The sequence below is a fragment of the Sporolactobacillus mangiferae genome (genome assembly GCF_023336505.1).
Lineage (GTDB): Bacteria > Bacillota > Bacilli > Bacillales > Sporolactobacillaceae > Sporolactobacillus > Sporolactobacillus mangiferae.
The window spans coordinates 1-57,671 of the sequence record NZ_JAMAST010000011.1 but is presented as its reverse complement, the minus strand read 5'-3'; the positions used below and the strand labels follow the sequence as shown (position 1 = coordinate 57,671).

53 protein-coding genes, 4 tRNA genes and 1 other annotated feature are annotated in these 57,671 nt (G+C 44.7%); of the genes, 35 read left to right on the top strand and 22 right to left on the bottom strand.

The features are described 5' to 3' along the window. Positions 1 to 110: 110 nt before the first annotated feature. The 3 genes from M3N64_RS09780 to cspD form a co-directional block, all read right to left on the bottom strand. Positions 111 to 716: a hypothetical protein gene (locus M3N64_RS09780; protein ID WP_249101734.1), complete on the bottom strand. Its 606-nt coding sequence runs from the start codon at positions 714 to 716 to the stop codon at positions 111 to 113. A gap of 151 nt (positions 717 to 867) precedes the next feature. Further along, positions 868 to 940 (bottom strand) — tRNA-Arg (locus M3N64_RS09775). Positions 941 to 1,083: 143 nt separating this feature from the next. Continuing rightward, complete coding sequence (gene cspD, locus M3N64_RS09770) at positions 1,084 to 1,287, bottom strand: cold-shock protein CspD (protein WP_249101732.1); 204 nt, start codon at positions 1,285 to 1,287, stop codon at positions 1,084 to 1,086. Positions 1,288 to 1,742: 455 nt separating this feature from the next. Between cspD and M3N64_RS09765 the strand changes: the two genes are divergently transcribed. Then, entirely contained in the window at positions 1,743 to 2,402 is a 660-nt protein-coding gene (locus M3N64_RS09765) for a deoxynucleoside kinase (protein WP_249101731.1), read from the top strand. Between the two features lie 80 nt (positions 2,403 to 2,482). Here the strand turns inward: M3N64_RS09765 and M3N64_RS09760 are convergent, their stop codons facing one another. The 13 genes from M3N64_RS09760 to dnaA all read right to left on the bottom strand — a co-directional run bounded on the left by M3N64_RS09760 (position 2,483) and on the right by dnaA (position 19,475). Continuing rightward, entirely contained in the window at positions 2,483 to 2,632 is a 150-nt protein-coding gene (locus tag M3N64_RS09760) for a hypothetical protein (RefSeq protein ID WP_249101729.1), read from the bottom strand. Between the two features lie 35 nt (positions 2,633 to 2,667). Further along, positions 2,668 to 3,954 (bottom strand): serine--tRNA ligase, encoded by a 1,287-nt coding sequence (serS, locus tag M3N64_RS09755; protein WP_249101727.1) that lies wholly within the window; start codon positions 3,952 to 3,954, stop codon positions 2,668 to 2,670. A gap of 118 nt (positions 3,955 to 4,072) precedes the next feature. Next, positions 4,073 to 4,288: a binding site (T-box leader), on the bottom strand. A 105-nt stretch (positions 4,289 to 4,393) separates the two neighbouring features. Further along, complete coding sequence (gene pdxT / locus M3N64_RS09750; RefSeq protein WP_249101725.1) at positions 4,394 to 4,969, bottom strand: pyridoxal 5'-phosphate synthase glutaminase subunit PdxT; 576 nt, start codon at positions 4,967 to 4,969, stop codon at positions 4,394 to 4,396. 12 nt (positions 4,970 to 4,981) lie between these two features. Continuing rightward, on the bottom strand, positions 4,982 to 5,866 hold the full coding sequence (pdxS, locus tag M3N64_RS09745) for a pyridoxal 5'-phosphate synthase lyase subunit PdxS (protein WP_249101723.1): 885 nt from the start codon (positions 5,864 to 5,866) through the stop codon (positions 4,982 to 4,984). A 494-nt stretch (positions 5,867 to 6,360) separates the two neighbouring features. Continuing rightward, positions 6,361 to 7,707 (bottom strand): D-alanyl-D-alanine carboxypeptidase family protein, encoded by a 1,347-nt coding sequence (locus tag M3N64_RS09740; protein ID WP_249101720.1) that lies wholly within the window; start codon positions 7,705 to 7,707, stop codon positions 6,361 to 6,363. Between the two features lie 227 nt (positions 7,708 to 7,934). Beyond that, on the bottom strand, positions 7,935 to 9,401 hold the full coding sequence (gene guaB / locus M3N64_RS09735) for an IMP dehydrogenase (RefSeq protein ID WP_249101767.1): 1,467 nt from the start codon (positions 9,399 to 9,401) through the stop codon (positions 7,935 to 7,937). A gap of 222 nt (positions 9,402 to 9,623) precedes the next feature. Continuing rightward, on the bottom strand, positions 9,624 to 10,709 hold the full coding sequence (locus tag M3N64_RS09730) for an HD-GYP domain-containing protein (RefSeq protein WP_249101718.1): 1,086 nt from the start codon (positions 10,707 to 10,709) through the stop codon (positions 9,624 to 9,626). A 35-nt stretch (positions 10,710 to 10,744) separates the two neighbouring features. Beyond that, positions 10,745 to 13,207 (bottom strand): DNA gyrase subunit A, encoded by a 2,463-nt coding sequence (gene gyrA, locus M3N64_RS09725; RefSeq protein WP_249101716.1) that lies wholly within the window; start codon positions 13,205 to 13,207, stop codon positions 10,745 to 10,747. Between the two features lie 32 nt (positions 13,208 to 13,239). Then, positions 13,240 to 15,159, bottom strand: coding sequence for a DNA topoisomerase (ATP-hydrolyzing) subunit B (gene gyrB, locus M3N64_RS09720; protein WP_249101714.1), 1,920 nt, complete (start codon positions 15,157 to 15,159; stop codon positions 13,240 to 13,242). Positions 15,160 to 15,255: 96 nt separating this feature from the next. Beyond that, positions 15,256 to 16,383, bottom strand: coding sequence for a DNA replication/repair protein RecF (gene recF, locus M3N64_RS09715; protein WP_249101713.1), 1,128 nt, complete (start codon positions 16,381 to 16,383; stop codon positions 15,256 to 15,258). Positions 16,384 to 16,403: 20 nt separating this feature from the next. Continuing rightward, a complete protein-coding gene (locus M3N64_RS09710; protein ID WP_249101710.1) occupies positions 16,404 to 16,625 on the bottom strand; it encodes an RNA-binding S4 domain-containing protein in 222 nt (73 codons plus the stop codon). A gap of 55 nt (positions 16,626 to 16,680) precedes the next feature. After that, on the bottom strand, positions 16,681 to 17,820 hold the full coding sequence (dnaN, locus tag M3N64_RS09705) for a DNA polymerase III subunit beta (RefSeq protein ID WP_249101765.1): 1,140 nt from the start codon (positions 17,818 to 17,820) through the stop codon (positions 16,681 to 16,683). A 239-nt stretch (positions 17,821 to 18,059) separates the two neighbouring features. Next, entirely contained in the window at positions 18,060 to 19,475 is a 1,416-nt protein-coding gene (gene dnaA / locus M3N64_RS09700) for a chromosomal replication initiator protein DnaA (protein ID WP_249101708.1), read from the bottom strand. Between the two features lie 834 nt (positions 19,476 to 20,309). Between dnaA and rpmH the strand changes: the two genes are divergently transcribed. The 11 genes from rpmH to M3N64_RS09645 all read left to right on the top strand — a co-directional run bounded on the left by rpmH (position 20,310) and on the right by M3N64_RS09645 (position 31,034). Continuing rightward, positions 20,310 to 20,444, top strand: a complete 135-nt coding sequence (rpmH, locus tag M3N64_RS09695; protein ID WP_010025605.1) for a 50S ribosomal protein L34 — start codon at positions 20,310 to 20,312, stop codon at positions 20,442 to 20,444. Between the two features lie 898 nt (positions 20,445 to 21,342). Then, positions 21,343 to 21,702 (top strand): ribonuclease P protein component, encoded by a 360-nt coding sequence (gene rnpA / locus M3N64_RS09690; protein ID WP_249101707.1) that lies wholly within the window; start codon positions 21,343 to 21,345, stop codon positions 21,700 to 21,702. Then, on the top strand, positions 21,702 to 21,971 hold the full coding sequence (yidD, locus tag M3N64_RS09685; protein WP_249101705.1) for a membrane protein insertion efficiency factor YidD: 270 nt from the start codon (positions 21,702 to 21,704) through the stop codon (positions 21,969 to 21,971). Before rnpA ends, yidD begins: the two co-directional genes overlap by 1 nt. Before the next feature lie 4 nt (positions 21,972 to 21,975). Further along, positions 21,976 to 22,755 carry a YidC family membrane integrase SpoIIIJ gene (gene spoIIIJ, locus M3N64_RS09680; protein ID WP_249101702.1) on the top strand — a complete coding sequence of 260 codons (780 nt, stop codon included), beginning with the start codon at positions 21,976 to 21,978 and terminating at the stop codon, positions 22,753 to 22,755. Continuing rightward, positions 22,752 to 23,372 (top strand): RNA-binding cell elongation regulator Jag/EloR, encoded by a 621-nt coding sequence (gene jag, locus M3N64_RS09675; protein ID WP_249101701.1) that lies wholly within the window; start codon positions 22,752 to 22,754, stop codon positions 23,370 to 23,372. The genes spoIIIJ and jag overlap by 4 nt, the downstream gene beginning before the upstream one ends. 271 nt (positions 23,373 to 23,643) lie before the next feature. After that, a complete protein-coding gene (gene mnmE, locus M3N64_RS09670; protein ID WP_249101699.1) occupies positions 23,644 to 25,023 on the top strand; it encodes a tRNA uridine-5-carboxymethylaminomethyl(34) synthesis GTPase MnmE in 1,380 nt (459 codons plus the stop codon). Between the two features lie 64 nt (positions 25,024 to 25,087). Then, entirely contained in the window at positions 25,088 to 26,977 is a 1,890-nt protein-coding gene (gene mnmG / locus M3N64_RS09665; RefSeq protein ID WP_249101696.1) for a tRNA uridine-5-carboxymethylaminomethyl(34) synthesis enzyme MnmG, read from the top strand. A gap of 20 nt (positions 26,978 to 26,997) precedes the next feature. Next, the gene (gene rsmG / locus M3N64_RS09660) at positions 26,998 to 27,705 is read left to right on the top strand and encodes a 16S rRNA (guanine(527)-N(7))-methyltransferase RsmG (protein ID WP_249101693.1); all 708 of its coding nucleotides are present in this window, start codon (positions 26,998 to 27,000) and stop codon (positions 27,703 to 27,705) included. An 83-nt stretch (positions 27,706 to 27,788) separates the two neighbouring features. Continuing rightward, positions 27,789 to 28,658 carry a nucleoid occlusion protein gene (gene noc / locus M3N64_RS09655; protein WP_249101689.1) on the top strand — a complete coding sequence of 290 codons (870 nt, stop codon included), beginning with the start codon at positions 27,789 to 27,791 and terminating at the stop codon, positions 28,656 to 28,658. Positions 28,659 to 29,419: 761 nt separating this feature from the next. Next, positions 29,420 to 30,181 carry a ParA family protein gene (locus M3N64_RS09650; protein WP_249101686.1) on the top strand — a complete coding sequence of 254 codons (762 nt, stop codon included), beginning with the start codon at positions 29,420 to 29,422 and terminating at the stop codon, positions 30,179 to 30,181. After that, positions 30,174 to 31,034, top strand: coding sequence for a ParB/RepB/Spo0J family partition protein (locus tag M3N64_RS09645; RefSeq protein ID WP_249101683.1), 861 nt, complete (start codon positions 30,174 to 30,176; stop codon positions 31,032 to 31,034). Before M3N64_RS09650 ends, M3N64_RS09645 begins: the two co-directional genes overlap by 8 nt. Positions 31,035 to 31,185: 151 nt before the next feature. Here M3N64_RS09645 and yyaC read toward each other — a convergent pair whose 3' ends face one another. Beyond that, positions 31,186 to 31,791 carry a spore protease YyaC gene (yyaC, locus tag M3N64_RS09640; RefSeq protein ID WP_249101679.1) on the bottom strand — a complete coding sequence of 202 codons (606 nt, stop codon included), beginning with the start codon at positions 31,789 to 31,791 and terminating at the stop codon, positions 31,186 to 31,188. Positions 31,792 to 31,935: 144 nt separating this feature from the next. Between yyaC and M3N64_RS09635 the strand changes: the two genes are divergently transcribed. The 7 genes from M3N64_RS09635 to rpsR all read left to right on the top strand — a co-directional run bounded on the left by M3N64_RS09635 (position 31,936) and on the right by rpsR (position 36,495). Further along, positions 31,936 to 32,076: a hypothetical protein gene (locus M3N64_RS09635; RefSeq protein WP_249101676.1), complete on the top strand. Its 141-nt coding sequence runs from the start codon at positions 31,936 to 31,938 to the stop codon at positions 32,074 to 32,076. A 299-nt stretch (positions 32,077 to 32,375) separates the two neighbouring features. Then, entirely contained in the window at positions 32,376 to 33,755 is a 1,380-nt protein-coding gene (locus M3N64_RS09630) for a glycine--tRNA ligase (protein ID WP_249101671.1), read from the top strand. Between the two features lie 140 nt (positions 33,756 to 33,895). After that, positions 33,896 to 34,111 (top strand): DUF951 domain-containing protein, encoded by a 216-nt coding sequence (locus M3N64_RS09625; RefSeq protein ID WP_249101665.1) that lies wholly within the window; start codon positions 33,896 to 33,898, stop codon positions 34,109 to 34,111. A 59-nt stretch (positions 34,112 to 34,170) separates the two neighbouring features. Next, entirely contained in the window at positions 34,171 to 35,271 is a 1,101-nt protein-coding gene (gene ychF / locus M3N64_RS09620) for a redox-regulated ATPase YchF (protein WP_249101662.1), read from the top strand. 109 nt (positions 35,272 to 35,380) lie between these two features. Next, the gene (rpsF, locus tag M3N64_RS09615; RefSeq protein ID WP_249101658.1) at positions 35,381 to 35,686 is read left to right on the top strand and encodes a 30S ribosomal protein S6; all 306 of its coding nucleotides are present in this window, start codon (positions 35,381 to 35,383) and stop codon (positions 35,684 to 35,686) included. A 24-nt stretch (positions 35,687 to 35,710) separates the two neighbouring features. Beyond that, positions 35,711 to 36,229, top strand: a complete 519-nt coding sequence (gene ssb, locus M3N64_RS09610; protein ID WP_249101654.1) for a single-stranded DNA-binding protein — start codon at positions 35,711 to 35,713, stop codon at positions 36,227 to 36,229. A 35-nt stretch (positions 36,230 to 36,264) separates the two neighbouring features. Continuing rightward, complete coding sequence (gene rpsR, locus M3N64_RS09605) at positions 36,265 to 36,495, top strand: 30S ribosomal protein S18 (RefSeq protein ID WP_028978122.1); 231 nt, start codon at positions 36,265 to 36,267, stop codon at positions 36,493 to 36,495. A gap of 140 nt (positions 36,496 to 36,635) precedes the next feature. Here rpsR and M3N64_RS09600 read toward each other — a convergent pair whose 3' ends face one another. The 4 genes from M3N64_RS09600 to M3N64_RS09585 form a co-directional block, all read right to left on the bottom strand. Further along, a complete protein-coding gene (locus M3N64_RS09600) occupies positions 36,636 to 37,187 on the bottom strand; it encodes a DUF420 domain-containing protein (protein WP_438271015.1) in 552 nt (183 codons plus the stop codon). 207 nt (positions 37,188 to 37,394) lie between these two features. After that, positions 37,395 to 38,054 (bottom strand): HD domain-containing protein, encoded by a 660-nt coding sequence (locus tag M3N64_RS09595; protein ID WP_249101647.1) that lies wholly within the window; start codon positions 38,052 to 38,054, stop codon positions 37,395 to 37,397. Positions 38,055 to 38,110: 56 nt separating this feature from the next. After that, positions 38,111 to 38,596 carry a chemotaxis protein CheW gene (locus M3N64_RS09590; RefSeq protein ID WP_249101644.1) on the bottom strand — a complete coding sequence of 162 codons (486 nt, stop codon included), beginning with the start codon at positions 38,594 to 38,596 and terminating at the stop codon, positions 38,111 to 38,113. A gap of 187 nt (positions 38,597 to 38,783) precedes the next feature. After that, entirely contained in the window at positions 38,784 to 39,719 is a 936-nt protein-coding gene (locus M3N64_RS09585; RefSeq protein ID WP_249101641.1) for a cation diffusion facilitator family transporter, read from the bottom strand. A 575-nt stretch (positions 39,720 to 40,294) separates the two neighbouring features. Between M3N64_RS09585 and M3N64_RS09580 the strand changes: the two genes are divergently transcribed. The 15 genes from M3N64_RS09580 to rlmH all read left to right on the top strand — a co-directional run bounded on the left by M3N64_RS09580 (position 40,295) and on the right by rlmH (position 56,133). Next, positions 40,295 to 41,239 (top strand): YybS family protein, encoded by a 945-nt coding sequence (locus tag M3N64_RS09580; RefSeq protein ID WP_249101638.1) that lies wholly within the window; start codon positions 40,295 to 40,297, stop codon positions 41,237 to 41,239. 226 nt (positions 41,240 to 41,465) lie between these two features. Further along, positions 41,466 to 43,445: a DHH family phosphoesterase gene (locus M3N64_RS09575; RefSeq protein ID WP_249101635.1), complete on the top strand. Its 1,980-nt coding sequence runs from the start codon at positions 41,466 to 41,468 to the stop codon at positions 43,443 to 43,445. Then, a complete protein-coding gene (rplI, locus tag M3N64_RS09570; RefSeq protein WP_249101633.1) occupies positions 43,445 to 43,888 on the top strand; it encodes a 50S ribosomal protein L9 in 444 nt (147 codons plus the stop codon). Before M3N64_RS09575 ends, rplI begins: the two co-directional genes overlap by 1 nt. A gap of 73 nt (positions 43,889 to 43,961) precedes the next feature. Continuing rightward, positions 43,962 to 45,332, top strand: coding sequence for a replicative DNA helicase (dnaB, locus tag M3N64_RS09565; RefSeq protein WP_249101630.1), 1,371 nt, complete (start codon positions 43,962 to 43,964; stop codon positions 45,330 to 45,332). A 142-nt stretch (positions 45,333 to 45,474) separates the two neighbouring features. Next, entirely contained in the window at positions 45,475 to 46,761 is a 1,287-nt protein-coding gene (locus M3N64_RS09560) for an adenylosuccinate synthase (RefSeq protein WP_249101628.1), read from the top strand. 532 nt (positions 46,762 to 47,293) lie between these two features. Further along, a tRNA-Met gene (locus M3N64_RS09555) sits at positions 47,294 to 47,370 on the top strand. A gap of 2 nt (positions 47,371 to 47,372) precedes the next feature. Then, positions 47,373 to 47,445: transfer RNA gene (locus M3N64_RS09550), tRNA-Asp, on the top strand. A gap of 8 nt (positions 47,446 to 47,453) precedes the next feature. After that, a tRNA-Phe gene (locus M3N64_RS09545) sits at positions 47,454 to 47,526 on the top strand. Positions 47,527 to 48,062: 536 nt separating this feature from the next. Further along, positions 48,063 to 48,782 carry a response regulator YycF gene (gene yycF / locus M3N64_RS09540; protein ID WP_249101624.1) on the top strand — a complete coding sequence of 240 codons (720 nt, stop codon included), beginning with the start codon at positions 48,063 to 48,065 and terminating at the stop codon, positions 48,780 to 48,782. Next, positions 48,775 to 50,589 carry a cell wall metabolism sensor histidine kinase WalK gene (gene walK, locus M3N64_RS09535; protein ID WP_249101621.1) on the top strand — a complete coding sequence of 605 codons (1,815 nt, stop codon included), beginning with the start codon at positions 48,775 to 48,777 and terminating at the stop codon, positions 50,587 to 50,589. Before yycF ends, walK begins: the two co-directional genes overlap by 8 nt. A 1-nt stretch (position 50,590) precedes the next feature. After that, positions 50,591 to 51,907: a YycH family regulatory protein gene (locus M3N64_RS09530; RefSeq protein ID WP_249101617.1), complete on the top strand. Its 1,317-nt coding sequence runs from the start codon at positions 50,591 to 50,593 to the stop codon at positions 51,905 to 51,907. Then, positions 51,904 to 52,722 carry a two-component system regulatory protein YycI gene (locus M3N64_RS09525; protein ID WP_249101614.1) on the top strand — a complete coding sequence of 273 codons (819 nt, stop codon included), beginning with the start codon at positions 51,904 to 51,906 and terminating at the stop codon, positions 52,720 to 52,722. The genes M3N64_RS09530 and M3N64_RS09525 overlap by 4 nt, the downstream gene beginning before the upstream one ends. Positions 52,723 to 52,757: 35 nt before the next feature. Next, on the top strand, positions 52,758 to 53,552 hold the full coding sequence (locus M3N64_RS09520) for an MBL fold metallo-hydrolase (protein WP_249101610.1): 795 nt from the start codon (positions 52,758 to 52,760) through the stop codon (positions 53,550 to 53,552). Between the two features lie 259 nt (positions 53,553 to 53,811). Further along, positions 53,812 to 55,053: a S1C family serine protease gene (locus tag M3N64_RS09515; RefSeq protein ID WP_249101607.1), complete on the top strand. Its 1,242-nt coding sequence runs from the start codon at positions 53,812 to 53,814 to the stop codon at positions 55,051 to 55,053. 600 nt (positions 55,054 to 55,653) lie between these two features. Further along, on the top strand, positions 55,654 to 56,133 hold the full coding sequence (gene rlmH / locus M3N64_RS09510) for a 23S rRNA (pseudouridine(1915)-N(3))-methyltransferase RlmH (protein WP_249101604.1): 480 nt from the start codon (positions 55,654 to 55,656) through the stop codon (positions 56,131 to 56,133). Between the two features lie 146 nt (positions 56,134 to 56,279). Here rlmH and M3N64_RS09505 read toward each other — a convergent pair whose 3' ends face one another. Next, the gene (locus tag M3N64_RS09505) at positions 56,280 to 56,720 is read right to left on the bottom strand and encodes a hypothetical protein (protein WP_249101601.1); all 441 of its coding nucleotides are present in this window, start codon (positions 56,718 to 56,720) and stop codon (positions 56,280 to 56,282) included. 612 nt (positions 56,721 to 57,332) lie between these two features. Between M3N64_RS09505 and M3N64_RS09500 the strand changes: the two genes are divergently transcribed. Further along, on the top strand, positions 57,333 to 57,671 hold a 339-nt coding region (locus M3N64_RS09500), incomplete at its 3' end, for an IS110 family transposase (RefSeq protein WP_249101598.1).

The following is a 57,671-nucleotide window of genomic DNA, read 5'->3' as shown; positions in this document are numbered from 1 at the left end:
TTGATGCCCGGATGAACCATTGATTGAATACGGCGAAAAATCGTATACTCTTTTGCAAAAAAAGAGCACGTGATTTCCTGGCGCTCTTTTTCATCAAGCAAATAAAATGATTAGTCTTGCATGGGTGAAGTATCTTCAGAAAAGTTCATCGGATACCCATAGGTGGCTCCGTTTCTGGGTGGAGTCGGCATTGGAAATGTCCCCGGAACACCCGGAATCGAAAAAGTTCCTGGAGATTGAGGCGTTCCCGAAGAACTCTCTCCTGCCCCTGAAGCTCCACCCAATGCGCCCAGCAGACTTTCAGCCTGACCGAGTATTTGAGCGGCATCGGGTGTCGATCCGCTTCCTCCTGATGGAGCGGCACTTCCCACACTGACGTCTGATCCTCCGACCTGCGAAGAAGCCTGAGCTGTCGCTGGACTTTGCGGAAAAATCGATCCCAGAAAGACCAGGCCAAACAGATTGGACAGAGGAATCTGCGCAGCCATCCATTGGCCTGTTTGCGAGATGAATTCATTCATGGATACATTTCCAGTTGAAGGATCATAAGAAAGCAGTTGAAATAAAATGATTCCGTTATTTCCCAATTTAGTCAAATAAAATTGACCTGCTCTTCCAAAGTTCAACTCATTTTGAATATCAGCAGCAGTCACCGGCATTTGAAATTGCGACATATCATTATGCTCACTTCTTAACGGTTGATAATAGTCACACATGCAGACATCTCCCCAGATTTCAGTCTGCTTTAGACTATGCTGAAAGCTGCTTTAACGGAACGAAATAAAAATTCCATGTAACAACGATACTGGGGAAAAGCACTCAGAAATATCAAAATTAAAAACCCTTGTGTATCAAGGGTTTTTGTAATGGCCCTGGTAGGAATCGAACCTACGACGCACGGTTTAGGAAACCGACGCTCTATCCACTGAGCTACAGAGCCGATATACGCTGAATAACGCGACATAGAACATTATATGAAGAAAACAGGGCGATGGCAAGCCCTTTATAACGATATAGGCACAAATAAAAGCAGTCCTTTGTTTTAGAGAGGACTGCTTTCGCATCATCGGTTATGGCCGAGGATCACAGTTTTGTAACGTTTGCAGCTTGAGGTCCGCGGTTACCTTCAACAATGTCGAAGCTAACTTCCTGACCTTCTTCAAGCGTCTTGAAACCGTCACCTTCGATTGCAGAATAGTGTACGAATACATCATTTCCGCCATCAACTTCAATGAAACCGTAGCCTTTTTCTGCATTGAACCATTTTACCTTACCGTTTTGCGCCATCTTATAACTGCCTCCCTAAAACATTGCGCTGCCCGCGCGTAAACTAAAACCATTTACCATTTAACAACTAAAACATGCATATAAAAAACAGACCATTCCAGAAGTAAAAACTACTACACTTCAAGGAAGGGTCTTCATTCTTACATCCAGATCTTATATTAAGTAGTAAAATGGTTTATTACAATATAGCACAATCGCTATACAGTGTCAATAAAATCGCCGTTTTGTAAACGGATACTTCCTTGGCCTATCAGCATTTTTCTTTCATGAGCACCGAACAAAACCTCAATTATCAAACGATGGCTATTTTCGACAAAAAGTGCATTTTTTATACATCAGTAATTGACATTTTTCTCATTTTATTTCACTTTTTTTTACGTGGATAAGATGATACACTTAGTAAATCGTATATATGTTCTGATTGTGAAAAGATTGTTAACGAAGGGACGTTCTTTATGTTTGAAGCTGCAGCTTCTTCAAATAAGTTGATCTCAATCGCCGGGATGGTTGGCATCGGCAAGACCACATTTGCCACAGCACTTGCCAGCCGGCTCCATTATCGCACCTCACTCGAAAAGGTAGATGGAAATCCATATCTTGATCTGTTTTATAAAGATTTTGAACGATGGGCATTCCATCTCCAAATTTACTTTCTTGCCGAACGGTTTAAAGAAACGAAAAAAATTGCGGATCACGCAGAGAATTACATACAGGATCGCTCAATCTATGAAGATACCGGGATTTTCGCCAGAATGCATTACGAAAAAGGCACGATGTCTGAGGCTGATTATCAGACCTATACCAGTCTTTTTCAGGCAATGGTCATGACCCCCTACTTCCGTCATCCTGATTTATTAATTTATCTTCATGGTTCGCTTGATGCAACGATTAACCGCATCTGCCAGCGAGGACGGGGATTTGAAAAAGAAACACCGCGCAGTTACTGGCAGGAAATGTTTGCGCGCTATGAAGCTTGGATCAGTAAATTCACAATCTGTCCTGTAATGAAAGTTGATATTGATGACTACGATGTCGTGAACGATCCCCATTCTGTAGAAAAACTGGCCGTACGTATTCAGAAACAGTTAAATAATCATGCTGAGTGCAACGCCTGAATAAAATGAAGGACAGGTCATCTTGAGGACACGTAATGAAAAGACGCAAGTACTTTTTTCGTACTTGCGCCTTTCTTTTATTATTTATTTTCCTGGCCATCTTCTTTTTTCGTGCTCTGATCTTTCTTCTTTTTATTCTCTTTTGTCTTGCCCGGGTTTAGCGAAATCCCGAGATCATCGATCATTTTCGTCAATCTTGCTTCATTGTTCACTTTTTGATGAAAGGGCATGCGAGATACCTCCTATGTGTTTGAACATGTAAGCTTTAGTTTTCTGGTGTAATTTTAGCCACATTTCTCATGTAAGGGCGCAGTACTTCCGGAATCACCACACTGCCGTCTTCCTGCTGATAGTTCTCAAGGATGGCAGCTACCGTTCGGCCAACGGCAAGTCCCGATCCATTTAATGTATGCACAAATTCGGGTTTCACTTTCGGCGCGCGCCTGAAACGGATATTTGCCCGGCGTGCCTGGAAATCTTCAAAATTACTGCAGGAAGAAATTTCCCGGTACGTATTCTGGCTTGGTATCCAGACTTCAAGGTCATATTTTTTTGCTGCTGTAAAGCCAAGATCGCCGGTACATATGGCCACAACGCGATATGGCAGATTGAGAAGGCGCAGAACTTCTTCCGCATGACCAGTCAATGCTTCAAGCTCGCGATAAGAATCCTCGGGCTTTACAAAACGGACAAGTTCAACCTTATTAAATTGGTGCTGACGGATAATGCCGCGTGTATCACGTCCCGCTGAACCTGCTTCAGAACGGAAGCAGGCGCTATAAGCAGCGAAAGCTTTTGGCAGCTGATCCTCACTTAAGATTTCGTCACGATAATAGTTCGTCACGGGTACTTCGGCTGTCGGAATTAAGAAATAATCCCGATCGTCCGCGATTTTAAATGCGTCTTCTTCAAACTTTGGCAGTTGTCCGGTGCCGGTCATGCTTGTACGGTTCACCATATATGGAGGCATGATCACTTCATAGCCATGCTGATCCTCATGCAGATCAAGCATAAAACTAATCAGCGCACGCTCCAACCGAACACCCAGCCCCTTATAAAAAACGAATCGGCTTCCAGTCACCTTCGCCGCGCGTTCAAAATCGAGAATATCCAAATGGGTAGCAAGATCCCAATGCGGTTTCGGTTCATAGGAAAATGACGGCGTCTCACCCCAGAAGCGAATCGGCTTATTGTCGTTTTCATCATCGCCAACAGGGACCGTTTCATGTGGAACATTCGGAATCGACAGCATCACTTGTTTCAATTCCTCTTCGATCTTGTTCAATTCACCATCAAGTTCCTTGATCTTTGCGCTGACATCCCGCATTGAAGCAATCAGCTCCTGGGCATCCTCCTTTGCACGTTTTTTGGCAGCGACCTGGGCGGACACTTCATTGCGTTGCGCCTTCAGAATTTCCGTCTTACTGATCAATTCTCGGCGTTTATTGTCCAATTCAGGAAAGCGCTGAAAATCAGTGAGATCTTCCCCTCGCTTATTTAATTTTTCCTTAATTTCATCATAATGATCACGCAGTCGTTTCATGTCGAGCATCTTTTTTTCCTCCTAATCAAATACTGCTTTATCCATGCTTTCTGCCCTTATTCCTGGCTGTGCACAAAGATCAACAATGTCTTTGGCAAGGCAAAAAACAAAAATCTCGTCCCTGTCAAAAAGGGACGAGATGAACCCGCGTTGCCACCCAAATTGCCGGCATGAAAGTCTGCCAGCCGCTTAAGCCATTGATAACGGTTATGATCCGCGCAATTGGTATACTGCCAATTCGTCTCTCAAGGATGGAATCGCCTTAATCCCTTCACCGCATTCCACCAATGTACGGCTCTCTATGCAAGGAAAAAAGGTTACTTATTCCTGTCATCAAGCATTAAAAGATTGACTTATACTATTCGAAAACCCGCCTCAGCCAAGTCCGCTGAATTTTAGCTTTCTTATAGTATAAAAAATACACTACTGTTTTTAAAAAAGCAAGCGGTTATTGATACGCGTTCACCAGGTCAACAAAATAACGATGCAGTGCCGGATTATCCGTTAATTCCGGATGAAAGGCGCAGGCAAGATAACGTCCTTGCCTGCAGGCAACAATGTGCCCTTCAAAAGTCGCCAGCACCTCTACATTTTTACCTGCACTTTTGACGTAAGGAGCACGAATGAATACACCTGTATATGCTTCACTGACTCCTTTAATGGAAAGCTCAGCTTCAAAGCTGTCGACCTGACGTCCAAAGGCATTTCGCTTCACATCAATGTCCAGAAGTGCCAGGTGCGGTCCTTTTCTTCCTTCGATCTGTTTTGCCATTAAGATTAATCCTGCGCATGTGCCAAATACAGGCTTTTGCTCCGCAAATTGCTGCACCGCCTCAAAAAGGCCATAACGATCCATAAGCTTGCGCATCATTGTGCTTTCGCCGCCTGGCAGTACCAGACCACTTAGTCCGGCTAAATCACGCGCGTCTTTCACGAGAGAAACCTGTGCTCCTGAATTTTCAAGTGCACGGACATGTTCACTGACTGCACCCTGAAGCGCAAGCACACCGATTCGGACAGACATATCAGTTCCTCCTTAAATTCCGCGATCCTGCATACGTTCCGCAGGCCCAAGATGGCTCATATCAATACCCTTCATGGGCGTTCCGATGCCTTTGGAGAGTTCTGCGATACGCTCATAGTCCTGGTAGTAGGTCGTTGCTTCAACAATTGAGCGTGCAAACTTTGCGGGATTCTCTGATTTAAAAATACCTGAACCGACAAATACGCCGTCAGCACCAAGCTCCATCATTAATGCCGCATCTGCCGGAGTTGCAACACCACCGGCTGCAAAATTGACCACCGGAAGACGACCGGCCTCTTTAATTTGTAAAAGGATTTCATAAGGCGCTCCGAGCTCTTTTGCATACACCATCAGTTCATCAGGGGACATGGCAACGACTTTGCGCACCTGGCTGTTCACAAGACGCATATGGCGCACAGCCTCAACAATATTCCCCGTTCCTGGTTCACCCTTCGTCCGCAGCATCGCCGCACCTTCACCGATTCTACGCGCTGCTTCGCCAAGATCACGGCAACCACAAACAAAAGGAACCGTAAAAGCTTTCTTATCTATATGAAAGACGTCATCTGCCGGAGTCAGTACTTCACTCTCATCAATATAATCCACTTTCATTGCCTCAAGCACACGTGCTTCGACAATATGACCGATTCTCGCTTTCGCCATCACTGGAATCGAAACTGCATTTTGAACCTGCTCAACGATTGTCGGATCCGCCATGCGGGCAACACCACCGGCTTTCCGAATATCAGAAGGAACTCGTTCCAGAGCCATAACGGCTGTAGCACCGGCCTCCTCAGCAATTTTCGCCTGCTCGGCATTAACCACATCCATGATCACGCCGCCCTTTTGCATTTCCGCCATACCGCGTTTGACACGTTCCGTACCTTTCTGTACCACCATAATCCCTCCAAAATCTTTCAATTCTATTTTTTAGTATCTATAGTGTACAATAAAACCAAGTAAATAAATACGTATAAATGGGTTCTTTTTTCTTTTCATATGGCTGGCAATGGGGACTATGCAGCCGTTCGCAGTATGTGATCGAACCGCTTCTCAAATCTGGCACAGAAACAGACCCGTCCCCATGTACGAAAAGTACAGACTTTTTACGTCGTGCAGCCTGCTGAATAATTGATCAATACAGATAAAGTATCCATTTCCACTATGGCAAAGGTTCATGTTTTAAAACTTGGCTAGGCCTGATCCTTTGCCGTAGATCTTGTATCTGACGGACACGCCGGAATCTGCGGGATCCCGCTGGTATCTCACGCTTTCGTATCTGGCTTACACTTTTATGCTTAGCTAAAATCTTATACTTTCTTTACCTGCTGAAAAGCCGGGAAATCTCTCCCGGCTTTTCTGTCTGATCTGATTCAATTTAATACACTGGCTTAAAAAAGCCCTGCAATCCACGAGAAAATTGACCCAAAAAGGCTGCCGATTCCTTTAAATAGACGAACAAACCAGTTGCTGCGATCGACCTGTTCGGCTGCGACAACCGGTATCTTGTTGTTGTCATTGTATAAATAGCCATATTGTGACTTGCCTTTTGGTGAGATTGTTACATAGCCAATCTTTTCACCTTTCTTTACAGGTGCCTCAAGTGAGCTGTCTTTATTAAGCTTTGAGCGATTAAGCACAACTTTATAATCAGAGGATACTTGTTCACCACTAGCAATCGATGTCTTGTATGCAGCACCAAATGCGACTGCTACCTGATCTTTCTTGCCATTATGAACAGACACTGCCTTCTGGCCCTTAATCACCTGGTTTTTCTTTGCAATGGTCTTCTCGGTAAACTGCTGATACCCGTAATCAAAGAGCGCACGTGTTTGCTCAAAGCGCTGCGCGTCTGAGCTTGTCCCCATAACAACGCTGATCAGACGGTGCCCGTCGCGGTTAACCGTTCCTGTAAAGCAGTATCCAGCCAGATCCGTGTGCCCTGTCTTTAATCCATCCACGCCGTCATACGTGAACTTTGCCATATTTTCACCAAAACCAGGTAACATGTAATTCCAGTTAACCATTTGTATCGGTGCATCAACACCAGCAGTAAAATTTTTGAGCGGGATTTTTGAAATCTGCAGTGCTTCCGGATAATCATGGATAATATGATAAGCCAGCTTTGCAATATCACGCGCTGACAGTTTGTTGCTTCCATTCGCATCACCATATGGTGCAAATTTGCCTAAGTCTACATTTTCAAGTCCCGAACTGTTAATGTATTGCGCATGAGTCATATCGAACTTCTTGGCGGTCTTATTCATTAAGTCTACGAAGTTCTTTTCTGTACCGCCTACTTTTTCTGCCAATGCAATAGTCGCGCCGTTAGCAGAATAAATCGCCATCGCTTCGTATAGCTCTCGAACTGTATACTGATAATCTTTCTTTAACGGTACATTCGAAAATGAACGATTTTGAGAAACCTGATAAGCATAATCGCTGATTGACACTTTGGTATCCCAGGTAATTTTTTTGGCGTGGAGTGCCTGCATCACTAAATACTCGGTCATCATTTTGGTCATACTGGCCGGCGGATAAACTTTATCCGCATTTTTCTCATATAAAATCTGCCCGCTGTTAAAATCAATGAGAATCGCTGACTTGGCTTTTACTCCCAGCGGATCCGCAGCTGCCTCTGCTTTGGAAGCAAACGGCACTTGAAGTACCAGCGCCAAAGCAAGGATAAATGCCATTCCCAAAGTCGCAAAGCACCTGCGTTTAATGATAAAATTCAACCCCTACACCCCCGAAAAATTCTCATACCGCCTCAACCAGGTAAATTTCTGGATGCAAACCAGCTTTCTCTGATCTTTATCCATTTGTGCGAGAAAAACATTGGTTTGCCCATATCCCTTTAATTCTGCTGAAATTTTATACTTTCTGACAAACATAGAAAACCGAGGCGATACAATGCCGTCTCGACTTCTGCTTGATTTATTTTGATGGAATTCAAGATTATTTTTTATTTAATAGAATAGTTCGGTGCTTCTTTCGTAATCTGAACGTCATGAGGATGACTTTCAAGCAAACCTGCATTGGTAATTCTTGTAAAACGCGCGTTTTCCCGCAGGCTTTGAATCGTTGGAGCACCGCAATAGCCCATACCTGAACGCAAGCCACCGATTAATTGATAGATGGTATCCGCTAACTTGCCTTTATAGGGAACGCGCCCCTCAATTCCTTCCGGAACCAGTTTCTTCGCATTTTCCTGAAAATAACGGTCCTTACTTCCGTGTTCCATCGCACTGACCGATCCCATGCCTCGGTAAACTTTGAACTGTCTTCCTTGATAGATTTCCGTCTCACCGGGCGTCTCATCAACACCGGCAAGCAATCCGCCAAGCATAACGGCACTGCCGCCGGAAGCCAGAGCTTTTACAATATCACCGGAATATTTAATTCCGCCATCAGCAATAATAGCAACTCCATGTTTATCGGCTTCATTTGCACAGTCGTAAATTGCGGTAATCTGTGGTACACCGACACCGGCAACCACCCGAGTGGTACAGATGGACCCAGGACCGATCCCGACCTTAACGACATCGACACCAGCGTCAATCAATGCCTTCGTTCCTTCCGGAGTTGCGACATTTCCGGCAATTAAACTTACTTTAGAGAACTTTTTGCGAACTTCTTCCACTTTCTGCAGCACACCTTTGGAATGACCGTGTGCCGTATCAATCACAATCGCATCCGCACCCGCATCGACCAATTTCTCAACCCGCAGCAGTGCATCGGATGTAACTCCGACAGCAGCTGCAACGAGCAGACGACCATGTTCATCTTTCGCAGAATTAGGAAATTCAACGACTTTTTCAATATCCTTGGTCGTGATCAGCCCTTTGAGTACCCCATTCTCATCAACGAGCGGCAGTTTTTCAATCCGGTTTCGGTTTAAAATTTCTTCTGCTTCTTTTAAACTCGTACCAACCGATGCTGTCACAAGATTTTCTTTTGTCATCATGTCGCCGATACGCAATGAATAATCTTTAACAAAGCGCATATCACGATTAGTCAGGATACCGACCAGGTGCTGATCCGTTTCATTATCAACAATTGGAACGCCGGAAATACGGTATTTATTCATCAGATGTTCCGCATCAAAAATCTGGTTATCCGGGGTCAGAAAGAAAGGATTGGTGATGACGCCGCTTTCGGAGCGCTTTACTTTGTCTACCTGCTCTGCCTGTTCTTCAATAGACATATTTTTATGAATAACACCCATTCCGCCCTGTCTGGCCATCGCGATAGCCATCTCTGCTTCTGTAACTGTATCCATGCCTGCGCTGATGATTGGGATATTCAGATTCAGCGTTCGGGTCAGTGATGTCTGAACGGACACATCTCTCGGCAAAACTTCAGAAGCTGCCGGTATTAACAATACATCGTCAAAAGTCAGTGACTCTTTTGCGAACTTGTCTTCTCTCATCAATTTTTGATTACCCCCATTAGTATGGTTGTCTTCCTATCCGAAAATTTTATTGATAGCTTAACAAGTGCATCAGCCACTGTCAAGAATACGAGATGAAGTTGAATTTTTCTAATAATAGTCAACTGCCTGCCGCCGGGCATGCCCGAGGAATACCTAATTATTATAGACTGATTTTATCCCATGCGCAGTGTATTGTTTTTCCAATTTTCATAGCGCTTCTCATAGAAAAGATTCAATGAAAACGGAACTGTTCTCAGTTAAAGGAATGACGCGATTATCTGTCAGGTGAATGATTGGATGCATTGGATCTTTAACAGGTATAAAAGTGACTTCTCCGGACATACCGTCAGAAAGCTGCACCTGCATGCCAACAAATAAAGTCATCAGTTCATAACAGAACTTCTCAAGAACAAATCGGGATAATTTTCCATAAGACGCTGTACGCAGATGTTCAAGGATCAAAGGTACATTTCCGGAAGCTTCCATGGCTGTCTGCGTCAGAAAACGGTCGCAGACAGCCAGTAGTTTACCATTTAAATGAGACTGTGAACCTTCAATATTCAGCGGGTATCCACTTCCATCCTCACACTCGTGATGCTGAATGATCGCAATGAGCGTCTCGTCTTTCAATGTCTGAATCCCTTTAAGCATCTTGTAGCTGTCAACGACATGGCGTTTAAACAGTCTTACTTCATCACCGGCCAGTTCATGTTTACCGAGCAATGAGGGAGGTAACTTGGCCAGACCGCAATCTGCCAGCATGCCCGCAAGTCCGAACTGATTAATATCACCGGAACTGAATTTAAAGCGTTTTGCAATAAAAGCAGCCAGAATCCCGAAAAGAACGCTTCGCTCTGCAAGATCGTAGGCTCTTTTATGAGTGATGAAAAAGGAGGCCAGCCACGTCGGTTCATCAAGAATGCTTGAGATCACTGGGATCATTGCCGATCGGAAATCACCAATCGAAACCCCTTCTCCCGATTGCCAGTGCTGAAAAAAATGACGGTAATCTTTTACAGCGTATCGGTATTTTTCATCCTGAGGACTATATGCATGTACACTTTCTGATGCCGAAGATGGTTTTGGTTTTGCTGCCTGTTTCTTTTCAGGTGCTGCAGCTTTGCGTCTGGAGGGACGCTTCAATTGTTCCGCATCGACATGAGTGATCAAAAACGCTTTAAGAAACTCAATATGTGTCTCATTGAGAACTGTTCCTGATTTAATCAATGGTTTTAATGATTTGGAAAAGACATCTCTGCACAAGACGCAACCTGCAGTCAGTTCGTCGACATTGACGATCATCATTGCTCCACCTCATCTTTCGGCTATATACACTTCATTTATTCCTCAGTTTCCTCGTCTTCCATGTCATTATTGTCATTATTTTGTATTCGCGCAACCGTGGAAACACTGTCTCCGTCATCAACACGGATCAAGGTCACACCCATGGTATTTCTTCCGAGTTTGGATATTCCGGATACCGGCATGCGAATAATCACTCCATTTGCGGTGATAATCATAATATCCTCAGATTCTTCAACCGTACGGAGTGCGATCAGTTCACCATTCTTTTCTGTAACGTTGCAGGTTTTCAGACCCTTACCGCCGCGTGACTGAGGGCGGTATTCATCACATGCGGTGCGTTTGCCAAATCCATTCTTCGTCACGATCAAAACGTCCATATGATCATCAGCAATACCCATGCCGACCACCGTATCGCCCTCATCCAGTGTCATCGCCTTGACGCCTGCCGCGGTGCGGCCCATTGCGCGCACATCGGTTTCATGATAACGGATGGCCATCCCGTTCTTTGTTCCAACGATGATATCACGCGTGCCATCGGTCAGACGAACGGCAATTAATTCATCTTCATCACGTACAGTAATTGCAAATAAACCGGTTTTGCGTATATTCGCAAAATCAGAAAGAGGTGAACGTTTCGTAATTCCGTTCTTTGTCAGGAAAACAAGGTAATGCTTTTCATCAAAATTTTCGACAGGGAAGAACGTGGTAATGAATTCGTCCTTCTCAATCTGAATCAGGTTAATAATCGGTATTCCCTTTGCCGTCCTTCCAAACTCAGGAATCTGGTATCCTTTCAGCTGGTAGACACGTCCCTTATTCGTAAAGAACAGAATGTGGTGATGCGTATTGGTCTGAAACAAATGCTCGACAAAATCATTTTCATTTGTGTTCATGCCCTGAACCCCGCGGCCGCCTCTGTTCTGGCTCCGATACGTATTAACCGGCATCCGTTTGACATAGCCATTATGGGAAACTGTGATGACAATATCTTCGCGTTCAATCAGATCTTCGTCCTCAATTAAATCGTCACCAACCGTAATTTCCGTTCGCCGGATGTCATTGTATTTTTCTTTAATCTCACGCAGCTCTTTGCGAATGATATGCAGTACTTTCTGCTCGTCAGCAAGGATTGCCTTCAATTCAGAAATTCTCTTAACCAGTTCTGCATATTCCTGCTCGATTTTCTCACGTTCCAGACCAGTCAGACGCTGCAGACGCATATCCAAAATTGCCTGTGCCTGAATTTCGGTCAACGAAAAGTTGTCCATCAATCCCTGGCGGGCAATGTCCGCCGTCTCCGAATGCCTGATCAATGAAATGACTTCATCCAAGTGATCCAGAGCGATGCGCAATCCTTCAAGAATATGCGCCCGTGCCTCGGCTTTTTTCAATTCAAAGGCTGTCCGACGGCGAATCACTGTTTCCTGATGTTCCAGATAATAATGCAGGCATTCTTTAAGTGTCAGGATACGCGGGCGACCGTCAACAAGCGCCAGCATATTAATGCCGAAGCTTGTCTGCAGACCCGTATGCTTATACAGATTATTCAGCAGCACATTGGCATTCGTATCACGACGGACTTCAATGATCACACGCATCCCCTGGCGGTCAGATTCATCACGCAAATCCGTAATGCCTTCAATTCGCTTATCACGCGCCAATTCTGCAATTCGCTCAATCAGTTTTGCCTTATTTACCTGATAAGGAAGTTCAGTAACAACAATCGTCTGTTTTCCATTTGCGTTTTCTTCAATTTCTACTTTCGCGCGAACAATAATCGAACCGCGGCCCGTCCGATAGGCACGGCGAATGCCTTCACGACCTAAAATTAATCCACCGGTCGGAAAATCGGGGCCGGGAATATAGTGCATGAGCTCCTCGATGGAGAGATCAGGATTTTTGCTCAGCGCAAGTACGGCATCAACAACTTCGCCTAATTGGTGGGGAGGAATGTTCGTCGCCATACCAACGGCAATACCTGATGCCCCGTTGACGAGCAGGTTAGGGAAGCGGGCAGGTAAAACCAGTGGCTCCTCTTCGTTATCATCGTAGTTGGGCTGAAAATCGATTGTATCTTTACGAATATCACGGACCATTTCCATGGATATTTTCGACATGCGTGCTTCTGTATACCGCATTGCCGCCGCCGGGTCACCATCAACCGAACCAAAGTTGCCATGCCCATCAACCAATTCATAGCGATAGCTGAAATCCTGAGCCATGCGTACCATCGTATCATAAACAGCCGCGTCGCCATGCGGATGGTACTTGCCGATCACTTCGCCGACAATTCTGGCTGACTTCTTATATGCTTTGTCTGATGTAATCCCCAATTCATTCATGGCATAAAGAATGCGCCTGTGTACGGGCTTCAATCCGTCGCGTACATCGGGCAGCGCGCGGCTGACGATGACACTCATCGCATAGCTCAAGAATGAATCACGCATTTGCTTGTCAATATTGACCGGTTTGACCCGGTGTTCATCTTGTTCTGCCATTTTGCTTCCTCCTTACTGAATCAAACGTCTGGTCAGATATCCAGATTTTCCGCATAACGGGCATTTTGCTGAATAAAATCACGCCGCGGTTCCACTCGGTCGCCCATCAGCATTTCAAACGTCTGATCCGCTTCGATTGCATCTTCAAGGTGAACCTGCAGAACAAGACGATTTTCAGGATCCATGGTCGTCTCCCATAACTGTTCCGGATTCATCTCCCCTAAACCTTTATAGCGCTGCAACGCCGGTTTCACATTTTCCGGAAGGCCGCTCTGAATGCGTTTCAATTCAAGATCATCATACGCATACAACAGTGTTTTTCCATATTGAACCCGGTAGAGCGGGGGTTGCGCGATAAAGACATAGCCATTTTCAAGCAGCGGTCGCATAAAGCGATAAAAAAATGTGAGCAACAGCGTACGAATATGCGCACCGTCGACGTCGGCATCCGTCATGATAATGATTTTGTGATACCTTGCTTTTTCCAGATTAAATTCCTCACCGATGCCGGTACCGATCGCTGTAATCATTGTCCTGATTTCAGCATTTGACAAAATTTTATCTAATCGTGCTTTTTCGACATTGATAATTTTGCCGCGCAGTGGAAGGATTGCCTGAAATAAGCGGTCTCTCCCCTGTTTTGCCGATCCACCGGCTGAATCCCCCTCAACAATATAGAGTTCTGAAATACTTGCATCCTTGGATGAGCAGTCCGCAAGTTTTCCTGGCAGTGATGAAACTTCCAGACTGCTCTTTCGACGAGTCAGTTCACGTGCCTTCTTAGCGGCCGCGCGTGCTCGTGAAGCGACAATTGCTTTGTCAACGATCACACGGGCAACATCCGGATTTTCAAGCAGAAAACGAGAAAAGGATTCAGAGAACAATGCGTCTGTAATCGTACGTACTTCTGAGTTTCCCAGTTTTGTTTTTGTCTGACCTTCGAATTGGGGATCCGGATGTTTGACTGATACAATGGCCGTCAGTCCTTCACGCACATCATCTCCGGTTAAATTGGCATCGCTCGCCTTTATAAACTGCTTTTTCCGTCCATAATCATTGATTACACGCGTCAGGGCGACTTTGAATCCATATTCATGTGTTCCGCCTTCATGAGTATGAATGTTATTTGCAAAAGAATATAGCTGGCTGGCAAATCCGCTGTTGTACTGCATCGCAATTTCGACTTTAATGCCATCCTTCTCGCCTTCAAGATCAATAGGCTGATGAATGACCTCCTTGGAACGATTCAGAAACTCAACATAAGAACGAATACCGCCTTCATAGTGAAATGTTTCTTTTTTTCCTTCTGTCCGCCTGTCTTCAATGGAGATTCTGATATTTTTATTCAAAAAAGCAAGTTCGCGCACGCGCACGCGCAACGTGTCGTAATCGAAGGTTGTCGTATCCGTAAAAATTTCCGGATCAGGCTCAAAATGTGTCGTTGTCCCTGTCCTGTCAGCATCTCCGATAATCTTTATGTCAGCTGCCGGTTTTCCGCGATGATACTCCTGATAATAGACATGACCGTTTCGATAGACTTTCACCCACATTGTGGTCGAAAGGGCATTCACTACGGAAGCACCGACACCATGCAGTCCACCGGAAACCTTGTAACCGCCACCGCCGAATTTTCCGCCTGCATGAAGAACAGTCATAATGACTTCAAGAGCTGGCCTGCCAACTTTTTTTTGAATGTCAACAGGGATTCCCCGCCCGTCATCCATAACGGTAATGCCGCCTTCTTTTTCAATAATGACCTGGATATGGCTGCAGTAACCGGCGAGTGCTTCATCAATTGAGTTGTCGACAATTTCCCAGACTAAATGATGCAGCCCTTTTTCACCTGTTGAGCCTATGTACATGCCCGGACGTTTGCGTACAGCTTCAAGTCCTTCAAGCACTTGAATCTGACTGGCATTGTAGGATTGTTTCTGTTCCTGATTTTCGCTCATCTTAACCCACCTAACTTGGCGTTGTCTGAAAAACTTATATTCTCTTGTGCGCGAGTCTGTTGTCTCAGTTGCCTGATGTCAGAAGGGGGCAACTGATCAGTTCTGCTTCACTCGCTCAGCCTTTCCCTGATTGATCTCAAAGAGCACAGCACGGTCAACCAAACGGTGGTCAAGTCCCTCAACAGATGTCGTGGTGACAAATGTCTGCACTTTTTCCTGAAATGCACTGAGCAAATGTGTTTTGCGAATATCGTCCAATTCGCTTAACACATCATCAAGCAGGAGAATCGGATATTCACCGACCTCATGTTTGATCAGTTCAATTTCCGCCAGTTTTACGGATAAAGCGGCTGTTCTCTGTTGCCCTTGAGAACCAAATGCCTGTACGTCTTTGTCATTGACAAGAAAACACAGGTCATCACGATGAGGACCGATCAAGGTTGTCCCTCTTTCCCATTCTCTTTTTTTCAGTCGTTCATAAATGGTTTGATAAACTTCTTTTATTTTTGACGAATCAGCTAGATCTAATACCCCCGAGACCGAAGACTGATAGACGATTGACAAATGCTCTCTGCCATTACTGATCTCTTTCTGAATAGGTTCTGCCCATTCGTTAAGCTGCCGAATAAACACCAATCGGCGTTGAACAATTTCCGCCGCGAGCGCGATCAGCCGTTCCGTTAAAATATCAAGCAGACTTGCACCGCTTTCTGAATTCCCGGTTGCTTTTTTTAACAGCGCATTTCTCTGCTGCAGAACTTTCTGATATTCTCCCAAATCATGCAGATAAACCGGCGCAATTTGACCAATTTCCATGTCAATAAATCGTCGCCGGATTGCCGGACTGCCTTTAACCAGATTCAGATCTTCTGGAGCAAACATCACCACATTGCAAAGTCCGACATACTCACTCAGTCTTCTTTTTTCAATGTGATTTGCTTTCGCTTTCTTGCCCTTGCGAGAAATGATCAATTCAAGCGGTATAGATTGAGCGCGTCTGGTTATTCTCCCTTTTATTTTACCATAATCTTGATCCCATTGGATTAAATCTTTTTCATGAGACGTTCGCGGCGACTTGGCGATAGCCAGGACATAGATTGCTTCAAGTAAATTTGTTTTTCCCTGAGCATTCTCGCCTAAGAATACGTTCACAGAGTCAGAAAAAGACAGCTGCAGGCTGTCATAATTTCTGTAGTGCGCTAATTCAATCGATTCAAGCTTCACAGTGGGGTGCCCCCTCTGAGTTACGGAGCTTCGATGATGAATTCAAACGAATCGCCAATTTTGATTCGATCTCCTTCATGCAATTTTTTTCCCCGCCTGTTTTCCAATTCACTGTTCACCCATACCTTGGTATTAGCCAGATAATGTTTGGCTTCTCCGCCGGTCTGGATCAATCCTTCATGCTTCAATAACTGCCCAAGCGTAATGAATGGTTCACCTGGATATAACTTGATGGTTTTCAACACTTTGCCTCTTTTCTACGCATGCCAGATACTGCGGACTCTGGCCACTTGCGGATCAGAATGTTCGGATTGGCAGAATCAGCATTAATATATTTTCATCACCGATTGGCCGGATAATGATGGGGCGCATCGGTCCAACGAAGTGGATCTGGACATTTTGTGCGTCAATCTTGCTTAGTGCGTCCATCATGAATTTAGCACTGAATGAGATACGCAGCGGATCACCGTCAAATTTTTCAGTCTTGAGCGTTTCATAGACCCGTCCAAGTTCGAGTGACTGTGATGAAATTTCCACTTGGCTGCTTTCCGCACGTAATTTTACAACATTGTTTCTCTCCTCTTTCGCAAGCAGAGAAGCACGCTCAATCGCATGATAAAAAGCCTTGGTCCCGAGCTCAATGATCGTTTTGCTTTCAGTTGGAATCAAGCGGCTTGTATCCGGATAGTTTCCGTCCAGCAAGCGGGAATAAAACTGGACATTATGACTTTTAAAAAGAACCTGATTGGCAGTCATGACAATGTCCACTGTTTGTTCATCGTCATCATCAAGAATTTTGGATAGTTCATTCAGGCTCGATCCCGGAATCACAAGCGTATGAATCGCAGAATCCTCAGCTTCTTCAACGGGAACGGAGCGCTGGGCAAGTCGATGACTGTCTGTAGCCACACAAACCAGCTGTCCGTTTTGAATCATCCATTTTACACCGGTCAGTACTGGTCGCGTTTCAGTTACAGAAACCGCATAAACAGTTTGGCGGATCAGATCTTTAAGCAGATCTTTACGTATCTTAAATACATCCTGTTCATCAATGACAGGTAGATTTGGATATTCTTCAGGGTCAAGACCGTTCAAACTGAATTCCGATGCACCTGAAACGATTTTTGTAGTCAGGCGGCTGTCCACTTGAATATGAATCTCTTCATCCGGAAGCTTGCGTACAAGTTCGGAAAAGAGGCGCGATGGCAAAACAATCTGGCCTGGTGTATGCACCACTGCATTTTCATTTCCATTTTCTTCTAATGGAATGAACGATTTTATCGATATATCTGAATTACTGCCAGTTAATACGATACCGTCTAAACCCGCAGTCATTTTTACACCGGTAAGAATGGGGATTGTTGTTTTTGTCGAGATAGCTTTCATCACTTGGCTTACTGCTTCAACAAGTGTGTCTTTTTGTACGGTACAATCCATTGCAAGCGTTGTACTTGGATGAGTATCCTGAGCTTCTTGCATCCTTGATGCCTCCAAATCTTATATTAAGAAAATAAAAATAGTAATCATAATAATAGGGCCTGTGAATATGTTAGTAAGTTGAATAAATCCAGAGCGAACGTTTTATCCACATGTTAATAATCTGTGGATAAAATTGGGGGTGTGCGGACTAATTATACACACCCCTGTCAATACTGAATTGGCATTGCACTGCCACTTTACTGGGTCTTAACAGGTGCCTTCAATTGGTCAATCAGTGCGTTCACTTTTTTCTGCAATTCCCGATCAACCGACAGCTGCTTCGTGATTTTTTCATGGGCGTGGATCACAGTTGTATGATCGCGTCCGCCGAATTCTTCGCCGATTTTTGGAAGTGAATAATCGGTTAACTCTCGCGCTAAATACATGGCAATCTGTCGTGGAAAGGCAATCGACTTTGTTCGTTTTTTGGCGGCAAAATCTTCGAGTCGCATATGATATTCTTCGCCCACCGCAACTTGAATGTCCTGGATCGTAATGGTTTTCGGGCGTGCGGTAGGGACTATATCCTTCAATGCTTCAGCAGCTAGATCGACATTTATATCCTGATTGTTTAAAGAAGAGAATGCAATGACTCGGATGAGCGCTCCTTCAAGCTCGCGAATATTCGTGTCGATCTGATTGGCAATATAAATCATGACCTCATTTGGAATATCGAGTCCCTCTGCTTTGGCCTTTTTACGTAAAATAGCAATTCGTGTCTCCAGATCGGGAGGGGTAATATCTGTAATGAGCCCCCATTCAAAACGTGAACGCAGCCGGTCTTCCAGGGTTGGGATTTCTTTCGGCGGACGGTCGCTTGAAATGACAATCTGTTTGTATTCTTCATGGAGCGCGTTAAATGTATGGAAAAATTCTTCCTGTGTCTGTTCTTTTCCTGCGAGAAATTGAATATCATCGATGAGCAGTACATCGACACTGCGGTATTTATTACGAAATTCTACCGTTTTGTTGTCACGGATGGAATTGATGAATTCATTCGTAAATTTTTCTGACGAAAGATAGACTACACGCGCCGAAGGGTTGTGTTCGATTACATAGTGACCGATTGCGTGCATCAGGTGTGTCTTTCCAAGACCTACACCGCCATAGATAAACAATGGATTGTAGGCTTTTGCCGGGGCTTCAGCTACAGCCAGCGAAGCTGCGTGAGCAAAGCGATTGCCCGAACCGATCACAAAGGTTTCAAACGTATTCTTGGAGTTGAGCATACTATTTCCAATTTCTTCCATTCGGTGCTGGTTTCGTTGCCTTATGCCACCGTATGGGTCGCCATTGCCGTTCGGACCGAAATTCATTTCATCACTCTTTCCCTTATTCTGTACCGCGGAGACGCTATTATTACTGCTCTTTTGAATGACAAACTGAACCTGATAACGTGTTCCGGTGATTTCATAGAGAATATCGGAAATCAGCTTTGCATAGTGTTCTTCAAGCCAGTCACGTGAAAACTCATTGGGGACGCTGATGATCATGATCTGCCCGTTGATCGAATGCGCCTGGGTTTCTTTCAGCCATGTTTCGTAACTTGGTTTACTCAACTTTTTTTTAATTTTTTTTAAAGTTTGTTTCCATAATTCCTGAAGATCGTTCAAAATTTAGCGGCCCTCCTTTTTTGTATGAATCGTATATTCTGAGTTTTCCTGATGATCTGCAAACGGATCGGCCGAGGCAGGAAAAAAGAAATAAAAAAGATGCCGAGACGCACAAAAGCAGACTCGCGGCGATTTTTTGTATTTCGAGCAGAAAAAAACAGAAGTGGGTCCATATACTAGATTTGGCATGCGTTTTTCGTTAAATTTATCCACAAGTGCTCATTGGGAAAACAGGCAGGAGCAACTTTAAAACTGAATAGTTATCAACAAGGTGCACAAGCTGTGGATAACTGTGGCGCACAGATGTGACGTAATGTCCACAGATTTATCCACAATCAGTGGACAACATGAGCATAAATCCCTGTTTTACCTAAACGAATGTACTAAGATCATATCAAAAATACCTTGACAAAGCAATGATCGCCAAACGTTATCCACAGTGGATATCTTTATACACTAAACGGTTATGCACAGGGTGCGAATGTGTGAAAAAAATGTCGATAAAGGGTGTGAAAAATCGAAGACGGTAAAAAAATAATCCACAGGGAGGTTGAATAACACTGAAATGGTGTACCACGTTGACTTTTTTAGTGTAACTATTTATAATTGATCAGACTGGTTTTAAAGAAGCCGAAGAATATTCGCGGCTGGATATAACTTAAAATAAAAGGCGGTCTCTGGAGACGGATTGATGCAGGCGGAGACTTAATGGACGCTAAATTGCCACGGTGTGTTTCATCGATCTGTTGCAAGGATGAATGGACAGAACGGTCATTCGCTATAACCCCTTGTTTTACCGGCAATTGAGAATAGAATTGTTAGGAGGTGTATCCATTGAAACGTACTTTTCAACCAAATAATCGTAAGAGGAAAAAAGTTCACGGCTTCCGTGCGCGTATGGCAACTGCAAACGGCCGCAAGGTTCTGGCAGCTCGCCGTCGCAAGGGAAGAAAAGTTCTGTCTGCCTAATGCCACTGCGTGATCAGCAGTGGTTTTTTTTTCGTACTATAAGAAAGTTTAAAATTCAGCGAATTATCGTATAAGTGCAGGCGTCGGCTTTGCCTTCGCCAGAGGCTTGGCGAAGCCAAATTTTCTAACAAGATAAGAAAGATTTTGACCCATATGAAAACCAATAAACCAGTGTCTTACCGAGAATCAAAGCAAAGGTGCGCTGGCGCCTGCGGAGCGTTCCTGTTGATCAGCGAGCCTGGAAAGACCTCGCAGGAATTGTCCTGCCGCGGAGGCTTCCGGATCGCCTGCGGCAAGCGAGCAACTGAAGCGCCGATGCCAACAAAACAAACAGATCAAAGACTCCGGTAGAAAACTGTGAAAACACGCGATGACCGGTAAATGATGATTAGTGACCGATAAATCGTACTGAATGACCGGTAAATCATGCTGAATGGTCGGTAAATCGCAGTCAGACGGCATCCTGTGAAAGTACGTCCTGCGCACAACGTGGAAGCCACCGCATCCTGCGGAAGTAAGGAACGGGCTATGCCCGGTTTTTCTAAATTGTGGCTGTAAAAAAGATTACTAAAATAAACAGTGGGCATGTAATGAATGTGATAAAACCGTATTAAATAAATAGGTGTAAAGAAGGACATAGAGCTATTTTTTAACTTCTGAACGATTAAATAGGTATTAAAATGTCGATCATGAGCTTAATTGAGCACAAACATTTCTCCCAACACCATGGGACAATATGCGTCAGGATTTTTCCGTGCTCAGCCTTGCTATTCCGGTCTTTTTCTTTATACTGAAAGAGTATGAGTGAACTTAGAAGATGCTCTGCGAGTCGGAGAGTTTTTTTGCTCTTAGTTCATATGTTCTGATCTAAGCAATACGGTCCCATTGGAGGGACACTATGAGGACGTTAAAGCGATTAAAAAAGAATCAGGATTTTCAAGTTGTTTTCAAAGAAGGTAAATCCTTCGCCAACCGTCAGTTTGTCGTCTATGTGCTGAAGCAAAATGGCAAACCTTATTCAAGGTTGGGGCTGTCGGTAAGCAAGAAGTTAGGCAATGCGGTCATGAGAAATCATATTAAGCGCTATATAAAAGAAATTTTTCGTGAATTATCGGACAGGCTTGAGATCGGTAACGATTATGTGATTATCTCTAGAAAACCGGTCAGTATAATGACTCATCAGGAGATGCAGGCAAGCTTGATTCATGTGTTAAGAAAAGCGCAGGTTCTTATGGACAGGCATGGGGTTTTGCGATAATGAAATATGTACTTATTTTTTTGATTCGCTTGTATCAAAAATTCATTTCCCCGCTCACACCGCCAACTTGCCGCTTCTACCCAACGTGTTCGCAGTATGCGGTTGAAGCTTTGACGCGATTTGGAGTAATCAAAGGGGGATGGCTGACGATCAAGCGTCTCTTAAAATGCCATCCTTTCCATCCGGGAGGGATTGATCCCGTCCCAGAAAAGCGCGCGAATAATATCCCAGACAAAGTGAACCGTCGTTCAGATCGATCGAGGAGGTAGTGTTTTGAGAAAAAAAGTAGTGGCTGTCAGTATGCTGATCCTTTTAACTGCACTTCTGGCAGGGTGTTCAAATCTAAACGAACCGATTAATGCGCAGAGCACCGGCGTTTGGAGCCGTTGGTTTGTTTATCCTTTATCTGAATTTATCATTTTTGTTGCGAAAACGCTTTGGAACAGCTATGGGCTTTCTATTATTGTGACAACGATTATTGTACGTCTTGTTCTGATGCCGCTGATGGCGAAACAGGTGAAAAGCTCTCAGGCGATGCAGGAGCTGCAACCTAAGATTAAAGAATTACAGCAGAAATACAGTTCTAAAGATCAGAATACACAGAAGAAACTTCAGGAAGAGCAGATGAAACTTTTTCAGGAGAATCATGTCAATCCGTTGGCGGGCTGTCTGCCCATTCTGATCCAGATGCCGATTCTTTTTGCTTTTTATCAGGCAATTATGCGAACAGAAGAAATTAAAACACAGTCATTCCTGTGGTTTCAGCTCGGCAATGCAGACCCTTTCTATATTCTGCCGATTATCGCTGCAGCAACAACTTTTCTACAGCAGAAAATTATGATGGGCAGAATGGGGAACTCGAATCCGCAGATGGCCATGATGCTGTACGTTTTTCCAATTATGATCGCTATTCCCGCACTCTATTTTCCGTCTGCACTTGCCCTTTACTGGGTTGTCGGTAATATTTTCATGATTTTCCAAACATATATTATTTATGAAAAACGTGAGGATAATGGAGTAAAACAGCCTGCAGGAGGCGCCAAGAAAAAGTGAGGGAAGTTACCAAATACGGCAAGTCGATTTCCGAAGCGGTAAATATCGCGCTCAAGGAATTAAATGCGAAGCCGGAACAGGTGGATATCCATATTCTGGAGACACCAAGGTTTGGTTTTCTGGGAATTGGTGCCCGTAAAGCACTTGTCAAGGTGACTTTGAAGAAGACGCCGTTTGATTACGGAATTGATTATTTAACGAATTTAGTAAACAAAAGCGGACTTACGGCCCGTGTTCAGGTGGAGGAGCGATGTTCTCGCCTCTGCCGGTGCAGTCTTGTTGGCAAAGATGCAGCAAAGTTGATTGGAAAACATGGAAAGACATTGAATGCATTGCAGTTTTTAGCTAATCGAGTAATCAGTCTGAATGGCAAACATCAGTTGCAATTGATCCTGGACTGCGAAAATTATCGGGCCGTGCGAAGAGAGGCACTGATCACGCTGGCTGGACGGATCGCAGATAAAGTGATGATGGATGGTCGTCCATATCGACTTGAACCGATGCCCGCGTTTGAACGAAAGATTTTACATTCAGTTTTAGCTGGCAACAATAAGATTCGAACATTTTCTACTGGAGAAGAACCACGGCGCTGTATAACCGTTGCGCCGCAAATCTGAACACTGGTTCTGTAAAAGCGTGCAAATTGCGCGCTTTTTTTGCAGAATCAGAAATACAGCGTTGATGATTGCTGAATCCTCATATCAGATTTTGCTAAAATTTTTCATTTGACAAAGAAATATTGTATGATAATCTTTGAAAAAGTTTGGTGTCTGATCGGCATTTCGTTGCATGAAGCATAATCATTTAATTGATTCATTAATAGATCGACTATTACGCGCATTTCTGTGATTCATACGATAAAGACGGAAAAAGAGGGGAGTGATAAAATTGGATTATGATACGATTGCGGCTATTTCTACACCGATTGGTGAAGGAGCAATCAGCATTGTAAGACTGAGCGGACCTAAAGCTGTAATGATTGCAGATTCGCTTTTTCACGGATCACGAAGTCTTTCTGAAGCAGCCAGTCACACGATTCATTATGGAAAGATTGTAGATCCGGAAACACAGCAGACCGTTGAAGAAGTGATGGTTTCAGTCATGAGAAAACCAAAAACCTTTACACGTGAAGATGTGGTCGAAATTAACTGTCATGGCGGTCTGACCAGTGTCAGCCGAGTACTGGAATTAGTGTTAAATCAAGACGTTCGTCTTGCTGAGCCAGGAGAATTTACAAAACGGGCTTTTTTGAATGGGCGCATTGATCTATCCCAGGCAGAAGCAGTTATGGATTTAATTCGGGCCAAAACCGATCAAGCTATGAATGTGGCGATGAGTCAGATGGAAGGCAAACTCTCAGCCCTGGTTCGTGAACTGCGGCAGCAATTACTTGATATTCTCGCTGCTGTGGAAGTTAATATTGATTATCCGGAGTATGACGATGCAGAAGTGATGACCAGCCAGACGCTGTATGATAAGGCTCTGGGGGTTCGGCGTCATCTTGATCGTGTACTTTCGACTGCGAGGCAGGGAAAAATTTTACGTGAAGGATTGTCCACCGTTATTGTTGGCCGGCCCAATGTCGGGAAATCTTCATTATTAAATCAACTTGTTCATGAATCCAAGGCGATAGTTACTGACGTGCCGGGAACGACGCGTGACGTCATCGAAGAATATGTCAATATCCGTGGCGTTCCTTTGAAACTGGTTGATACAGCCGGCATTCGAGATACTGATGATCGTGTTGAAAAGATCGGTGTGTCTCGATCAAAACAATTGCTTAAGTCTGCTGAACTGGTACTGCTCCTGATTAATGGCCATGAGCCATTAACGGATGAGGATCGGGCACTGTTTCGGTTGATCGGTGATACACCGACAGTTGTCTTGATAAACAAGGCGGATCTTTCATTGAAAATATCAATTGATGAAGTAAAAAGACTTTCCGGCAGTCATCCCGTGCTCCAAACGTCAATGATTGATGAGAAGGGACTGGATGAATTGGAGAAGACAGTGGCTTCATTCATTTTCAGTGATCAGGCTTCTGCAAACAGTGAGACATACGTATCTAATACGCGCCATATTGCTTTGCTGAAACAGGCACGATCAGCACTTGACGACGCGATTAATGCGGCCGATCAGGGCATGCCGGTCGATATGGCACAGATAGATATTAAACGGGCATGGGAGCTGCTTGGCGAGATTATCGGCGATACAGTTTCAGACCGTCTAATTAATGAGCTTTTTTCAAAATTTTGCCTGGGAAAATAAAACAGTTCATACAGTTGTTTTTATATAGAAGAAGCGGAAATTCGTGAAAAATGGAGGTTCAGAAATGAAAACATATGAGGCCGGTACTTATGATGTGATTGTTGTGGGTGCCGGGCATGCAGGTGTAGAGGCGGGACTTGCCTCAGCTCGAATGGGTGCAAAGACACTGATGCTGACCATCAGTCTTGAGGGTGTTGCTTTTATGCCATGCAATCCTTCGGTGGGCGGGCCCGCAAAAGGGGTTGTTGTTCGCGAAATTGATGCGCTTGGCGGTGAAATGGGCCACAATATCGATAAGACGTATATACAAATGAGAATGCTGAATACACGAAAAGGGCCGGCGGTTCGTGCCTTGCGGGCACAGGCAGATAAACAGCTCTATCAACGCGCGATGAAAGAAACGATCGAAGAAACGGAAAATCTGACACTCAGACAGGGAATGGTTGATCATTTACTCGTTGAGGATGGTGCATGCAAAGGGGTCATCGTTGCAACCGGCGCTATTTATCGATCTAAAGCGGTTGTTCTGACAACTGGAGTTTACTTAAAAGGCAAAATTATTATCGGTGATTTGGAGTATGAGAGTGGACCGAACAATATGCAGGCGTCAATAAAGCTTTCGGATCATCTGAAAGAGCTCGGTTTTGATCTGGTACGCTTTAAAACAGGAACACCGCCGCGTGTGAATGGGCGCACTGTGGATTATTCGAGGACTGAAATTCAGCCCGGCGATGATGAACCGCGTTCTTTTTCATACGACACGACAGAGTTTATCAAGGAGCAAATTCCCTGCTGGCTGACGTATACTAATCTTGAAACGCATAGGATCATCCAGGAAAATCTGGAACGTTCGCCCATTTATTCGGGAGCTATTGTCGGCACGGGTCCGCGTTACTGCCCATCCATTGAAACGAAAATTGTCCGTTTTAATGACAAAAACCGCCATCAGCTGTTTCTTGAACCAGAGGGAAAAGCGACAAAAGAAGTCTATGTGGATGGTTTGTCCACAAGCATGCCTGAAGAAATTCAGCGCCAAATGCTGGCAACGATACCAGGTCTGGAGCATGCCGAAATGATGCGGCCCGGTTATGCGATTGAATATGATGCCATTGTGCCGACGCAGCTTTGGCCATCGCTTGAAACAAAGAAAATCAGTTGCCTGTTTACAGCGGGCCAGATTAATGGAACATCCGGGTATGAGGAAGCAGCAGGACAAGGATTGATGGGCGGTATCAATGCAGCGAGAAAGGCATTGGGTCAGGATCCCCTGATTCTTGACCGTTCTGAAGCGTATATCGGTGTCCTTATTGATGACCTTGTTACCAAGGGGACAAGGGAGCCTTATCGTTTGCTGACATCACGTGCAGAGTATCGATTACTGCTTCGCCATGACAATGCTGATCTTCGTTTGACAGAAATTGGTCATAAGATTGGTCTGATTCCTGATGATCGCTATGAACGATTTAAGAAAAAGAAGCATTTAATTGAAAAAGAACGCCAGTATTTCGCATCGGCAACGATCAAACCGACGGATGCAGTAAACGAATTGTTAAAATCAAAAGGTGCTGCACCGCTCCGGGAACCAATGAAAGCAGATCGTTTATTAAAGCGGCCGGAAATTGGCTATGTGGATGTCGCAGCGATGCTACCGGATCATGCCGCGGCCCCTTCGGACATTGCAGAGCAGGTTGAGATTCAGGTTAAGTACGAGGGATATATCAGCAAACAGCTGCAACAGGTAGAAAAAATGAAACGCATGGAGAAAAAACGTATCCCTCAAGATCTTGACTATGAAAAAATTGACGGAATTGCGACAGAAGCAAAACAGAAACTGGAAAAAGTACGTCCAATTTCTATTGGTCAGGCATCGCGTGTATCCGGAGTTAATCCGAGTGATATTGCCATTTTGCTTGTTTACCTGGAAGAAGGAAAATTGGAAAAACGAACAGGCTGAGGTTTGCACAGGAGGTTCCCATGGACAGTTTAGCAGCACTGCTGAGCGAGAAAAAAATACACTTGAGCGATACTCAAATCCTTCAATTTCACAGGTATTATGAATTATTGGTTGAGTGGAATGAAAAAATGAATTTAACTGCGATTACTGATCAGAAAGAGATTGAGATCAAGCATTTTTTTGACTCGCTTACGCCGAGTTTTTACTTTTCAATACAGAATGTAAAAACAATTTGCGACGTTGGATCTGGTGCGGGATTTCCTGGAATTCCATTAAAAATCTTATTTCCGTCACTTGATTTAACGATCATTGATTCGTTAAAAAAAAGATTAACCTTTATTCAAGCTGTTGCAGATACGCTTGATTTAGATCAGATTACTCTGTGCCATGATCGAGCGGAGGATTTTGCGCACAAACCAGATTTTCGTGAGCACTTTGATTTGGTGACGGCACGTGCGGTTGCCAGATTATCTGTTCTTTCTGAATACTGCCTGCCGCTTGTCCGCATGGGTGGCATGTTCCTTGCACTTAAGGGCAGTAATGCCGGTGAGGAGCTGCAGCAGGCAGATCATGCAATTGCAGAACTTGGCGGTAGGCTGATTAAAACGGTTTCTCTTAATCTTCCGGATAATAGCGGGAAAAGAACCCTGATCCGCATTGATAAAATCCGACCGACCCCGGATAAATATCCACGGAAATCAGGAATTCCAATGAAAAAACCGCTTTGATTGTTCCACGTGGAACATATAAGCAGGATTCGCAAATCATGAGGAGAATAGTAAGCATAGAGAGCAAAGGTGGTGGCGCGAGCATGAAAAATCATTTTTCAAAAATTTTTAATCATAATGATCGGGAAGAAATAGCGGCTGCGCTGGAGGAGGGGCAATTGGTTGATGAGGGCAAGATCCAGGAAATTACGGTTTCGTCGATTATGCCAAACCAATATCAGCCACGCTCTGTTTTCGATGAAGAGAAAATCCATGAATTGGCAGTGACAATTGAGGAGCATGGCGTTATTCAACCGATTGTACTTCGACCAATTGGAAACAAGTATGAAATTATTGCGGGCGAACGACGATGGAGGGCCGTATCTTCACTGGGTTGGGCAACAATTCCTGCAATAATTAAGCCGCTTAGTGATGATCAATCGGCTTCGATAGCACTTATCGAAAATTTACAGCGTGAAGAGCTGACAGCAATCGAAGAAGCCATGGCCTACGCACGGCTTATTGATATTCATGGGCTTACTCAGGAAAGCCTTGCTGAAAAGCTAGGCAGAGGTCAATCAACAATTGCCAATAAGTTACGGCTGCTCAAGCTGCCTTCATCCGTTCAAAATGCGATTTTAGAGAAAAAGATTTCTGAACGCCATGCACGTGCGCTAATTATCCTTAAGAATTCGGATCTGCAGGAAAAGATGCTGAATGAAATTATTGAACGACAGCTAAATGTCAAACAAACCGAAAATCGCGTCAAATATTATTTAGAAAAGAATGCAAAGAAAATGAATGAAACAAAAAAACATAAACGATTTTCACTCAGTCGTGATTCGAGAATTGCAGTTAACACTATTCGCCAGTCGGTTCACATGGTTACGGATTCCGGTATGACCATTGATACAAAGGAAGAAGATTTGGGCGATTACTATCAATTTACGATTCGTATACCCAAAAAGAAGTAATCTAAGGGATAGTGGATCAGTGAAAATGATTATTTAATATCGAATCGGTGATTTAACATAGGAGCAATAGACTAATCAATCTTTCCAAAGCCGGGACAACCCGGCTTTTCTTGTACTATAAGAAAGTATATCATTTTGACCCATATGAAAACCAATAAACCAGTGCCTTATCGAGAATCAAAGCGGAGTGCGAGACGCCTGCGGAGCGTTCCTGTTGATCAGCGAGCCAGGGAAGATCCCGCAGAAATTGGCCTGCCTGAGGTGGCCTCCGGATCGCCCGCGGCAAGCAACTGAAGCAACGATTTAGTACCATAAAGACACGAACCCATTCGATTACAGAGTAAAAGGAACTTTCGCTGGTTGAAAAGGAACTTCCACTAATGCAAGGGAACTTTCAATAACTATAAAGGAACTTTCGCTAAGTGCGCATACGTCCTGTACGCAACGCGAAAGCCATCACATCCTGTGAAAGTACGTCCTGTGCACAACGCGGAAGCACCGCATCGTGCGGAAGTAAGGACCGGGTGCTTTTTGCCCGGTTTTTCTAAAGAATCACATTATATTATTCAAGCTACATTAAAATCTTCACCATTGCCAAAGCCAGATCCATGGTTTGCCCCGTATCTAATCAATTAAACAATGAAAAAAATGATTGGAATTCAGCATTTCTCACGTTTAAATTCTTGTAACAATGTCCGGATTGAATTAATTCATGATAAAATGAAAGTTAATGGTATTGAAGAGTGAGAGTAGGTGGAAGTGTGAGCAAGATATTGGCAATCGCCAATCAAAAAGGCGGTGTCGGCAAAACAACGACAGCAGTAAATCTGAGCGCATGTATGGCTGAACTTGGCTGTAAGGTTCTGCTGATTGATATTGATCCTCAAGGCAATGCAACAAGTGGTTCTGGCGTAGATAAAGGTGACGTCGATGAATGTATTTATGATGTCTTAGTTGATGAGATCGAATTAAAGAAAGTGATCCATCAGTCAGTTGTTGAGAATCTTGATGTTATTCCTTCGGCAATTCAATTAGCAGGAGCGGAAATTGAACTGGTTTCGACTATTTCACGTGAAGTTCGGTTGAAGCGGGCGCTTCAAGAGGTAAAAGATACATATGACTACATTGTCATTGATTGTCCGCCATCTCTTGGCCTTTTGACGATTAATGCACTTACGGCCGCCGATGCGGTCATTATACCAGTACAATGTGAATATTATGCGTTGGAGGGGCTGAGCCAATTACTGAATACAGTTCGGCTTGTTCAGAAGCATTTAAATCACCATCTTGCTATTGAGGGCGTTCTGCTGACAATGCTTGATGCGCGGACCAATCTGGGCCTTCAAGTCATCCAGGAAGTGAAAAAATATTTTCAGGATCGTGTTTTTAAAACAATTATTCCTCGTAATGTCCGACTGAGTGAAGCGCCGAGTCATGGGCAACCCATTATTCTCTATGATTCAAGATCGAAAGGTGCGGAAGTATATCTCGATTTTGCAAAGGAAGTGATCACGAATGCCTAAGGCTCTGGGAAAGGGATTGGATGCTTTTTTCCCGACTGCGTTTAATGAGGAGCTTGATAATGCTGTCGAACATGTAAAATTGAGCGAACTGCGGCCAAATCCGTATCAGCCACGGAAAAAATTCGATCAGCAGGCACTGGATGAACTTGCTGAATCAATAAAGGAACACGGCGTGATTCAACCGCTTGTTGTTCGAAAAAGCATCAAAGGATATGACATTGTTGTCGGAGAACGTCGGTTCAGAGCCGCAAAACAGGCAAAATCAGCAACTGTTCCTGTAGTTGTCAAGGAACTGTCTGATGAAGAGATGATGCAGATTGCATTAATCGAGAATCTTCAGCGAGAAGATCTAAATCCGATTGAGGAAGCTGTTGCGTATAAAAAGTTAATGAAGGGCCTGCACCTGACACAAGAAGAGCTTTCTAAAAAACTCGGAAAGAGCAGGCCGCATATTACCAATCATCTACGGCTTTTACAGCTTGATCCTTCGGTGGTCGCACTAATCGAAGATGGGAAACTGTCGATGGGCCACGGACGTGCACTTGTCGGTTTAAAAGATAAGAAACAAATGCCATCGGTTGTAGACAAGGTTATAAAAGAGCAAATGAATGTACGTCAACTTGAAGCACTGATCCAGCAACTAAATCACCATGTTCCACGTGAAACATCGCAAAAAAAGAAATGGGAAATGCCGGCAGAGCTGAAAGACCGTGTGTCGCAATTGAGAGAACGGTATGGTACGGCAGTCAAGATCCGGCCTGGAATTAAAAAAGGAAAAGGGAAAATCGAACTGGACTACTATTCTGCGGAAGATCTTTACCGGTTAATAGATATTATGGAAGGACGGCTCTGATCAGCCGTTTTTTTGATAAATAAAAAAGTATAAAAATTTAGATGTATTTACTGCACACACAATGGCGCTTGAGTGACTGACGCGGTTTCGGCAGGCAACCAGCCACAACACTGATGCAATCCAACAAATGAATAGCAAAAAAGCTGTACTGTTAATCCATGAACAGCAGTTTTGAGAACAGTCGATTCTTTCTTCGCGTAAGCAGTGCAACACTGAAAACTTGGGCAATGACTTGTGATAGACTCATGACAAGATGCAGACGTGTGTTTTGTAAAACAGAATACTCCATAAAACCGCTAATGTTGACGACACCGGTAATGTTCATATCTCCGACGGGTAACAACTGCTTTTTGACGCCGGCTCCAGGAAACACAGGTCCTTCCGAGACGACAATATTGCCGATGTTTTGCTGCTTTCCCAGACAGGCATCAATACCAATTACAAACGGGTTCTTATAGGATACATTGATCAAGGCCATTGTCTCCTGCAAGTTGACGGCATGTACCGGTTTTTCCAAGGTGCCATATATATAAGTGTTGGGAAGATGGCGCTGTTCAAGATCGGATCCGACAAGCGGTCCAAGAGCATCACCGGTAGAACGATCTGTACCAATGCAAACGACAACAATTGGTGCAGTGCCTGCCGTGGGCAAAAAGTGACGGATAGTCCGAATAATCGAATGGTGATTGCTCGCATCCTGATAATGTACCTGTGCCGTGACCGGCTGTTCCGAAATCTGATCCAATTTAAGACTCATAGATTCGCCTCCCAAGTACACACAGTATATGAAAAAACGAAAAAATTTATACGCGCTAACAGAACATAAACAGCAAATGAGCTGGTCAATGAAAAAACATGATGCTTTACGTAGCCTTTTTTCAAAAAATAGGATATACTATGCATGAACAAATATGACATTTTATTACATGAAAAGGCGATGAAGGAAAGGAGTACTCATTGCAGCTGCATGAAGCGATTCAGGGACAGTGTGAGCCTGGATGCCGCGGATGAGGAAGGCGTTCTTGAGCCGAGTGATGACTGAGTGGATGCGAATCAAGAGCATCAATTAGGGTGGAACCGCGTGAGCAGACAAAAGCTTTCGTCCCTAGGCAGAGCCTAGTTGGATGGAAGCTTATTTTATACTATAAGAAAGTATATAAATTTTAAGGAAAATAGTATAAACGCGGCGGCGACTTCGCCCGTGTCATGGCAAAGCCAAGTTTTCTAATAATAGAATTTTTTTATAAGTGCAGTTAAGGCTTCGCCGCCAGTAGCTTGGTGAAACGAAGTCTCCTAATACTCGCTTATGAGACACCATAATTTGTTAAAGGAGCAAAGACTATGAAATCAATGGAGCAGATCGTTAACCTTGCCAAACAGAGAGGGATCATTTTCCCTGGATCAGAAATATACGGCGGGTTGGCCAATACATGGGATTACGGTCCGATTGGCGTAGAGCTGAAAAATAATGTGAAACGTGCCTGGTGGAAAAAATTTGTCCAGGAGTCACCATATAACGTAGGTCTTGATGCTGCAATTTTAATGAATCCTAAAACGTGGGAAGCGTCCGGGCATGTCACCAATTTCAATGATCCAATGATTGACTGCAAAAAATGCAAATCGCGCTTTCGTGCTGATAAGTTGATTGAAAGTAACATTCCACAGGCAGAACTGCCAGGACCGGTTGACGGTTTGACGTTTGAAACTATGGAAAAGCTGATCAAGAAATATGTTATTGCCTGTCCCGAATGCGGTGAACATGATTTTACGTCAATCCGTCAATTTAATTTAATGTTTAAAACTTACCAAGGCGTAACTGAAACGGCAAAAGATGAAATTTTTCTTCGCCCGGAAACGGCACAGGGAATTTTCGTTAATTTTAAAAATGTACAGCGTACGATGCGTAAAAAAATTCCGTTTGGTATCGGGCAGATTGGTAAATCATTCCGGAACGAAATTACACCAGGCAACTTTACTTTTCGGACGAGAGAATTTGAACAGCTGGAACTTGAATTTTTCTGTAAACCTGGCGATGATAAAAAATGGTTCCAATATTGGCGAAGCTTCGGTTATGAATGGTTAAAATCTTTAAATGTCAAAGAGGAAAACATTCGATTGCGGGATCATCAGAAAGAGGAATTGCCACACTACAGTAATGCGACAACTGACATCGAGTATCTGTTTCCGTTCGGATGGGGCGAATTGTCGAGTCTGTCCTCGCGAACCGACTATGATTTACGCAGACATATGGAAGTTTCCGGACAGGATTTGCAGTACATTGACCAAAACAATAATGAACGCTATATTCCCTATGTTATTGAACCATCGCTTGGCGCGGACCGTGTGACGCTTGCTTTTCTGGCAGAAGCCTATGAAGAAGAAAAGATCAGCGATAAAGATACACGTACAGTGCTCCATTTCCATCCGGCATTGGCACCTTACAAAGCAGCAATTCTTCCGCTTTCGAAAAAATTAGGGGATGAAGCCGCGGCAATCTATCAAAAGCTGGCGAAAGAATTTATGGTTGATTATGATGAAACCGGATCAATTGGAAAACGTTATCGCCGCCAGGACGAAATTGGCACACCGTTCTGTATTACGTATGATTTTGATTCTAAAGAAGATGGAAAAGTAACCGTCCGCGACCGAGATACAATGGATCAGGTGCGCTTATCCATCAGTGAGCTACCTGAATTTCTTAAGGAGAAAACCGCTTTTTAAGAAATGATCTTTCAGAAAAACGATGTCTGCGTCAACATGGCATCCGCAAGATACGAAAAAGAAGCGACTTTCATTTTAAGAAGGTCCATCCTGCCAAGCTTGCTAATGTGATGAAGATGTACAAAGAAGGAGGAAGGACTATGCCGAATTCACGTATCCAATTTGATCTGAACGATGTAGTAGAAATGAAAAAACCGCATCCGTGTGGTGAAAATCAGTGGCAAATTATTCGCATGGGTGCTGACATACGCATTAAATGCATTGGTTGCGGGCATAGTGTCCTGATGCCAAGAAGTGAATTTCAACGCAAAATAAAAAAAGTCCTCGTGCATAGATCTGAGACTGACGAAAAGTAAAGTATGCCAACGCAAAGGAGCGTTGCGAATAGGCAAGAAAGCCTGGGAGGGTTGAAAAAATGAGTTTGACAACGGGTATTGTTGGTTTGCCGAATGTCGGGAAATCAACACTATTTAATGCGATTACACAGGCAGGTGCAGAAATGGCAAATTATCCATTTTGTACCATTGAACCGAATGTCGGTATTGTCAGTGTGCCTGATAAACGTCTGGATAAATTAACCGAGATGTATCATCCTCGAAAGACAATTCCAACAACGTTTGAATTTACCGACATTGCCGGACTGGTTAAAGGAGCAAGCAAAGGAGAAGGCCTTGGCAACCAGTTTCTGGCGAATATCCGTCAGGTGGATGCCATTTCCCATGTCGTGCGCTGTTTCGAAGATAAAAATATTACGCATGTCTCGGGGAAAATTGACCCGATTGACGATATAGAAACGATTAATCTTGAACTCATTCTATCAGATCTGGAACAGGTAAATAAACGCATCGATCGCGTCGAAAAGCTGGCAAAACAAAAAGACAAGGAATCAATTGTTGAATTTTCCGCACTTCAAAAATTAAAAGAAGCTTTTGAAGCGGGGAAACCGGCGCGGCATGTGGCATTGACCGAGGATGAGAAAGAGGCAGTTAAAGCATTTAATTTTCTGACGCAAAAGCCTGTACTTTATGTCGCCAATACGTCGGAGGAGGATATAGCGGCTCCAGAGAAAAATCCCTATGTCCAGGCGGTCAGGGCATTTGCGAAAAAAGACGGTGCGGAAGTCGTTGTCATTTCTGCGCGAATCGAAGCAGAAATTGCTGAGCTGGACGGCGAGGAAAAGAAAGTGTTTCTTGAAGAGTTAGGACTGGATGCTTCCGGATTGGATCGCCTGATCGCCAAATCTTATGACCTGCTTGGTCTGGCGACCTATTTTACCGCAGGTGAAAAAGAGGTTCGCGCATGGACATTCCGTAAAGGAACGAAGGCACCGCAGGCAGCCGGTATTATTCACTCGGACTTTGAACGAGGATTTATCCGCGCTGAAATTGTTTCCTACAATGATCTGATTGCTGCAGGTTCAGAAACGGCAGCTAAGGAAAAAGGACGTCTTCGACTCGAAGGAAAAGATTATGTCATGCAGGATGGCGACATCGTGAATTTCCGTTTTAACGTGTAATGAACTTGAATTGATCAACAGATTGTGTTAATATATTCATCTATGAGTGAGTAAACTTGCTCTCTGCTCCATTGCTGGAGCCGCTTAGTCCAAAGGGAGGTGAATGATTGTGCGCAAATATGAAATTATGTACATTCTCCGTCCGGATCTGGAAGAAGAACAGGAAAAAGCCGTAAAGGAAAAACTGGCTTCCATTCTGACGGATAATGGCGCCGAGATCAATGAAGTCAAGGAGATGGGCAAACGTCGTTTGGCCTATGAAATTGATGACTTGAACACGGGTGTCTATGTTGTTCTGTATGTAACCGCAGGCAGCGAAGCGATCAACGAATTTGACCGTCTGGTTAAGATCAATGATGATGTGCTTCGTTTTATGACGATTAAAGATGAACGCAAACCGGAAGAAGTAAAATAATGAAAAAGAAAGGGGCAGATCCTGATGATCAATCGCGTCGTTTTGGTTGGCAGGCTGACGAAAAATCCCGAGCTGCGTTATACGCCGAATGGCGTTGCTGTTACCAGCTTCACGATTGCTGTGAATCGTCCGTTCTCGAACCAGCAGGGTGAACGAGATGCTGATTTTATTCCTGTTGTTGTCTGGAGAAGACAAGCTGAAAATGCGGCTAATTTTCTGCAGAAGGGCAGTCTGGCAGGTGTGGACGGTCGTATTCAAACACGCAATTATGAAAATAACGAAGGCAGAAGGGTTTATGTCACAGAGGTTGTCGCTGACAGTGTACAATTTCTCGAACCTAAAGGTGCCAGGCATAATGATGGCGGATATATGCCGAACGCGGGCAACTCACCTGCACCGGCTAATCCAACGCGTGGTAACTATGCACCGCCGAACAACCAGAACAGCGGTGTAAGTCAAAGTCAGGGCGCCCCTTCCTTTGATGATCCTTTTGCAGGTGATAGCAAGCCGATTGATATATCGGATGATGATCTGCCGTTTTAATGAACGTTTAAAAGTATTCAAGGAGGTGCCGAACATTGGCTGTACGTCGTTCACGTGGAAAACGCCGCAAGGTATGTTTCTTTACGGTTAACCACATTACTTATATTGACTATAAAGATGTTGACCTGTTGCGTCGATTCATTTCCGAGCGTGGGAAAATTTTGCCTCGCCGTGTAACCGGAACAAGTGCAAAGTATCAACGTCAATTGACAAGAGCGATCAAACGCGCGCGTCAGATGGCATTGCTTCCATATACTACGGAATGATGAATAAAGAAATAGTGATATAATAAACAACCCCCTGAAGATGGATAACCAAAAATCCATTTCAGGGGGTTTGTTGCGATGAAACAATCTTCCACTGCTGTCTTGCACATACACGGGATCGGTTCTTTTAGATCGTCTTATTAATAATAAGGTGCCATCATTAAATAGACGATGACCCCGGTCAGACTGACATACAGCCAAATGGGCATTGTCCATCGAACGATTTTTCTGTGTTTGCCCACCTGCATCGTCCAGCCCCAAACAAGAGAAAGAAGAGCCAGTGGCACAACCAACGCAGCCAGAGCACTGTGTGTGATCAGGATAAAGAAATAGATCGGGCGAATCAAACCCGTTCCGCCGTAATGCGGTGGCGGAGCAAGGTAGTGGAATGACAAATAAGAGATCAGGAACAGCAAGGTTGACGTGAATGCAGCAAGAATGAATCCGCGGTGGACGTTGATCTTTCTGCTTCTAATCGCAACAAGTGCGGCAATAAGAAAGATAAATGTGAAACTGTTGAAGATCGCATTAAAACGTGGGAGCAGGTAAACGTCAAATCCAATATGCCCTTTATAGCCAATGAACGGCGCAAAGAACAGCAGGAGAATGAGTGCATCAGCAATTACAGAAAAAGTGAGTATTGATACAATATAACGGCGATTGCTTCTGGTGCGTTTGTCTGTAACGCTCATGTCCACGTGTTTGTCCATATCTTACAACCCCTTTGTATCACACAAAAATAGTGACAAATCAAATCGGCACAGCTGAGATTCAGTCCGCATCAGGAAATGGGACGAACGGGCCAGCCGCTTTTCACAAAACAGACACATCTATTTTATATTAGGGAAGATACAGACAGGAATCAAGTAAAAGACATGGAATGTAGAGCAGCTGTCAGACTATTTTTTGCGAGCTGTTTCGCTTTCCTTTGATTGCAGAAGCGCTTTGGTAATTGATCGAATACGAGTGTGCGATGAAATCTCTTCTGAAATCATTTCCTTAAGAATCACATGAATAAAATAACGAACCGAGGCCAAGTCACGAAACTGTAAAATTGAGGAAAGTGCTTCCTTATAAATCTGAAAAAAGAGCGACTCAGGATTGCCTTTTTGGATCTCACCGAAGGCTTCATAGAGAAGATCAATTTTGTCGGCAACGGCAAGAATGCGGCCTTCAAGAGACTGGTCTTTTCCTTCTTTAAAACGTTCTTCATAGACTTTACGGAACTGACTCGGGAATTCTTTATCCAGATATTCATGCGTCATCGATCCTTCCACCTGCGAAAAAAGTTCGCGAAGCTTTGGCAAGGCGTACTTTACGGGTGTTTTGATATCGCCGGTAAACAATTCTGAGTAGTCATGATTGATTGCCTTTTCATAAAGTGTTTTCCAATCGACTTCCTGTCCGTCCGCGGATTCGACTGTTGCAAGGAACTGAACAATGGTCGCAACTTTGAAAGAGTGGCTGGCAACGGAGTGTTCCTGGTATTTAAAAACACCCGGACAGCGATAGATGCCTTCCAGGTCAGATAAGCTTTGAAAATATTTATGAATCCCCATAAATGTCCCCCCCGCATAAAAGAATAGAACATGCGTCAACAAGGCGGTCGGTCATTTCAGCTGATATAGCCAGCCTCTTCCCGTTTTTTTGTGTTCAGACGGGTTCCGTATTGGATAAGGTCAGGTATACTGAGCATAGGCAGACGTTTTTTATCTAACTGTACGGACTTTGGTAAAAGTTTGAACATAAGTTCATCGGTCTTCTCTGTTACCTCATTCAGATCCTCAGGTGCAAAACGAAAAGGGTCGCCAACTGCATCAACCGAGATCGCTATTTTTTCCGAACCCGACACACAAACAACATATTTATTATCTTTATTCGAAAAAGATTGTTTTGATACGTGAAAAACGGATCGCAGACTAAGAACGGGAATAATGCTGCCACGTATAGAGATGAGGCCGGAGAAAAAAGGATCGGTCACCGGTATGAACAAGGGCTGAACAGGTTCAATGATCTCCTGAATATCACGAATCAGAACGCCCATCTCCAGTTCGCCGGCAAAGGCTGAGATTCCCAGGCAGTCCTCTGAATGTAATGCCATATCTATCACTCCGATCAATGAATTAAACGATGTGCTGAATCAATCAAGGCTTGCTGCTATTCTATCAATAATATCGAACATCAGTCAGGAATAATTAATACAGGCAAGACAAGCTGTAAAGAACGTACAGCTTACGCAGGCCATGAGTGGCTGCTTTTTGATAGTATAAACGAATTTTAAGCAATCGTCATTTATTTTTCAGATGTGGCACAGATTCTGGCTCAATGAGTTTTTGATCCTCATACCAGGGGTTAATATGAATGAGTACTTCTTCAACATCCGGATATTCATGAATCATTTTTGAGCGAATGGCTTCGGTCAGGTCGTCGCCTTCCTGAATGGTATAGGATGCCGGGATGCGTATCTGCGCATCGATCAGCACGGCATTCCCATGTTCACGGGCACGAAGAATATCAATATTTTTAACTTCCGGAAACGAAAGAAAAATTTCGCGATATTTTTCCTGATCTTTTTCATCGACGCTACTCTCCATTAATACATTGGTTGCTTTAACCATCATGATCACAGCAATACGCAGGATCAGAATGGATACGACGATACCGGCAACCGGATCGCCGTAATGGGTATAAGGAATGTGCAGTATATTGCCGACCCAGCTGACACCAAGTCCAAGGGCCGCAGCGATGGACGCGTAGATATCAGCCAGATGATCGGCTGCTGTTGCCTGCAGACTTTTACTGTGATAACGATTGGCTGCCTGATTGGTGTAAATGTAAAGCAGCCATTTCCAAAGTGCAGAGACGAGTGCCGCACCGAATGCCCAAATGCTGACTGATGAAACCGGGCCAAGCAGTGCCTTTACTGCTTCATAGGTCAGAAAAAGGGCCGCGGCGGTCAAAATGATGGAAATAAAAGCGGTAGAAATATCCTCGGCCTTTCCGTGTCCGTATGGATGTTCACGGTCAGCTGGATGATTGGACAATTTCATTGAACCGATCGTTGCAACTGAAGCGATCACATCGCCACCATTATGCACCCCGTCGGCGATCAGTGCAGTACTGTGAAAAATTAATCCAAAGATCAGTTTAATTAGGGTAAGAAGCAAATTGCTAATTAGGCTGACCCATGCAGTAAACAAAGCTTTCGGTCCTTCATAGGTCATAATGATTCACGCCCCTTAAATTGTTTGCCCAAGGAAAATCGTGAAACAGAAAAGGCAATCCGCTTGCGGACCGCCCTTTTAAAATATTTATGTGTACTGTCAGTGTATTCATAAAAACTACCAACTCTCGTTGATCGAAGTGGTTAATGAAATGCTAACGAAAAACAAATGATAAAGCTGAAATACAGTTTACTGAGAAGCCCTGTTTAACCTTATCACTGTCTTTCGAACCTTTTTTCATAAATGACCCATTTCATGGTGAAAAAGCAGCTTAAAGCCTGTTGAAAAGGGGCCTGAGACGCTTTTTCAGGCTTTTAAAGATAACATTATAATTATAGGTGCAATTGATTTGAATGGCAAGAATATGAGGATGTTCTTAAATCAGAAGTGCTTTTGTATTATAATGAAAATTATGGACTATTCACAGTCACATGAATCATCCAATCATGGAATCGATACATAAAAACGCAATAGGCAGCTGTATAAATTCAGACGACCAGACGGTTGCCGGCTGCGCTGTGAAAATAACTGGCTCAAGGTACGCCGCATGAGTAAATAGCTGGAGAGGTGTCACTATGAATGACCGAAACGCTCTACTTCGCGGGGCGCTTGCAACAATTGCTTTATACATCCTGATTGTTTTAACTTTGTTTATTCCCTATCTTTCTTTACTTACGGTCTGGCTTCTGCCGGTTCCGTTCATGTTTCTTGCAGCGCGGGACGGGTGGAAATCGACGTTATGCCTGCTTGGGCTCGGTTTACTTTTCTTAATTATTTTAGATCATTCAGTTTATCTGCTGATACCTGTATTTTTTATGCTGCTTGGCGGTGTCATGGGGTATATGATTTTTTTGAAAAAAGATGCCTTTACCCTTTTACTTGCAGGAAGTCTGACCAACATTGCGGTCCTGATTGTCTGTCTGGCGATTTCTGTGCTTGTATTCCATTTTAATCCTGCCTCTGCAGTCCAATCGGCACTGAATGATTCATTTCAGCAAACGCTTGAACAGATGAAGCCCGTGCTTGAGTCAAATACAGATGAGTTGGCTGCTCAGTACAAGGAACAGCTGGCCAATGTCGGCCACCTGACGCCGATGATTCTGATCATGATCGGAGTATTTAACGCTTTAATTGCTGAGCTGATCGGGTTGCCTGTTTTGCGAAAACTGGGAGTGGACGCACCGCGATGGGTACCGTTCCGATTATGGCAAGTGCCGAAAAGCACCATCTGGCTTTATCTTGCAGTCTTGTTTGTCGGGTGGTTTGAAATGGGGAATGAAACGCCGCTTTTCACTGTAGTTTTGAATATTGACTTGATTCTGCGAATTGTGCTGGCAATTCAGGGTTTCAGTCTGATCTTCTATTATGCGCACGCACGAAAATTTCCATTAATTGTGCCGATTACGATTACTTTGCTGACCGTCCTTTTCGGATTCTTGCTGCTGCAAATGGTATGCATATTGGGTATAATTGATCTAGGCTTCAATCTCAGGAAGCGAATCAGTCAGAAAAAGCTTTGACGGGGATCTGCCCTGTGGTGCCCTTTCAGTGCTACAAAATCGATCTGTTTATTCGTGCCGTTTTTTATCGCGATTGGCTCACTCGTTGATTTCTGAATGCAAGTGCGAAAGCAGCGATCAACGCATATTTCGGCAATCGATGAAAGATGATCGAAAAAGTAACGGTAAAGTGTAACAGCGAACTCATTTAAGTACAGAATATGCGGACTATGGGAGCTGAAAAATCTTGGCGAACCAATTTAAACATCGATGGCGCAGCGATCTGCTCACTGTGATCGGTCTGCTGTTTCTCCTGTTTCTTGTCTTCGTTGCTTTTTTAAATTGGCTGCTGGCCATTGCCGGACTGGTTCTTGTCGCATTGTCCGTATTATGGTTTCTGCTGAACGAAAAACAATTTGATAAAGAATTTATTCAGTACGCGGCTGGCCTGTCCTATCGACTAAAGAAGGTCGGCAATGAGGTGCTGCTTCACATGCCGATCGGTATACTTCTGTATGATGCTTCAGAGCGCGTCGCCTGGTGTAACGTCTATGTCAATCAAATTGCAGACGAGGAAGGAAAGACGGTCATTGGCCGCCCGCTTAATGAAATTTCCGAATCATTAAGCAAAATGATTGCTTCAGATAAAGAATCAACGATTATTGCAGTGAACGACCGGCAGTATCGGGTACGCCTGAGACGGAAAGAGCGCTTGCTGTACTTAACGGACATTACAGACATTCTGGAGATAAAAAAGCAGTACTACAATGAAAAAACGGTTGTTGCTTTAATCTTTTTAGATAATTATGATGAAGTAACACAGGGTCTTGAAGATCAGGTACGCAGTACAATAAATAATGAATCGACATCAATTATCAAATCCTGGGCGTCCGAAAATGGCATTTATTTGCGTCGAACGGCTTCGGATCGCTTTCTGGCTATTTTAAATGAGCGCCTGCTCCGTTCCATTGAGGAAGAACATTTTTCGATATTGGACAAAGTGCGCGAAATTACGGTGCCTCTCAGTCATATTCCGTTAACACTGAGCATAGGGGTCGGAGCAGGCACCGCCTCGCTTGAAGATCTTGGAAGCTATGCACAGTCAGCCCTGGACTTGGGGCTTGGACGCGGTGGCGATCAGGCGGTGATTAAACGTCCTGATGGCGATGTCCGTTTTTATGGCGGCAAATCCAATCCTGTTGAAAAGCGGACACGGGTTCGTGCACGAGTGATTTCGCATGCTTTATCTGAACTTATGCTCGAAAGTGATCAAGTCATGGTCATGGGGCATCGTGCACCGGATCTGGATGCGATCGGCTCCTGCATTGGCATTTTGAAAATCGCCCACGCCAATGGGCGCAGTGCGAAAATCGTCATGGATCAGGCCCATAATGTTTCCGGAGTTTCAAAACTGCTTGACGAATTGAAAAAGCAAAAGAATCTGTGGTCTAATTTTATACCCCCGGAACAGGCAGCAGGTCAAATCACGAAAAAAACATTGATGGTCATTGTCGATACGCACCGCCCGTCTTTAGTTGTCACACCGGAGCTGCTTGCCGCGTGTCAGCGCGTGATCGTTATTGATCACCATCGCCGGGCCGAAGAATTTATTAAGGATCCTGTACTTGTTTATATGGAGCCGTATGCGTCATCTACCGCAGAACTGGTGACGGAGCTGCTTGAGTATCAGCCTAATGAGCGACCGCTGGAAATGATTGAAGCAACCGCGATGCTGGGAGGCATTGCGGTCGATACAAAAAACTTTACGCTTCGGACCGGCTTTCGCACTTTTGATGCTGCATCCTATTTGCGTGCACATGGTGCGGACACGATTCTTGTGCAGAAGTTTCTCAGCGATGATCTGGAGCAGTTTAATCTGCGGGCGGCACTGATTCGCCGAGCCACTTTTTATAAAAATAAAATAGCGATCGCAGTCGGCGAAGAAGATCAGACGTATGATCAAGTGCTGCTTGCACAGACCGCAGATACCATGCTGATGCTTGAGGGCATTCGGACGTCATTTGTCATTGGAAAACGCACGGATGGACAGATTGGTGTCAGTGCTCGCTCGCTTGGTGATTTAAATGTTCAGGTGATCATGGAAAGCATTGGCGGCGGCGGCCACCTGAATAATGCTGCCACCCAAATGGCCGATACGACTCTTGATGAAGCCGCTGCCCGTGTGACTCATGCAATCGATCTGTATCTTGAAGGAGGATTGTCTTAATGAAAGTGATTTTTTTGAAAGACGTTAGAGGAAAAGGGAAATCCGGAGATATTAAAGAGGTAGCTGAAGGTTATGCGCGTAATTATCTGCTTCCGAAGAAACTTGCGGTAGAAGTGAATAAAGGCAATTTAAGCCAGCTTGAAGCTCAAAAGAAGAGACGGCGTGAGATTGAGGAAAACGAACGGCATGAAGCTGAGGCGTTAAAGAAAAAAATTGAGGCTATGACTATAGAAATGAAAGCGAAGTCTGGTGAAGGCGGCCGATTGTTCGGCTCTATCACAAGCAAACAAATCGCGCAGGCCTTAAAAAAAGCGGATGTCTCGATTGACAAGAGAAAAATCGATCTGCCAGAACCCATTCGCACGCTTGGTTACTCAGACGTACCCTTAAAGCTGCATCCGCAAGTGCTTGCAAAAGTAAAAGTCCACATAACGGAAGAATAAAGAATAATCCGCCTGGCACAACGCGCCTGGCGGATTTTGAGATACTTATGTTCAAGAAGAAGGAGGGCGCGAGATGAGCGATTTATTTGCCGACCGGATTCCACCGCATAATATGGAAGCTGAGCAGGCAGTGCTTGGGGCTATTTTCCTGGAACCTTCAACGATTATTACAGCCACCGAATTGCTTGTTCCGGAAGACTTTTATCGGACAAGCCACCAGCTTATTTTTTCCGTCATGATGGGACTGTCTGAGCGTAATGAGCCGGTCGATGTGGTTACTGTAACCAATGCGCTGCAAACGTCGAAACGTCTGGAGGAAATTGGCGGGGTATCCTATCTTGCCGAACTTGCCGGATCTGCACCTACGGCAGCAAACATCGAGTATTACTGCTCAATTGTCGCAGAGAAAGCGACACTCCGTCGCCTTATCCGAACGGCAACACAAATCGTATCTGACAGTTATACGCGTGAAGATGCCGTCGAGGGCATTCTGGACGATGCGGAACGCAAGATCCTTGAGGTTGCCGAGCAGAAACGTGGCGGTGAGTTTCAGAGCATTAAAGACATTTTGATGGAGACCTATGATAACATTGAAATGCTTCAGAAACGTCAGGATGACGTTACAGGAACGCCGACCGGTTTTCTGGAACTGGACCGGATGACCGCCGGTTTTCAAAAAAGCGATTTGATCATTGTGGCTGCCCGTCCTTCTGTCGGAAAGACGGCCTTCGCTCTGAATATCGCACAAAATGTTGCCATAAAGAACGAGGCGAACGTTGCGATTTTCAGTCTGGAAATGGGTGCACGGCAGCTTGCGATGCGTATGCTGTGTGCTGAAGGAAATATTGACGCGCAAAAGCTGCGAACAGGAAAACTCGAAGATGAAGACTGGCAGAAACTGACGTATGCAATGGGCAGTCTTTCACGCGCTGGTATCTATATAGATGATTCACCGGGTATCCGCATAAATGATATCCGTTCAAAATGCCGCCGACTGAAACAGGAAAAAGGTCTCGACATGGTGATCATTGACTATTTGCAGCTGATCATGGGATCAGGCGGTACGAACCGTCAGGAAAATCGCCAGCAGGAAGTGTCGGAGATTTCCCGGACGCTGAAAGCAATGGCACGAGAACTTGATGTTCCGGTCATCGCGCTGTCGCAGCTGTCACGTGGGGTAGAGTCAAGACAGGATAAGCGCCCAATGATGAGTGACATTCGTGAATCCGGAAGTATTGAACAAGATGCCGATGTCGTTGCTTTCCTCTACCGAGACGATTATTACAACAAAGAAAGCGAAAAACAGAACATTATTGAAATTATTATCGCAAAACAACGTAATGGTCCGGTGGGAACTGTCGAGCTTGCCTTTGTTAAAGAATACAGCAAGTTTGTTAATATTGACCGGAAACACAGCGACGAAGATGTGCCCAGAGGTGCATAAGTCAGCTTTTTGAATCCGAACGATGATGTATAAAAACGTCCGAATGTTCGTTTTCACGTTGACTTTTCATTCAAATACCTGTTAGACTTAACAGTGGCTTTAGTGAACTAAATTTTACTTGAAGAAGTAGGGGGCTGAATGAATGTCTTCTGTTGTTGTTGTTGGTGCACAGTGGGGCGATGAAGGAAAAGGAAAAATCACCGATTATCTTTCGGAAAACTCCGAAGTCGTTTCGCGTTATCAAGGCGGGGACAATGCCGGACATACCATTGTATGGAATGGCAAAACTTACAAATTACGTTTAATGCCATCGGGAATTCTCTATAAAGAAAAATTATGTGTGCTTGGTAACGGAATGGTTGTCAATCCCAAATCGCTGTGCAAAGAATTGGATTACATGGAAGAAAGCGGCGTCAGTACGAAAAATCTTCGGATCAGCAATCGAGCTCATGTCATTCTTCCTTACCACTTGAAATTGGATATGCTGGAAGAAGAAAGCAAAGGCGCATCCAAAATCGGTACAACACAGAAGGGCATCGGCCCTGCTTATATGGATAAGGCGGCCCGGATAGGTATTCGGATGGCTGACCTTCTCGAACCAGAGACCTTCCGAATGAAACTTGCCAAGAATCTGAAGGGAAAAAACCGGCTGCTTGAAAAGATGTATGATAGCGAAGGTTTTGATATTGATACCATTTATGAAGAATATCTGGCATACGGAGAACGGCTCAGGCCGCTCGTCTGCGATACTTCTGTGGTGCTGAATGATGCACTGGATGCTGGCAAGCGTGTCCTGTTTGAAGGCGCTCAGGGCTGCATGCTGGATATTGACCAGGGAACTTATCCGTTCGTTACCTCATCCAATCCGGTTGCCGGCGGCGTAACCATCGGTGCCGGTGTCGGCCCAACGAAAATCAACCATGTTGTCGGTTGCGCCAAAGCGTATACCACACGCGTCGGCGACGGACCGTTTCCTACGGAACTGAATAATGAGATTGGCAACCGTATTCGCGAAGTCGGTCATGAATACGGCACAGTGACCGGCCGCGCACGTCGTGTCGGGTGGTTCGATAGCGTTGTTGTCCGCCATTCACGCCGTGTGAGCGGACTTACAGATCTGTCGCTGAACTGTGTGGATGTGCTTACCGGTCTTGAGACTGTCAAGATTTGCAAAGCCTATAAGTATCAAGGCAAGCTGGTTGAAGAGTTTCCGGCGAGCTTGAATATCCTTGCCGAATGCGCGCCGGTTTATGAAGAAATGCCAGGCTGGACAGAAGATATTACCGGAGCAAAATCACTTTCTGATCTTCCGCAAAATGCCCGTCATTACATGGAACGGATTGCGCAGCTGACCGGAGTCGGTTTGTCGCTGTTCTCGGTTGGCCCGGATCGAACTCAGACTATTGAAGTACGCAGTCCATTTGCTTAATTAAAAAATAAACAAAACCATCAGACGCCTCACTGTTTTTTCAAGTGGGGCGTTTTCTCACAGATTAAGAAAGCATAAGATTTTGGCTAAGCATAAAGTGTAAGCCAGATACGAAAGCGCACTGGCACCTGCGGGACCGACCCGCATGCCATCGCTCATAGATTCCATGTGTCCGAGAAGGCCCGTGGTGCGCCCGTGGCAAGCGAGCAGCTGGAGCGCCGATTCAGTACCGCAAAGACACGAACCCAGTTTCGATTACAGAGTAAAAGGAACTTTCACTAAGGGCGCATATATCCTGTATGCAACGCGAAAGCCACCGCATCATGCGGGAAGCTTAGCTTAATCTTTCTCACAGGGAAAGAAAGTGTACGACTTTGCTCTGTATCCAATTAACAATGGCTTGGCTGAGCATCAAAGTGGGGATGCGAGCGTCCAGCGATTATTCGTTAACGTAGTTTTAAAAAAAAGTTGCGTTAACGAATTAGTCGTGTTAAAATATTTCTTGTGCCGCAAAAAGACACGTTTAAAATATCGCGGGGTGGAGCAGTCTGGTAGCTCGTCGGGCTCATAACCCGAAGGTCGTAGGTTCAAATCCTGCCCCCGCAACCAATGGATCCGTGGTGTAGGGGTTAACATGCCTGCCTGTCACGCAGGAGATCGGCGGTTCAAATCCGCTCGGATCCGCTTATTATGGCTCGATAGCTCAGTCGGTAGAGCAGAGGACTGAAAATCCTCGTGTCGGTGGTTCGATTCCGCCTCGAGCCATGTTTCCCGGACATAAGCGTCGCTTCGCTTTTAATATGAATACTTAACAGGACAGGCCCTTGAGGTAAAACGCTCAAGGGTCTTGTTCTACTATAAGAAAGTATATAAATTTTAAGGAACATAGTATAAGTGCGACGGCGGCTTCGTCTTCGCCAGAAGCTTGGCGAAACCAAGTTTTCTAATGTAAGAAAGTCTATGATTTCGCCCTGAAACCAATCAGCAGCCTAATTTGGGTATCAAAGCAAAGGTACGCTCGCGGCAAGCGGGCAGCCGCAGCCGATGCAACCAAAGGAATAGATCAACGAATCATGGTTGGAGATTGGGGCGTTGGCCGATTTTTCCCAAGCCTTACTCATTATGACATCCTGATCAGGAGTATGATAAAATATAAAGGAAACGCCAATTTTGATTGTCTGCGGCAATAGTTTAACTTAGGAATAGACCTTGATCAGCTAAATTGCATGCGAATAATACTATTAGTAAAAAAACGACTGCGGAAAAATAGATGACATGAACGTAAAAGGGGGCTGAGCGATTTGGAAAGTAAAATTTTAGTTGTTGATGATGAGCAGCCAATTGCGGATATACTGCAATTCAATCTGGAAAAAGAAGGTTACGAAGTCATTTGCGCTTATGACGGCGAAGAGGCGCTTGAAAAAGTTGAACAGGAAAATCCGGATATGATTCTGCTTGACGTGATGCTGCCGATCAAAGATGGCATGGAAGTATGCCGTGAAGTCCGCAAAACGCATAATATGCCGATTATCATGCTGACGGCAAAAGACTCGGAAATTGATAAGGTGCTCGGTTTGGAGATGGGTGCGGATGACTATGTCACCAAACCGTTCAGTAATCGTGAATTGATTGCGCGTGTGAAAGCGAATCTAAGGCGGCATAAACAGGAAGGCACAGAGGATGAGAAGAAGCAGGAAAATAACATTGAGATCGGTGATCTGGTGATTCACCTGGATGCCTACGTAGTGACCAAGCGCGGGAAAGTACTGGAACTGACACATCGAGAGTTTGAGCTGCTCCATTATCTTGCGGACCACATCGGACAGGTGATGACGCGGGAAAATTTATTGCAAACAGTATGGGGCTACGATTATTTTGGCGATGTCCGAACCGTTGATGTTACCGTGCGCCGGTTGCGTGAGAAAATTGAAGACAATCCGAGCCGGCCGAACTGGATCATCACCAGGCGTGGCGTGGGGTACTATCTGAAAGAGCCGAATCAGGAGACCAGTGATGAATAAGGTCGGTTTTTTTAAATCGATACAGTTTAAGGTTGTTTTGATCTATGCGTTACTGATCCTGCTCGCGATGCAGCTGATCGGTGTCTATTTTACAGACCGCGTCAAGACGATTACGCTGGACAGTTTTGAAAAGTCGCTGGAAAACCAGAGTCAGCTGATCGCCTGGAATGTAGGCGAAACCATCAGAGAGACTCAGGAATCCAATGCCGAGGATCCAAACCATATCACCGATCAGATTCAGAATCAGCTGCTTGAGCTTGACAACAACATTCGTGAGATTGAAGTCATTGATGAAAATGGTGTCATTGTTGCGGCAGATGAAAAACACAGCAATGTGATCGGGAAGAAAACGACTAATCGTTTGATCATTCAGAACCTGTCTTCGAATGTCACGAATAAATACCGGCGAACGGATCACAACAACGGTGAACGGGTCGATATTGTGACAACACCCGTCAAAGTGGATAATCGGCATTTTGGCGTGCTCTATGTGGAAAAAAGCTTTGAGAGCGTCTACGAGCAGCTTCAGCGCATTAATCAGATTCTTGCGACGGCGACTGTATTTGCTTTAGTTGTAACAGCGGTTCTTGGCTTTTTCCTGGCACGCAACATCACCCGCCCGCTTGTTCAGATGCAGCGCCAGGTACTTGCTGTATCACAGGGGAATTTTTCAAGAAATGTAAAAGGGACCGAATCCGACGAAATCGGCCAGCTCGCCGCTTCTTTTAACAATATGACGATGAAACTCCGTGAAGCCAATGCAACGACCGAATCGGAACGGCGGAAACTGAAGTCGGTCCTGACTTATATGACGGACGGTGTGATTGCCACTGACCGCAAGGGTAATGTCATTCTGATGAACAATCGGGCAGAGCAGCTGCTGAATGTTTATCGGCAGGATGTGACCGGGAATTCAATTCTTGATTTACTGAGAATTCGCGGTGAGCACAAGATCATGGATCTTTATGAATTAAATGATTCGATCGTCCTTGATTTCAGTACGGATGATGAAACGATCCTGCTCCGTGCCAATTTTTCCGTTGTAAAAAAAGATAATGGTCTTGCTAACGGCCTCATCGCAGTGATTCACGATGTAACCGAACAGGAGCAGGTAGATATGGAGCGTCGTGAATTTGTTGCCAATGTTTCGCATGAGCTGCGCACGCCGCTGACAACGATGAAAAGTTATCTGGAAGCACTGCAGGACGGTGCTGTAGAAGATGCTGCGCTGGCAAAGAAATTTCTTGGCGTTACGCAGCATGAAACGGAGCGTATGATTCGCCTGGTCAATGACTTGCTGCAATTATCCCGCCTGGGGTCCAAGGATCAGAAACTGAGGCTGGAGCGGACCGATTATGTTCTTTTCTGCGGCAGTATTATTGACCGTTTTGAAATGTCCAAGAAACAGAATATTGACTTTGTCCGCCAGTTTCCAAAGGGTTCTTTCTATGTTCAGATTGATCGGGACAAGCTCACGCAGGTGATTGATAATATTATTTCCAATGCGATGAAATATTCACCAGAAGGCGGCATCATTACGATTCGGATTACACGCCGAGGGCGGAACATTCGAACGATGATCAAGGATCAGGGTGTTGGTATTCCAAAAGAAAATCTGCCCAAGATCTTCAACCGTTTTTACCGAGTGGATCGTGCGCGCTCGCGAAAATTGGGCGGTACCGGACTGGGGCTTGCCATTGCAAAGGAAATGATCGAGGCACAGGGCGGCGAAATCTGGGCGGAAAGCGACTGGAACCGAGGAACGACAATTTATTTTGTGCTTCCGCTGGATAGAAGGGATCTTTAATATGCATCGTGAATGGGTTAAATCCGTATTGCTTGGCGTGCTTGTGCTGGCCAGTGTTGCCATGACAGCAAATATCCTGTTCTACAAATCAGACTTTGAGAATTATGATCCGAATTCAACGAAACAGGTAGCGATTGCGGAAACGCGTAAAATACCTGAAATTATCCGGCCTAATCTGATGCTGGAGCATAACGTGAACGGAGAATTTGGACAGACAGGCAATGCGCGGCTTCAGAAAGTGTACACGTTGCTCAGGCAATCGGTCTTTCGTGAACAGACGGGCAGTAATGTTGAAAAAGGAAAAGGCAGCACCCATTATAAGCTGATTTTTCCGGCACCGCTTACTTTTGAGACGCTCAGCAAGGTCTTTCAGTTTGACAATGCCAAGTCAATGCGTGCCAGTCATACGCTTGTTGATCGTATTGATGTATTTACCTCCTCGAACGGACGCAATGTGACCGCTGTTTTTCTATCAGCGGATGAAAAAAACAAAATTTATACAACAGTTGATCACTTAAACATTAACAACCTTAAAGCATTATATGCGGATACTAAACTTCAACCCTATGATCGTCAGCCTTTAAAAGGAAAGGTTGTCTACCTGCCGCATGATAAGACAACGGTAAACACGGAGGTCAGCTACTTTAAAGAAATTTCTCTGGAAGAATTCATTCCGATCCTGTTTACTGATCCGGACAACGTTTTTGCGGCAAGAGGGAAAACAGAGTACACCGACAGTGAGCGGCAAATGGAGCGTACGAATAATGTCATTCAATTCGTGAATCCGGGTATTGCAAACACAACAGAGCAGCGTGCGGATCCGATCCTTACCAGTCTTGAATGGATGAACAGCGTTAAATTATGGACAGATGATTATATTTACCAAGGCATTTCATTAAAGAACAGTCGCGGTGACGGTTCCGTAACCTTTCGCATGACACTGGGCAATTATATGGTCTTTAATACTGAAGCCTATCCTAACTGGTATCTGAGTATGGTTGAGTTAACGTGGCGAAGCGGCGAACTGAGCAATTATAAAGGAACGCTGCTTGACTTGAACCTGGTAGACAGTCAGGGAAGTGTTACGCTTGAACCAGGCAAGACGATACTTGACCGTCTCAGCCGCACTCGGGTAAAGGTGAAGTCTGTTGAGGATATGGCTATCGGCTATGAATTAAAGAACCCGACCTCCGTGTCCGATCAATCTGTCGTAGCAACACCGGATTGGTTTTATAAGATAGATGGACGCTGGTATTCTGCGACGAACACACTCATGATCAATAGTGATATTGGTCAGGGCAAGGAGGATCAGTCATGAACTGGGGCCGAACCAAATCCATTTTCATCATTTGTTTCCTGCTGCTCGATGTGTTCCTTATTTTTGAAATGTACATGAGGCAGCAGAATGAAAACATTGAGGACATACCTGATGGCAGTTCCAAAATACACAATTATAAAATAGAGACCGTCGTTCCGGCACTGCCACGGCAGCTCACTTTTCTTCGCGGAACGCGTGTTGATTTTACAAGGCAGAAAGAGGCCATTACGAAACAATTGAATCAGAAAAGCGGCACTGTAAAACAAAAAATCAGCCTGAGTGAGAACGGACGCCAGTTAACCAGCACGTTTGCCAAACCGATGTCTATCGCTGCTATTAAAAATGAAGATGTGCAGAAGAAACTTCTCAATATGATTTATCAAGGTCAGGATTACAAACTCTGGCAATCTGGTGAGGATAAAAAGATTATTCGCTTCGCTCAGGCTTATCAAGGCCGCCCAGTTTATGTCAGTGCCCGCAATCGGATACAAATGCTTGATTTCACCGTTCAGAAAAAAGATCTTATTGGTTATCGCCAAAGTTATTTTAAACTGACAGAAAATAAAAAGAATCACTTTGCCTTGATTGATGCAAGGCAGGCAATCAATAATCTGGCAGATCGGACGGATCTTGTCGGCTACAGTACACTGCATATCAAGGGAATAGAGCTGTGCTATTTGAACACGGTGGGGGATGAGAGCGCGGAACCCCTCATCTTCGTTCCTGCCTGGCATCTTGACGTCCATGTAGACGGCAGCGGGACAACCAGTTATTTTGTCAATGCGGTTACCGGCAATGTCCAGTCATTGAATTAACAATCATGTGTGTACCACCTTGGGAGGGGTAGATTGTGATCTTTCGTTTTAGCGTACTGGCAAGTGGCAGTACAGGGAATTCACTTTATATAGAGACGGAGCAGCATCATCTTTTGATCGATTGCGGCCTGAGCGGGAAAAAGATGATCGAATTGCTTGATCAAATCGATCGCAAGCCGGAACAAATTGACGGTATCCTGATTACGCACGAACATAGTGATCATATAAAAGGGCTCGGCGTCTTTGCCCGTCGTTTCCATACGCCGGTTTATGCCAATGCAAAAACATGGCAGGCTATGGCTGACGGCATTGGCGAGATTCCGAGCGAGCAGAAATTTGAATTCGCACCCAATACCATACAGGATTTCGGCAGTTTGTCCATCGAGTCATTTTCCGTTTCACATGACGCGGTGGATCCGATGTTTTACATCATTCATGATCACGGGAAACAGCTTGCGCTTCTCACCGATCTCGGCTATGTCTCGGAACACATTAAAGGACTGATTCAGAACTCGGACGCATATATTATGGAAGCAAATCATGATACGGAGATGCTGATGATGGGACGGTATCCGTGGAGTGTTAAACGACGCATACTGGGAGATACCGGGCATATTTCAAATGATGAGTCGGGTCTTGCTTTAACGGAGGTGCTGGGCAATCACACAAAGAAAATCTATCTCGCACATCTGAGCCGCGACAACAACATGAAAGAACTTGCACGTATGAGTGTCGGCCAGCACCTTGAGCGCGTCGGACTGAATTTGGGACAGGATATCCGTCTTTTTGATACGGATCCCGAGCAGGCCACCACTTTAACAGCTATTTAAGTTTATTTCAATCAGAATGTGGCTATTCTTTACATAGAACAACGGCAAACTTGCGATGCATATAGAAATAGTCACATATTGTTCGCATATCGGCGCGCACGTGATAAATTATTGACAAAAGGAAAATATTAACGATAAGGTATCGTACTGACTGCTTTCCACGGAATGCAGTGATTTTCACTTCTGCCTGGGAACACAGGGTATTGTCAGAGCGGGTGTTCCTTTAAATACGATAGATCATGAAGAGGAGGAATGGTAGATGGGGTATTATGATGATGAAGACAACCACACAGAGAGCAAGCCGGAATCCGATAACCCGTCCCGTCAGCAACGGGAATCGCGTTTGCGCGGCGGCTGGTTTTTATCTGGATTTATTGGCGCCATTGTCGGCATGGTTTGCCTGCTTATTTTCGCGCCGATACTCTCAGATCTGGGTGTCTTTCCTTACCAGGTGACAGGTAGCCAGAACAGCAATACGACCGGCAGTGCGACATTTAACCGTCAGGTCAATGTCGATGTGACCTCTTCAGTTACTGATGCTGTGGACAAAGTATCACCTGCTGTCGTTGCCGTTATCAATCTGCAAAAGGCCAACTTTTTCGATAATAAGTATACCGAGTCGGGAATCGGATCAGGCATTATCTATAAAAAGGATAATCAGTATGCATACGTCGTGACGAATAATCACGTTGTATCCGGCGCGGAGAAAGTGGAAGTCCGTTTGAGTGATGAATTAAAAACCAGCGCAACGGTGCTTGGTAAAGATTCGCTTTATGACCTGGCTGTATTGCGCATTCCGGCGAAAAACGTCAAGACCGTTGCGGAGTTCGGTAATTCATCGAAATTAAAGCGCGGCGAACCGGCAATCGCGATCGGCAATCCGCTCGGATTCTCAGGCTCTGTGACCGAAGGCATTATCAGCTCGACGAATCGCACCATTCAGGTGGACAGCAACAACGCGTCAATTGAGGCACAGGTCCTTCAAACAGATGCAGCGATCAACCCGGGTAACAGTGGCGGCGCACTGGTGAATATTGGCGGACAAGTCATTGGCATCAATTCATCGAAGATTGCGTCCACCGGAAGCAGCACAGATGAAAGTGTTGAAGGGATCGGTTTTGCGATTCCAATCAATGTGGCTAAGCCAATCATTAATGAACTGGAGACCAACCGAAAGATCGAGCGTCCGATGCTTGGCATCAGTATCGTCGATCTGTCCATGGTACCGAGTGAAGAAGCCAGCCAGCTCGAGATTCCATCGAAAATCAAAACTGGTCTGGTCGTCACGGACGTTCAGCGTTCAAGTCCCGCGGCCGGCAGCGGTCTTGAGGCAGGCGATGTGATCACAGAGATTAACGGTTATAAAATTAAGAGTTATATTGATTTCTCGACATATATGTATACCAAGCTTCATGCCGGGCAGAATGTGACGATCAAATATTACCGGATGGGTAAGGAGCATACTACGAAACTCACGCTTGGCAGCAAGACCTTTTCATAAAAAATGATGTATCTGACGGGTTCAGGGACTCTTCTTAAGAGAGATCCTGAGCCCGTTTTATTTGTGCTGTAAGAAAGTTTAAAGTCCAGCGGGTTTATAGTAAGTGCGACGGCGGCTGTGCCTTCGCCAGAGGTTGGCAAAACCAGGTTTTCTAATTCGAAATGGCACCGGAAACACACACACGATCAAGTGCGATGTGAACAAAAGGCGCAGGATTGTGGATAAATTGTGCGAGAAATAAACAAATATCCACAGGTTATCCACTTTTGTGAAGAAAATGTTCTTAACATGGGGGAAACTCATGTTTTTCATATATGGTAAAATGAGTGCAGCTCTCAGTTAACAAGTGTTTATGCCATGCAAAACATCAGGTTTTTTCGGTCTCAGCACCACTTTTAATGATTATACTGTGGTTTGTGTATTCATTTTGACAAAAAAGGTTATTTTTCGAGAAAAAAAGTTACCCACAAACAATGAAATACGCTTTTTTTCGACGCGTATATCTAGTAGCAAACGCATGATTCCATACAGAATATTGAATCGATCTGTGGATATGTGTATAACTTCTGTGTATAACTCTAACTAAGGTTGGGATAAATTGTGAATATCAGTATCTTAGTCGTAGGCAAGCTGAAAGAAAAATATTTCAAACAGGGGATCGCTGAGTATACGAAACGTCTCAGTCCTTATACAAAAATAACGATCACTGAAGTACCAGACGAGAAGGCTCCGGAAAACTTGTCCGCTGCAGAAATCGAACAGGTGAAGCGAAGCGAAGGCGAACGGCTGCTGAAGAAATTACCCGACAGTGCCTACGCTATTGCACTTGCCATTCAGGGAAAACAAATCTCATCCGAGGAATTCGCCACCAGGATTCAGGACCTCGCCACCTATGGGCACAGCGAAATCGCCTTCATCATTGGCGGCTCAAACGGACTCAGCGATGAAGTGCTCAGCAGGGCAGACTTTCAGCTTTCCTTCTCCAAGTTCACCTTTCCACACCAGCTGATGCGCCTGATCCTTATTGAGCAGATCTACCGAGCGTTCAAGATCATGCGCGGAGAACCGTATCACAAGTAAATGAGGTTTTTTGGGGGGAGTCAGTGAATAAATATACATAAATAAATTTTCGTAATGCGTAGTAGACAGCAACCGCCAAACTTCTGCCGACCTCTGCGCCCCGCGTCCAGCGACTTTCTAACGTGCCGATAGATAATAGGCATCGATCAATTCGGCGCTTGTGAGAAGCAGCTGCATACGGCGTGATGGACAATGCGTACATAGGCCAGCTTTTCGATCCGTCGGTAATCCTTTTCCAAAAACCGCACTGTCGTCCGTACACGGCCGGACGAACGCACCACCGAATATGTCGGATGGTTGTAATGACCGGCATACAAATGAGCAGATGACGCCCAATAATTGCGCTTAAAATACGGCGTAAGGGACTGAATGACCGGCGTCGTAATCAGCGCACTCCGGCAAAGATATTCAGCGAATCTTTCATGGGTGTGTCCGTGATATAGCTGACACGCGCCAGGCATTCGTTCTGCGTGACCGACAACACGGGTCGTATCCAATGGCGTTTGTTCGATCGTGTTTTTCGCGTGCGCTCTCCCTTGATTTCCTGCATCGATGCATCCTTCTCTCCTTTTAAGTCTGCGACACATTCTCATGGTCGCAGACTTAATTTATGAGAGGGACAGCCAAATAGAACCATGCGACACTTATTTCTTGCGCGAAGGCAGTCCATATTTCTTTTGGTGCTCTAAGATTTTTTGGATGAGTTTGTCCCGTTCCTGTTTAGTGAGCTTCTTCGCCATGGGTTATATCTCCTCGTATAATAAGTTTTGAAGTTAATAGTCATCCCTGTTCAGCTCGGGTACTGCGTGATATCCTCTAGTTGTTCATTGGAATGGATCCAACTGGACTAGGCTTATTTCTCCTCGTATAATAAGTTTTGAAGTTAATAGTCATCCCTGTTCAGCTCGGGTACTGCGTGATATCCTCTAGTTGTTCATTGGAATGGATCCAACTGGACTAGGCTTATTTCTCCTGTAGTTCGACTACATTTAAAGTCTGCCGCCCAGGCAACTGCCAGAAATGCTGACGCACAAGATGTAGCGGCTGCGGCTCAACTCATCAGAAGCAGGATGAGGCAGCTTTGAACGCGCAGCCATGGTCTACTGATCGCGAGGTCGTGTTCATGCAGTTGTAATTAGGGGACATCACAGAGTATCCGAGCTTATTCCAAAATTGATCAAGAAAGGAGGTCCTTCCCAATGAAACTGTTTGTTGGTATTGATGTGAGTTCAGAGAAACTAGACGTTTGCTTTTTGGACAGTAATCAAGATAAGCTGATCCAAAAATCTTTAGCGAATAATCTTATCGGTGCCGGTGCCATTAAGGACCTGGTGTTAAAGTTCCACTCAGCCGTCCACTATCAACGGGTGGTGATCGGCATGGAATCCACATCCATCTACAGCTTTCATCCAGCGGTGTTTTTTCATGAAGATGCGGACTTGAAGGAGTTGCCTCTCGATGTCGTAACCCTCAACCCAACGACGATTCATCGTTATAAAGGGCTGTTTGACGAGGACAAGACCGATACGATTGACGCC

Excerpts from the sequence above, each read along its gene's own strand:
- M3N64_RS09780 (WP_249101734.1), bottom strand. The coding sequence starts at position 716 with ATGTGTGACTATTATCAACCGTTAAGAAGTGAGCATAATGATATGTCG.
- cspD (WP_249101732.1), bottom strand. The coding sequence starts at position 1,287 with ATGGCGCAAAACGGTAAGGTAAAATGGTTCAATGCAGAAAAAGGCTAC.
- M3N64_RS09765 (WP_249101731.1), top strand. The coding sequence starts at position 1,743 with ATGTTTGAAGCTGCAGCTTCTTCAAATAAGTTGATCTCAATCGCCGGG.
- M3N64_RS09760 (WP_249101729.1), bottom strand. The coding sequence starts at position 2,632 with ATGCCCTTTCATCAAAAAGTGAACAATGAAGCAAGATTGACGAAAATG.
- serS (WP_249101727.1), bottom strand. The coding sequence starts at position 3,954 with ATGCTCGACATGAAACGACTGCGTGATCATTATGATGAAATTAAGGAA.
- pdxT (WP_249101725.1), bottom strand. The coding sequence starts at position 4,969 with ATGTCTGTCCGAATCGGTGTGCTTGCGCTTCAGGGTGCAGTCAGTGAA.
- guaB (WP_249101767.1), bottom strand. The coding sequence starts at position 9,401 with ATGAGAGAAGACAAGTTCGCAAAAGAGTCACTGACTTTTGACGATGTA.
- M3N64_RS09730 (WP_249101718.1), bottom strand. The coding sequence starts at position 10,709 with ATGATGATCGTCAATGTCGACGAACTGACTGCAGGTTGCGTCTTGTGC.
- gyrA (WP_249101716.1), bottom strand. The coding sequence starts at position 13,207 with ATGGCAGAACAAGATGAACACCGGGTCAAACCGGTCAATATTGACAAG.
- gyrB (WP_249101714.1), bottom strand. The coding sequence starts at position 15,159 with ATGAGCGAAAATCAGGAACAGAAACAATCCTACAATGCCAGTCAGATT.
- dnaN (WP_249101765.1), bottom strand. The coding sequence starts at position 17,820 with ATGGATTGTACCGTACAAAAAGACACACTTGTTGAAGCAGTAAGCCAA.
- rnpA (WP_249101707.1), top strand. The coding sequence starts at position 21,343 with ATGAGGACGTTAAAGCGATTAAAAAAGAATCAGGATTTTCAAGTTGTT.
- yidD (WP_249101705.1), top strand. The coding sequence starts at position 21,702 with ATGAAATATGTACTTATTTTTTTGATTCGCTTGTATCAAAAATTCATT.
- mnmG (WP_249101696.1), top strand. The coding sequence starts at position 25,088 with ATGAAAACATATGAGGCCGGTACTTATGATGTGATTGTTGTGGGTGCC.
- rsmG (WP_249101693.1), top strand. The coding sequence starts at position 26,998 with ATGGACAGTTTAGCAGCACTGCTGAGCGAGAAAAAAATACACTTGAGC.
- noc (WP_249101689.1), top strand. The coding sequence starts at position 27,789 with ATGAAAAATCATTTTTCAAAAATTTTTAATCATAATGATCGGGAAGAA.
- M3N64_RS09645 (WP_249101683.1), top strand. The coding sequence starts at position 30,174 with ATGCCTAAGGCTCTGGGAAAGGGATTGGATGCTTTTTTCCCGACTGCG.
- yyaC (WP_249101679.1), bottom strand. The coding sequence starts at position 31,791 with ATGAGTCTTAAATTGGATCAGATTTCGGAACAGCCGGTCACGGCACAG.
- M3N64_RS09635 (WP_249101676.1), top strand. The coding sequence starts at position 31,936 with ATGAACAAATATGACATTTTATTACATGAAAAGGCGATGAAGGAAAGG.
- M3N64_RS09630 (WP_249101671.1), top strand. The coding sequence starts at position 32,376 with ATGAAATCAATGGAGCAGATCGTTAACCTTGCCAAACAGAGAGGGATC.
- M3N64_RS09625 (WP_249101665.1), top strand. The coding sequence starts at position 33,896 with ATGCCGAATTCACGTATCCAATTTGATCTGAACGATGTAGTAGAAATG.
- ychF (WP_249101662.1), top strand. The coding sequence starts at position 34,171 with ATGAGTTTGACAACGGGTATTGTTGGTTTGCCGAATGTCGGGAAATCA.
- ssb (WP_249101654.1), top strand. The coding sequence starts at position 35,711 with ATGATCAATCGCGTCGTTTTGGTTGGCAGGCTGACGAAAAATCCCGAG.
- M3N64_RS09600 (WP_438271015.1), bottom strand. The coding sequence starts at position 37,187 with ATGAGCGTTACAGACAAACGCACCAGAAGCAATCGCCGTTATATTGTA.
- M3N64_RS09595 (WP_249101647.1), bottom strand. The coding sequence starts at position 38,054 with ATGGGGATTCATAAATATTTTCAAAGCTTATCTGACCTGGAAGGCATC.
- M3N64_RS09590 (WP_249101644.1), bottom strand. The coding sequence starts at position 38,596 with ATGGCATTACATTCAGAGGACTGCCTGGGAATCTCAGCCTTTGCCGGC.
- M3N64_RS09585 (WP_249101641.1), bottom strand. The coding sequence starts at position 39,719 with ATGACCTATGAAGGACCGAAAGCTTTGTTTACTGCATGGGTCAGCCTA.
- M3N64_RS09580 (WP_249101638.1), top strand. The coding sequence starts at position 40,295 with ATGAATGACCGAAACGCTCTACTTCGCGGGGCGCTTGCAACAATTGCT.
- rplI (WP_249101633.1), top strand. The coding sequence starts at position 43,445 with ATGAAAGTGATTTTTTTGAAAGACGTTAGAGGAAAAGGGAAATCCGGA.
- dnaB (WP_249101630.1), top strand. The coding sequence starts at position 43,962 with ATGAGCGATTTATTTGCCGACCGGATTCCACCGCATAATATGGAAGCT.
- M3N64_RS09560 (WP_249101628.1), top strand. The coding sequence starts at position 45,475 with ATGTCTTCTGTTGTTGTTGTTGGTGCACAGTGGGGCGATGAAGGAAAA.
- walK (WP_249101621.1), top strand. The coding sequence starts at position 48,775 with ATGAATAAGGTCGGTTTTTTTAAATCGATACAGTTTAAGGTTGTTTTG.
- M3N64_RS09530 (WP_249101617.1), top strand. The coding sequence starts at position 50,591 with ATGCATCGTGAATGGGTTAAATCCGTATTGCTTGGCGTGCTTGTGCTG.
- M3N64_RS09525 (WP_249101614.1), top strand. The coding sequence starts at position 51,904 with ATGAACTGGGGCCGAACCAAATCCATTTTCATCATTTGTTTCCTGCTG.
- M3N64_RS09515 (WP_249101607.1), top strand. The coding sequence starts at position 53,812 with ATGGGGTATTATGATGATGAAGACAACCACACAGAGAGCAAGCCGGAA.
- M3N64_RS09505 (WP_249101601.1), bottom strand. The coding sequence starts at position 56,720 with ATGTGTCGCAGACTTAAAAGGAGAGAAGGATGCATCGATGCAGGAAAT.